55 protein-coding genes and 1 other RNA gene (2 of these 56 cut by a window edge) are annotated in these 55,788 nt (G+C 68.6%); 35 read left to right on the top strand and 21 right to left on the bottom strand.

Translation table 11 applies throughout. The annotated features are described in order from the left end of the window. On the top strand, window positions 1-300 hold the 3' portion of the coding sequence (locus E4191_RS09465) for a DMT family transporter (RefSeq protein WP_269436648.1). 645 nt of this gene lie to the left of the window's left edge; 300 of the gene's 945 nt are visible here — the last part of the coding sequence; its start codon lies off the left edge, out of view; its stop codon occupies window positions 298-300. A 493-nt stretch (window positions 301-793) separates the two neighbouring features. On the opposite strand, the gene clpA is transcribed toward E4191_RS09465, so the two are convergent. Further along, complete coding sequence (gene clpA / locus E4191_RS09460; RefSeq protein WP_135313197.1) at window positions 794-3,118, bottom strand: ATP-dependent Clp protease ATP-binding subunit ClpA; 2,325 nt, start codon at window positions 3,116-3,118, stop codon at window positions 794-796. Window positions 3,119-3,338: 220 nt separating this feature from the next. Then, window positions 3,339-4,085 (bottom strand): hydroxyacylglutathione hydrolase, encoded by a 747-nt coding sequence (gene gloB / locus E4191_RS09455; RefSeq protein ID WP_135313196.1) that lies wholly within the window; start codon window positions 4,083-4,085, stop codon window positions 3,339-3,341. Between the two features lie 57 nt (window positions 4,086-4,142). Here gloB and E4191_RS09450 point away from each other — a divergent pair, with 57 nt between their 5' ends. From E4191_RS09450 to E4191_RS09420, 7 genes are all read left to right on the top strand, one after another. Beyond that, a complete protein-coding gene (locus tag E4191_RS09450) occupies window positions 4,143-4,952 on the top strand; it encodes a class I SAM-dependent methyltransferase (RefSeq protein ID WP_135313195.1) in 810 nt (269 codons plus the stop codon). A gap of 275 nt (window positions 4,953-5,227) precedes the next feature. After that, window positions 5,228-5,794, top strand: coding sequence for a F0F1 ATP synthase subunit delta (locus tag E4191_RS09445; protein WP_135313194.1), 567 nt, complete (start codon window positions 5,228-5,230; stop codon window positions 5,792-5,794). After that, on the top strand, window positions 5,794-7,329 hold the full coding sequence (atpA, locus tag E4191_RS09440; protein ID WP_135313193.1) for a F0F1 ATP synthase subunit alpha: 1,536 nt from the start codon (window positions 5,794-5,796) through the stop codon (window positions 7,327-7,329). Before E4191_RS09445 ends, atpA begins: the two co-directional genes overlap by 1 nt. Before the next feature lie 11 nt (window positions 7,330-7,340). After that, window positions 7,341-8,213: a F0F1 ATP synthase subunit gamma gene (locus E4191_RS09435; protein WP_135313192.1), complete on the top strand. Its 873-nt coding sequence runs from the start codon at window positions 7,341-7,343 to the stop codon at window positions 8,211-8,213. Window positions 8,214-8,234: 21 nt separating this feature from the next. Next, complete coding sequence (gene atpD, locus E4191_RS09430; protein WP_135313191.1) at window positions 8,235-9,659, top strand: F0F1 ATP synthase subunit beta; 1,425 nt, start codon at window positions 8,235-8,237, stop codon at window positions 9,657-9,659. A gap of 11 nt (window positions 9,660-9,670) precedes the next feature. Continuing rightward, window positions 9,671-10,120, top strand: coding sequence for a F0F1 ATP synthase subunit epsilon (locus tag E4191_RS09425; RefSeq protein WP_135313190.1), 450 nt, complete (start codon window positions 9,671-9,673; stop codon window positions 10,118-10,120). A gap of 153 nt (window positions 10,121-10,273) precedes the next feature. Beyond that, window positions 10,274-10,621, top strand: a complete 348-nt coding sequence (locus tag E4191_RS09420; RefSeq protein WP_135313189.1) for an H-type lectin domain-containing protein — start codon at window positions 10,274-10,276, stop codon at window positions 10,619-10,621. On the opposite strand, the gene E4191_RS09415 is transcribed toward E4191_RS09420, so the two are convergent. Both E4191_RS09415 and E4191_RS09410 read right to left on the bottom strand, forming a co-directional pair. Then, window positions 10,618-11,394, bottom strand: coding sequence for an alpha/beta fold hydrolase (locus E4191_RS09415; RefSeq protein WP_135313188.1), 777 nt, complete (start codon window positions 11,392-11,394; stop codon window positions 10,618-10,620). The two genes, E4191_RS09420 and E4191_RS09415, sit on opposite strands and share 4 nt — an antisense overlap. Further along, the gene (locus E4191_RS09410; RefSeq protein WP_135313187.1) at window positions 11,391-11,990 is read right to left on the bottom strand and encodes a 2-hydroxychromene-2-carboxylate isomerase; all 600 of its coding nucleotides are present in this window, start codon (window positions 11,988-11,990) and stop codon (window positions 11,391-11,393) included. Before E4191_RS09410 ends, E4191_RS09415 begins: the two co-directional genes overlap by 4 nt. A gap of 84 nt (window positions 11,991-12,074) precedes the next feature. Here E4191_RS09410 and E4191_RS09405 point away from each other — a divergent pair, with 84 nt between their 5' ends. After that, window positions 12,075-13,094, top strand: coding sequence for a ribose-phosphate pyrophosphokinase (locus tag E4191_RS09405; RefSeq protein ID WP_135313186.1), 1,020 nt, complete (start codon window positions 12,075-12,077; stop codon window positions 13,092-13,094). A 63-nt stretch (window positions 13,095-13,157) separates the two neighbouring features. Here E4191_RS09405 and purD read toward each other — a convergent pair whose 3' ends face one another. Continuing rightward, window positions 13,158-14,414 carry a phosphoribosylamine--glycine ligase gene (purD, locus tag E4191_RS09400; RefSeq protein WP_135313185.1) on the bottom strand — a complete coding sequence of 419 codons (1,257 nt, stop codon included), beginning with the start codon at window positions 14,412-14,414 and terminating at the stop codon, window positions 13,158-13,160. 71 nt (window positions 14,415-14,485) lie between these two features. Between purD and xseA the strand changes: the two genes are divergently transcribed. Continuing rightward, complete coding sequence (xseA, locus tag E4191_RS09395; RefSeq protein ID WP_407947062.1) at window positions 14,486-16,060, top strand: exodeoxyribonuclease VII large subunit; 1,575 nt, start codon at window positions 14,486-14,488, stop codon at window positions 16,058-16,060. A 66-nt stretch (window positions 16,061-16,126) separates the two neighbouring features. Here xseA and E4191_RS09390 read toward each other — a convergent pair whose 3' ends face one another. Both E4191_RS09390 and eda read right to left on the bottom strand, forming a co-directional pair. Next, window positions 16,127-17,326, bottom strand: coding sequence for an MFS transporter (locus E4191_RS09390; RefSeq protein ID WP_135313183.1), 1,200 nt, complete (start codon window positions 17,324-17,326; stop codon window positions 16,127-16,129). A 1-nt stretch (window position 17,327) separates the two neighbouring features. Further along, complete coding sequence (gene eda, locus E4191_RS09385) at window positions 17,328-17,972, bottom strand: bifunctional 4-hydroxy-2-oxoglutarate aldolase/2-dehydro-3-deoxy-phosphogluconate aldolase (RefSeq protein ID WP_135313182.1); 645 nt, start codon at window positions 17,970-17,972, stop codon at window positions 17,328-17,330. Window positions 17,973-18,242: 270 nt separating this feature from the next. On the opposite strand from eda, the gene rpsB reads away from it, so the two are divergent. Next, window positions 18,243-19,028, top strand: a complete 786-nt coding sequence (gene rpsB, locus E4191_RS09380) for a 30S ribosomal protein S2 (protein WP_135313181.1) — start codon at window positions 18,243-18,245, stop codon at window positions 19,026-19,028. Between the two features lie 84 nt (window positions 19,029-19,112). Continuing rightward, the gene (gene tsf, locus E4191_RS09375) at window positions 19,113-19,991 is read left to right on the top strand and encodes a translation elongation factor Ts (protein ID WP_135313180.1); all 879 of its coding nucleotides are present in this window, start codon (window positions 19,113-19,115) and stop codon (window positions 19,989-19,991) included. A gap of 189 nt (window positions 19,992-20,180) precedes the next feature. Here tsf and E4191_RS09370 read toward each other — a convergent pair whose 3' ends face one another. Continuing rightward, a complete protein-coding gene (locus E4191_RS09370; RefSeq protein WP_176562680.1) occupies window positions 20,181-20,942 on the bottom strand; it encodes a helix-turn-helix transcriptional regulator in 762 nt (253 codons plus the stop codon). A 218-nt stretch (window positions 20,943-21,160) separates the two neighbouring features. Between E4191_RS09370 and E4191_RS09365 the strand changes: the two genes are divergently transcribed. Next, entirely contained in the window at window positions 21,161-21,751 is a 591-nt protein-coding gene (locus tag E4191_RS09365; protein WP_135313178.1) for a (d)CMP kinase, read from the top strand. 49 nt (window positions 21,752-21,800) lie between these two features. Here the strand turns inward: E4191_RS09365 and ade are convergent, their stop codons facing one another. The 5 genes from ade to E4191_RS09340 all read right to left on the bottom strand — a co-directional run bounded on the left by ade (window position 21,801) and on the right by E4191_RS09340 (window position 26,910). Next, window positions 21,801-23,498 carry an adenine deaminase gene (gene ade / locus E4191_RS09360; protein WP_135313177.1) on the bottom strand — a complete coding sequence of 566 codons (1,698 nt, stop codon included), beginning with the start codon at window positions 23,496-23,498 and terminating at the stop codon, window positions 21,801-21,803. A 134-nt stretch (window positions 23,499-23,632) separates the two neighbouring features. After that, a complete protein-coding gene (gene hisH / locus E4191_RS09355; protein ID WP_135313176.1) occupies window positions 23,633-24,262 on the bottom strand; it encodes an imidazole glycerol phosphate synthase subunit HisH in 630 nt (209 codons plus the stop codon). After that, entirely contained in the window at window positions 24,262-24,849 is a 588-nt protein-coding gene (gene hisB / locus E4191_RS09350) for an imidazoleglycerol-phosphate dehydratase HisB (protein WP_135313175.1), read from the bottom strand. The genes hisH and hisB overlap by 1 nt, the downstream gene beginning before the upstream one ends. Window positions 24,850-24,895: 46 nt before the next feature. Further along, window positions 24,896-26,257 (bottom strand): TrkH family potassium uptake protein, encoded by a 1,362-nt coding sequence (locus tag E4191_RS09345; protein WP_228461206.1) that lies wholly within the window; start codon window positions 26,255-26,257, stop codon window positions 24,896-24,898. After that, the gene (locus tag E4191_RS09340) at window positions 26,254-26,910 is read right to left on the bottom strand and encodes a potassium channel family protein (RefSeq protein WP_135313174.1); all 657 of its coding nucleotides are present in this window, start codon (window positions 26,908-26,910) and stop codon (window positions 26,254-26,256) included. The genes E4191_RS09345 and E4191_RS09340 overlap by 4 nt, the downstream gene beginning before the upstream one ends. Before the next feature lie 218 nt (window positions 26,911-27,128). Here E4191_RS09340 and E4191_RS09335 point away from each other — a divergent pair, with 218 nt between their 5' ends. From E4191_RS09335 to E4191_RS09320, 4 genes are all read left to right on the top strand, one after another. After that, window positions 27,129-28,901, top strand: a complete 1,773-nt coding sequence (locus E4191_RS09335) for a BCCT family transporter (RefSeq protein WP_135313173.1) — start codon at window positions 27,129-27,131, stop codon at window positions 28,899-28,901. 108 nt (window positions 28,902-29,009) lie between these two features. Further along, entirely contained in the window at window positions 29,010-29,645 is a 636-nt protein-coding gene (locus tag E4191_RS09330; RefSeq protein WP_176562679.1) for a hypothetical protein, read from the top strand. 1 nt (window position 29,646) lies between these two features. Next, complete coding sequence (gene zapA / locus E4191_RS09325; RefSeq protein WP_135313172.1) at window positions 29,647-30,009, top strand: cell division protein ZapA; 363 nt, start codon at window positions 29,647-29,649, stop codon at window positions 30,007-30,009. 45 nt (window positions 30,010-30,054) lie between these two features. Further along, complete coding sequence (locus E4191_RS09320; RefSeq protein ID WP_135313171.1) at window positions 30,055-30,366, top strand: hypothetical protein; 312 nt, start codon at window positions 30,055-30,057, stop codon at window positions 30,364-30,366. Here the strand turns inward: E4191_RS09320 and E4191_RS09315 are convergent. Further along, window positions 30,363-31,145, bottom strand: coding sequence for an alpha/beta fold hydrolase (locus tag E4191_RS09315; protein WP_135313170.1), 783 nt, complete (start codon window positions 31,143-31,145; stop codon window positions 30,363-30,365). The genes E4191_RS09320 and E4191_RS09315 overlap by 4 nt on opposite strands. On the opposite strand from E4191_RS09315, the gene E4191_RS09310 reads away from it, so the two are divergent. Together E4191_RS09310 and E4191_RS09305 are read left to right on the top strand one after the other, a co-directional pair. Continuing rightward, entirely contained in the window at window positions 31,134-31,598 is a 465-nt protein-coding gene (locus tag E4191_RS09310; RefSeq protein ID WP_228461204.1) for a hypothetical protein, read from the top strand. The two genes, E4191_RS09315 and E4191_RS09310, sit on opposite strands and share 12 nt — an antisense overlap. Window positions 31,599-31,701: 103 nt before the next feature. After that, on the top strand, window positions 31,702-32,901 hold the full coding sequence (locus tag E4191_RS09305) for an MFS transporter (protein ID WP_135313169.1): 1,200 nt from the start codon (window positions 31,702-31,704) through the stop codon (window positions 32,899-32,901). Here the strand turns inward: E4191_RS09305 and E4191_RS09300 are convergent. After that, window positions 32,807-33,583 carry a DUF599 domain-containing protein gene (locus E4191_RS09300; RefSeq protein WP_135313168.1) on the bottom strand — a complete coding sequence of 259 codons (777 nt, stop codon included), beginning with the start codon at window positions 33,581-33,583 and terminating at the stop codon, window positions 32,807-32,809. The genes E4191_RS09305 and E4191_RS09300 overlap by 95 nt on opposite strands. A 91-nt stretch (window positions 33,584-33,674) precedes the next feature. Here E4191_RS09300 and E4191_RS09295 point away from each other — a divergent pair, with 91 nt between their 5' ends. From E4191_RS09295 to E4191_RS09280, 4 genes are all read left to right on the top strand, one after another. Beyond that, complete coding sequence (locus tag E4191_RS09295; protein WP_135314410.1) at window positions 33,675-35,132, top strand: FAD-linked oxidase C-terminal domain-containing protein; 1,458 nt, start codon at window positions 33,675-33,677, stop codon at window positions 35,130-35,132. Then, on the top strand, window positions 35,122-36,162 hold the full coding sequence (locus tag E4191_RS09290) for an FAD-binding protein (RefSeq protein WP_135313167.1): 1,041 nt from the start codon (window positions 35,122-35,124) through the stop codon (window positions 36,160-36,162). The genes E4191_RS09295 and E4191_RS09290 overlap by 11 nt, the downstream gene beginning before the upstream one ends. Then, entirely contained in the window at window positions 36,162-37,472 is a 1,311-nt protein-coding gene (gene glcF / locus E4191_RS09285; RefSeq protein WP_135313166.1) for a glycolate oxidase subunit GlcF, read from the top strand. Before E4191_RS09290 ends, glcF begins: the two co-directional genes overlap by 1 nt. A gap of 128 nt (window positions 37,473-37,600) precedes the next feature. Then, window positions 37,601-38,053 carry an Hsp20 family protein gene (locus E4191_RS09280; RefSeq protein ID WP_135313165.1) on the top strand — a complete coding sequence of 151 codons (453 nt, stop codon included), beginning with the start codon at window positions 37,601-37,603 and terminating at the stop codon, window positions 38,051-38,053. 105 nt (window positions 38,054-38,158) lie between these two features. On the opposite strand, the gene recR is transcribed toward E4191_RS09280, so the two are convergent. The 5 genes from recR to ffs form a co-directional block, all read right to left on the bottom strand. After that, window positions 38,159-38,776, bottom strand: coding sequence for a recombination mediator RecR (gene recR, locus E4191_RS09275; RefSeq protein ID WP_228461203.1), 618 nt, complete (start codon window positions 38,774-38,776; stop codon window positions 38,159-38,161). Between the two features lie 5 nt (window positions 38,777-38,781). Then, window positions 38,782-39,126 carry a YbaB/EbfC family nucleoid-associated protein gene (locus E4191_RS09270; RefSeq protein WP_135313164.1) on the bottom strand — a complete coding sequence of 115 codons (345 nt, stop codon included), beginning with the start codon at window positions 39,124-39,126 and terminating at the stop codon, window positions 38,782-38,784. A gap of 3 nt (window positions 39,127-39,129) precedes the next feature. Continuing rightward, window positions 39,130-40,914 (bottom strand): DNA polymerase III subunit gamma/tau, encoded by a 1,785-nt coding sequence (locus E4191_RS09265; RefSeq protein ID WP_135313163.1) that lies wholly within the window; start codon window positions 40,912-40,914, stop codon window positions 39,130-39,132. A gap of 66 nt (window positions 40,915-40,980) precedes the next feature. Beyond that, window positions 40,981-41,655, bottom strand: coding sequence for an HAD family hydrolase (locus E4191_RS09260; protein WP_176562678.1), 675 nt, complete (start codon window positions 41,653-41,655; stop codon window positions 40,981-40,983). Window positions 41,656-41,774: 119 nt separating this feature from the next. Further along, an RNA gene (gene ffs, locus E4191_RS09255) (signal recognition particle sRNA small type) lies at window positions 41,775-41,873 on the bottom strand. A gap of 432 nt (window positions 41,874-42,305) precedes the next feature. Between ffs and E4191_RS09250 the strand changes: the two genes are divergently transcribed. Next, a complete protein-coding gene (locus E4191_RS09250) occupies window positions 42,306-42,764 on the top strand; it encodes a hypothetical protein (RefSeq protein ID WP_135313161.1) in 459 nt (152 codons plus the stop codon). Window positions 42,765-42,777: 13 nt separating this feature from the next. Here the strand turns inward: E4191_RS09250 and E4191_RS09245 are convergent, their stop codons facing one another. Further along, window positions 42,778-43,635 (bottom strand): prephenate dehydratase, encoded by an 858-nt coding sequence (locus E4191_RS09245; RefSeq protein WP_135314408.1) that lies wholly within the window; start codon window positions 43,633-43,635, stop codon window positions 42,778-42,780. Window positions 43,636-43,759: 124 nt separating this feature from the next. Here E4191_RS09245 and E4191_RS09240 point away from each other — a divergent pair, with 124 nt between their 5' ends. The 11 genes from E4191_RS09240 to E4191_RS09190 form a co-directional block, all read left to right on the top strand. Next, a complete protein-coding gene (locus E4191_RS09240) occupies window positions 43,760-44,293 on the top strand; it encodes a c-type cytochrome (protein WP_135313160.1) in 534 nt (177 codons plus the stop codon). 253 nt (window positions 44,294-44,546) lie between these two features. Next, window positions 44,547-46,406, top strand: coding sequence for an extracellular solute-binding protein (locus tag E4191_RS09235; protein ID WP_135313159.1), 1,860 nt, complete (start codon window positions 44,547-44,549; stop codon window positions 46,404-46,406). Window positions 46,407-46,502: 96 nt separating this feature from the next. Then, window positions 46,503-47,579, top strand: a complete 1,077-nt coding sequence (locus E4191_RS09230; RefSeq protein ID WP_135313158.1) for a microcin C ABC transporter permease YejB — start codon at window positions 46,503-46,505, stop codon at window positions 47,577-47,579. Continuing rightward, the gene (locus E4191_RS09225; protein ID WP_135313157.1) at window positions 47,579-48,682 is read left to right on the top strand and encodes an ABC transporter permease; all 1,104 of its coding nucleotides are present in this window, start codon (window positions 47,579-47,581) and stop codon (window positions 48,680-48,682) included. Before E4191_RS09230 ends, E4191_RS09225 begins: the two co-directional genes overlap by 1 nt. 92 nt (window positions 48,683-48,774) lie before the next feature. Beyond that, window positions 48,775-50,382 carry an ABC transporter ATP-binding protein gene (locus E4191_RS09220; protein ID WP_135314407.1) on the top strand — a complete coding sequence of 536 codons (1,608 nt, stop codon included), beginning with the start codon at window positions 48,775-48,777 and terminating at the stop codon, window positions 50,380-50,382. Between the two features lie 12 nt (window positions 50,383-50,394). Further along, entirely contained in the window at window positions 50,395-51,621 is a 1,227-nt protein-coding gene (locus tag E4191_RS09215) for a glycosyltransferase (RefSeq protein ID WP_135313156.1), read from the top strand. A 30-nt stretch (window positions 51,622-51,651) separates the two neighbouring features. Then, window positions 51,652-53,109 carry a cysteine--tRNA ligase gene (gene cysS / locus E4191_RS09210; protein ID WP_135313155.1) on the top strand — a complete coding sequence of 486 codons (1,458 nt, stop codon included), beginning with the start codon at window positions 51,652-51,654 and terminating at the stop codon, window positions 53,107-53,109. A gap of 9 nt (window positions 53,110-53,118) precedes the next feature. After that, window positions 53,119-53,889 (top strand): squalene/phytoene synthase family protein, encoded by a 771-nt coding sequence (locus E4191_RS09205; protein WP_135313154.1) that lies wholly within the window; start codon window positions 53,119-53,121, stop codon window positions 53,887-53,889. Window positions 53,890-54,001: 112 nt separating this feature from the next. Continuing rightward, window positions 54,002-54,874, top strand: coding sequence for an ABC transporter permease (locus E4191_RS09200; protein ID WP_135313153.1), 873 nt, complete (start codon window positions 54,002-54,004; stop codon window positions 54,872-54,874). Beyond that, the gene (locus E4191_RS09195; protein WP_135313152.1) at window positions 54,871-55,683 is read left to right on the top strand and encodes an ABC transporter permease; all 813 of its coding nucleotides are present in this window, start codon (window positions 54,871-54,873) and stop codon (window positions 55,681-55,683) included. The genes E4191_RS09200 and E4191_RS09195 overlap by 4 nt, the downstream gene beginning before the upstream one ends. 14 nt (window positions 55,684-55,697) lie before the next feature. Next, a protein-coding gene (locus E4191_RS09190; protein WP_135314406.1) for an ABC transporter ATP-binding protein crosses the window boundary here: on the top strand, window positions 55,698-55,788 show its beginning. It continues 1,010 nt past the right edge of the window; the window shows 91 of its 1,101 coding nt (coding positions 1-91); the start codon lies at window positions 55,698-55,700; its stop codon lies off the right edge, out of view.

Below are 55,788 nucleotides of genomic sequence, written 5' to 3'. Positions count from 1 at the left end.
GCGGGGCTTGTGCGGCCCGGGCTATGGGCCTGGGCCTTCGTGGCGGGCGCGGTCGCCAGCGGGGTGCTGGCCTATTCCTGCCTGATGAAGGCGATGCGCACCGGCGACGTCTCTGCCGTGACGCCCTTCCGCTATGTCCGGCTGCTGTTCGGTCTGGCTCTGGGCGTCGGTCTGTTCGGAGAGACCATCGATTTCTGGACCTGGATCGGGTCGGGCATGATCCTGCTGTCGGGCCTCTTCGTCATGTGGCGCACGCGGCCCCAGAAGAGGATGCCCCCGCAGCCGCAGGGACCGGCCTGATCGCGGGCCTCGGGGATGTCGCTGCGGTCTGGGAGATCGGTTGCGCGTGTTGCCGACTGGACCGGCCACGGGGCGGGCTTGCTGTCACTGCGCAAGACCTGAGCCTGTCGATCGCCCATGACAGCGAGAGCGGAAAGGGCCGATGATGTTCCGCGCCCTACGCGCGACGCGGCTTTCACCGACGTGTGTCACAGCCCGTGCACGTCCACCCAAGGCCCTCACATGCATACTGCTACTTCGACAAGCGCAACTAGCAGCGCCGCGCCGCAAAGGTTGGCAACATCTGCGAAGGCCGACGCATCAATTGTGCCGCTTTGACGAGCGCGACCAGCAGCGCCGCAACGGGACGGGTTGGCAGCTAGCGCCGCATGCGACCCGTGCACTGCAACCGACACGCAGCCCTGCGGATCGAAAAGGGCGGCCCTGACCCTCTCACTCAACGACGAAGGCCCCGCCGATCCGGCGGGGCCTTCCTTCGATCGGACCAACCGTCTCAGTCGGCGGTCAGAAGCGGGGTCTTGGACTTGCCGATGCGCGGGGCGTCGGGGCCGGTGATGTCGAAGGCGGGCTTGTCGTCCTCGATCTTGACCCGCACCACGCCGCCCTTGGTGAGGCGCCCGAACAGCAGCTCCTCGGCCAGGGGCTTCTTGATGCTCTCCTGGATCACTCGGCCCAGGGGACGGGCGCCCATGCGGTCGTCATAGCCCTTCTCGGCCAGCCAGTTGGCGGCCTCGGGGGTCAGTTCGATATGGACGTTGCGGTCCATCAGCTGAGCCTCCAGCTGCAGCACGAACTTCTCGACCACATGCACCACCACGTCGCGCGAGAGCGGCGCGAAGCTGATGATCGCGTCCAGACGGTTGCGGAACTCGGGCGTGAAGGTCCGCTCGATCGCGGCCGTGTCCTCGCCCTCGCGCCGGTCGCGGCCGAAGCCGATGGCCGACTTGGCCGCATCCGCCGCCCCCGCATTCGAGGTCATGATGACGATCACGTTGCGGAAATCCACCGTCCGGCCGTTGTGGTCGGTCAGCCGTCCCGCATCCATGATCTGCAGCAGGATGTTGAAGACGTCGGGATGCGCCTTCTCGATCTCGTCCAGCAGCAGCACGCTGTGCGGATGCTGGTCGATGCCGTCGGTCAGAAGCCCGCCCTGATCGAAGCCGACATAGCCCGGAGGCGCGCCGATCAGGCGGCTGACGGCATGCTTCTCCATGTATTCCGACATGTCGAAGCGGATCAATTGGACCCCCAGGCTGGCGGCCAGCTGCTTGGCCACCTCGGTCTTGCCGACGCCCGTGGGTCCGGCGAACAGGTAGTTGCCGATGGGCTTCTCGGGCTCGCGCAACCCGGCACGGGCCAGCTTGATCGCGCTGGACAGGGCCTCGATGGCATTGTCCTGGCCGAAGACCACGCGCTTCAGCCCGGCATCCAGATCGCGCAGAACCTCGGCATCGTTCTTGCTGACGTTCTTGGGCGGGATGCGGGCGATCTTGGCCACGACGGCCTCGATCTCCTTCGGGCTGATCGTCTTGCGCCGCTTGCTTTCGGTCACAAGATGCTGTGCCGCGCCCGCCTCGTCGATCACGTCGATGGCGCTGTCGGGCAGCTTGCGGTCGTTGATGTAGCGGCTAGCCAGCTCGACCGCCGACTTGATCGCGTCATTGGTATAGCGCAGGTCGTGGTGCTTCTCGAAATGCGGCTTCAGCCCCATCAGGATCTTGACGGTATCGGGCACCGAGGGCTCGTTCACGTCGATCTTCTGGAACCGGCGGGCCAGCGCGCGGTCCTTCTCGAAATGCTGGCGGTATTCCTTGTAGGTGGTCGAACCCATGCAGCGCAGCTTACCCGCGGCCAGGGCGGGCTTGAGCAGGTTCGAGGCGTCCATCGCCCCGCCCGAAGTCGCGCCCGCGCCGATCACCGTATGGATCTCGTCGATGAAGAGGATCGCGTCGGGATGCGCCTCGAGTTCCTTGACGACGGCCTTCAGCCGCTCCTCGAAATCGCCGCGATAGCGGGTGCCGGCCAAGAGCGAGCCCATGTCCAGCGAGAAGATCGTGGCGCCGGCCAGCACCTCGGGGGTCTCGCCCCGGGTGATCTTCAGCGCTAGTCCCTCGGCAATGGCGGTCTTGCCCACGCCGGGATCGCCCACCAGCAGCGGGTTGTTCTTGCGGCGGCGGCACAGGACCTGAATGGCACGCTCCACCTCGGGCTCGCGTCCGATCAGCGGGTCCACGTCGCCCTTGCGGGACTTCACGTTCAGGTCGACGCAATACTTGCCAAGCGCGCTTTCGTCCTTGGATTCCTGCGCGGCCTCGGGCTGCTTTTGCTCCACCGGCTCCTCGGATCCGACGACCTTGCGGGGCTCGTTAAAGGAGGGGTTCTTGGCCACGCCATGCGCGATGAAGTTGACCGCGTCGTAACGGGTCATGTCCAGTTCCTGCAGGAAGAAGGCCGCGTTCGATTCGCGTTCCGCGAAGATGGCCACCAGCACGTTCGCACCGGTCACCTCCTGGCGGCCCGAGCTTTGGACGTGGATGGCGGCGCGCTGGATGACGCGCTGGAAGGCGGCCGTGGGCACGGCCTCGGACCCTTCGACATCGGTGATCAGGGTGGACAGGTCATCCTCGATGAAATCGACAAGCGTCTTGCGCAGCTCTTCCAGATCCACGTTGCAGGCCCGCATGACCTTGACCGCTTCCGGTTCCTCGGTCAGGGCCAGCAGCAGGTGTTCCAGCGTCGCAAGCTCATGTCGATGTTCGTTCGCCAGCGCGAGCGCTTGGTGAATGGCCTGTTCCAGGGAGGTCGAGAAACTTGGCACGGTCGTCTCCTGTCAGTCGGCTGGCGGTATGGGCCCGTTCGCGGCCCACCTGCCCAGACTGTCACGATGGTTTTAAGAATTGGTGGATTTCACCCGGCATCAAGTGGTTTCTCCCACAGGTGCCACGTTTTTCCCACGGTTGAGGCAGATGTGATGTCGCACCGCCCGCATTTCAAGCGGGTGGCCCACGTCGGACGCGGCTGCGACATCCTGGGCATGATCAGAAATCGTCCTTCATGGCGCGCAGCCTTGTAAAGACCTGGGCATCGTCCGCGCCCTCCATCCCCAGGGATCCGCGCAGCGCCGCGACGCGCAGGAAGGGGTTGGTCGCGCGCTCGATCTCCAGCGTGGCGGGGGCGCAGGGGCTGCGGGCCTCGGCGATCGCGGCCAGCCGCTCCTGCAGGGCGGCATTGTCGGGATCGACCGACAGGGCGAAGGCGCCGTTGGCCGCGCAATAGTCGTGGCCCGAACAGATCAGCGTCTCGCCGGGCAGGGCGTCCAGCCGCGACAGGCTGTCCCACATCATCGCCGGATCGCCCTCGAACAGCCGCCCGCAGCCCAAAGCCATCAGGCTGTCTGCGGTGAAGGCCATGGCGCTCTGCGGGAAATGGAAGGCGATGTGCCCGACCGTGTGGCCCGACACGTCGAGGATGCCGACCTGCTCGCCCAGGATCTCCAGCGGCTCGCCGGGGCGGACGCGCAGGTCCAGCGGCGGCAGGCGGCCCGCATCGGCATCGGCGCCGATCACCCGGGCCCCGGTGGCCGCGACGATCTCGGCCACCGCCTGGATGTGGTCGTCATGGTGATGGGTCAGGAGGATCGCGTCGAGGCCCCAGCCCCGCGCCTCCAGCTCGGTCAGGATCGGCATGGCCTCGGGCGCATCGATCAGCACGGTGCCGCCCCCGCCATGCAGCAGATAGGCGTAGTTGTCCTTAAGACAGCGCAGCGTGACCAGATCCAGCGGCATTGGCAAATCCTTCTCCTTGTGGTCACCTGAGCCTGTCAAACCCGGGACCCATGCGCAATGCACCATGACATCGACCAGCTGCGGCGCTTCTACTATCAGCGCGCGCTTGGGCGTGTGGTCCAGCGCATCCTGCGCGACCGGCTGACGGGGCGGTGGGCGCCGGGCAGCGTGTCGGGCATGACGGTGGCGGGCTTCGGCTTTGCCGCGCCGATGTTGCGGCCCTATCTGGCGCCCGCGCGGCGGGTGACGGCGCTGATGCCGGGGCCGCAGGGGGTGATGGGCTGGCCCGCGGGGCAGCCCAACCGGTCGGTGCTGTGCGACGAGACCGCCTGGCCGGTCGAGACGGGCAGCCTGGACCGGCTGGTCATGCTGCACGGGCTGGAGACCAGCGAGCATCCGCGCGAATTGCTGGCCGAGGCCTGGCGCTGCCTGGGGCCGGGGGGGCGGATGATGGTGATGGTGCCCAACCGCGCCGGGCTGTGGGCGGCCAGCGACCGCACGCCCTTCGGCTTCGGCCGCGCCTACACCACGGGCCAGATCGAGGCGCAGCTGCGGCGCGCGGGGTTCCAGCCCGACTGGCACGGCAGCGCGGTCTATATCCCGCCCTCGGACCGGCGATTCTGGCTGCGCAGCGCCCAGTTCTGGGAACGCAGCGGCGCCCGCATCAGCCGGGTGCTGATCGCCGGCGTCATCTTGGTCGAGCTGACCAAGCAGACCCGCGCGCCCGTCGGTCCCGGCGTGCGCATCCATGTCCCCAGCCCGCGCGAGATCCTGGACGGCGTGGCCCGGCCCCGCCCGCGCGGCGCCCCGGTGGCCCCCGCGGGGCGAGTCGTGCAAAGCCCCGACAGGCCGCCGGAAACGCCGTGAGCGGGGGCGGGGCACTGCGGTGCGCCGCACGGGGGGAACCCGGGGGCCGAGAGCGCCGTTAGCGCTGCCCGTGGCCTGATTTCCTCAGCTTGCCGTCTTTGGTCGCAAAGGCGTGTCTTAACCTGTCCTTGACGGTTGCCGGGGGTGAAATCACCTGCTAGAGACGCCCCAGATTTGCGCGCGACCCTCCATAAGCCGCGCGACCGCGACCCGCACCCCGCGACAGACCAGGCAGCAGCCCGGCCCGCCAGCGGGGTTTGCGCAAACCGTAAAGGATGACCGTGGCCAACTCTGTTTCCATGTCCCACAGCATCGCCGGACGCTATGCGCAGGCCATCTTCGAGATCGCGAAGGAAGAGGGCAGTCTTGATGCCCTGGCCACGCAGACCGCCGATCTGGATGCCGCGTTGACCGACAGCGCCGAGCTGCGCGACCTGATCGCCAGCCCGATCTATTCGCGCGACGATCAGGCCCGTGCCATCGGCGCGCTGGCCGGCAAGATGGGCCTGTCGCCGGTGCTGGCCAACACGCTGCAGCTGATGGCGAAGAACCGCCGCCTGTTCGTGCTGCCGCAGCTGACCTCGCGCCTGGCCGAGCTGATCGCCACCGAGCGCGGCGAGATCACCGCGGATGTCACCAGCGCCATCGCGCTGACGGATGCGCAGGCGGATCGCCTGAAACAGACCCTGGCCGAGAAATCCGGCAAGACGGTCAAGCTGAACACGCGCGTCGATGAAACCCTCATCGGCGGGATGATTGTCAAGCTGGGCTCGAAGATGATCGACAGTTCGGTCCGCTCGAAGCTCAGCTCCCTCCAGAATGTCATGAAAGAGGTCGGATAATGGGAATCCAGGCTGCCGAAATTTCGGCGATCCTCAAGGAGCAGATCAAGAACTTCGGCCAGGACGCCGAAGTTGCCGAAGTTGGTCAGGTCCTGTCCGTCGGTGACGGCATCGCGCGCGTCTATGGTCTGGACAATGTCCAGGCCGGCGAGATGGTCGAGTTCCCGGGCGGGATCCGCGGCATGGTGCTGAACCTCGAGACCGACAACGTCGGCATCGTGATCTTCGGCGACGACCGCACCATCAAGGAAGGCGACACCGTCAAGCGCACGCGCACGATCGTGGACGTCCCGGTGGGCAAGGCCCTGCTGGGCCGCGTCGTGGACGGTCTGGGCAATCCCATCGACGGCAAGGGTCCGATCGAGTCGACCGAGCGTCGCATCGCCGACATGAAGGCCCCCGGCATCATGCCGCGCAAGTCGGTGCACGAGCCGATGGCGACCGGCCTGAAGGCCGTCGACGCCATGATCCCGGTCGGCCGCGGCCAGCGCGAGCTGATCATCGGCGACCGCCAGACCGGCAAGACCGCCATCGCTCTGGACACGATCCTGAACCAGATGAGCTACAATGGCCGCGAAGCCGACGGCATGAAGACGCTGCATTGCATCTATGTCGCCGTGGGCCAGAAGCGCTCGACCGTGGCCCAGCTGGTCAAGAAGCTGGAAGAGACCGGCGCCATGGCCTACACGACCGTCGTCGCGGCCACCGCCTCGGACCCGGCCCCGATGCAGTTCCTGGCGCCCTATTCGGGCACCGCGATCGGCGAATATTTCCGCGACAACGGCATGGACGCTCTGATCATCTATGACGATCTGTCCAAGCAGGCCGTGGCCTATCGCCAGATGTCGCTGCTGCTGCGCCGCCCGCCCGGACGCGAAGCCTATCCGGGCGACGTCTTCTATCTGCACTCGCGCCTGCTGGAGCGTTCGGCCAAGCTGAACGAGGCCAACGGCTCGGGCTCGCTGACGGCGCTGCCGATCATCGAGACGCAGGCGGGCGACGTGTCGGCCTATATCCCGACGAACGTGATCTCGATCACCGACGGCCAGATCTTCCTGGAAACGGAACTGTTCTTCCAAGGCGTCCGCCCGGCCGTGAACACCGGTCTGTCGGTGTCGCGGGTGGGATCGGCAGCCCAGACCAAGGCGATGAAATCCGTCGCAGGTCCCGTCAAGCTGGAACTGGCGCAGTACCGCGAGATGGCGGCCTTCGCGCAGTTCGGCTCCGACCTGGACGCGGCCACGCAGCGCCTGCTGAACCGCGGCGCGCGCCTGACCGAGCTGATGAAGCAGCCCCAGTACCGCCCCCTGACCAATGCCGAGATCGTCATCGTGATCTATGCCGGCACCAAGGGCTACATCGACAGCGTCCCCGTGCGCGAGATCGTGGCGTGGGAAGACGGTCTGATCCACTTCCTGCGCGGCCAGAAGACCGACCTGCTGGACGACATGACGCGCAACGACCGCAAGGTCTCGGGCGAGCTGGATTCTGCGATCAAGGCGGCGCTGGACGAATACAACCGCACCCGCGCCTGAGGGGGATCTAGATGCCCAGTCTGAAGGATCTCAAGAACCGGATCGGAAGCGTCAAGAACACGCGGAAGATCACCAAGGCGATGCAGATGGTCGCCGCCGCCAAGCTGCGCCGTGCGCAGGAGGCGGCGGAGGCCGCGCGCCCCTATGCCGACCGCATGGCGGCCGTCATGTCCGGCCTGACCGCGAATGCGGTGGGCCAGTCGGGCGCGCCGCGCCTGCTGGCGGGCACGGGCGAGGACAAGCGCCACCTTCTGGTGGTGATGACGGCCGAGCGCGGCCTGGCGGGGGGCTTCAACAGCTCGATCGTCAAGCTGGCCCGCCTGCATGCCGAACGGCTGCGCGGCGAGGGCAAGGAGGTCGCGATCCTGACCGTCGGCAAGAAGGGCCGCGAGCAGCTGAAGCGCGACTACAGCAAGCTGTTCGTCCATCATGTCGACCTGTCCGAGGTCAAGCGCATGGGCTATGACACCGCCCGTGCGATCACGGACGAGGTCCTGTCGCGCTTCGACAAGGGCGATTTCGACGTGGCGACGCTGTTCTACAACCGCTTCGAATCGGTGATCAGCCAGATCCCGACCGCCCGTCAGGTCATTCCCGCCGAAGTGCCCGAGGATGCCACCGCCGCCAACGCGCTCTACGACTACGAGCCGGGCGAGGAGGAGCTTCTGGCCGACCTGCTGCCGCGCTCGGTCGCGACGCAGATCTTCGCGGCGCTTCTGGAAAACGCGGCGTCCGAACAGGGCGCACGGATGAGTGCCATGGACAACGCCACGCGCAACGCGGGCGACATGATCGACCGACTGACGACGCAGTACAACCGCTCGCGTCAGGCTGCGATCACCACGGAACTGATCGAAATCATTGCGGGCGCCGAGGCGCTCTGACCGTAAAGCAAAGGTGACAACATGGCAGAGGCCACTGGTAAAATCACGCAGGTGATCGGCGCCGTCGTCGACGTGCAGTTCGGGGACACGCTTCCGGCGATCCTGAACGCGCTGGTGACCCACAACAACGGCAAGAAGCTGGTGTTGGAAGTCGCCCAGCATCTGGGCGAGAACACCGTCCGCACCATCGCCATGGACGCGACCGAAGGTCTGGTCCGCGGCGAGCCCGTGTCGGACACCGGCAGCCCGATCATGGTGCCCGTGGGCGACGTGACCCTGGGCCGCATCCTGAACGTCGTGGGCGAGCCCGTGGACGAGGGCGCAGCCCTTGCCGCCAGCGAGACCCGTGCGATCCACCAGTCCGCGCCCGACTTCGCCGCTCAGGCGACCAGCTCGGAGATCCTGGTGACCGGCATCAAGGTCATCGACCTGCTGGCGCCCTATTCCAAGGGCGGCAAGATCGGCCTGTTCGGCGGTGCCGGCGTGGGCAAGACGGTTCTGATCATGGAGCTGATCAACAACATCGCCAAGGTGCACTCGGGCTATTCCGTGTTCGCCGGTGTGGGCGAGCGGACCCGCGAGGGCAACGACCTCTATCACGAGATGGTGGAATCGGGCGTGATCGTCCCCGACAACCTGTCGGAGTCGAAAGTGGCGCTGGTCTATGGCCAGATGAACGAGCCGCCGGGGGCCCGCATGCGCGTCGCCCTGACCGGCCTGACGCTGGCGGAGCAGTTCCGCGACGCCTCGGGCACGGATGTGCTGTTCTTCGTGGACAACATCTTCCGCTTTACGCAGGCAGGCTCCGAGGTGTCGGCGCTGCTGGGCCGCATCCCGTCCGCCGTGGGCTATCAGCCGACGCTGGCCACCGACATGGGCGCGATGCAGGAACGTATCACCTCGACCAAGAACGGCTCGATCACCTCGATCCAGGCCGTCTATGTTCCGGCCGACGACCTGACCGACCCGGCGCCCGCCACGACCTTCGCCCACCTCGACGCCACGACGGTTCTGTCGCGCGCGATCTCGGAACTCGGCATCTACCCGGCCGTGGACCCGCTGGACTCGAACTCGCGCATCCTGGATCCCGCCGTCGTCGGCGAGGAGCACTACCAGGTTGCTCGCGACGTGCAGGGCATCCTGCAGAAGTACAAGTCGCTGCAGGACATCATCGCGATCTTGGGCATGGACGAGCTGTCCGAAGAGGACAAGCTGACCGTGACCCGCGCGCGCAAGATCCAGCGCTTCCTGTCGCAGCCCTTCGACGTGGCCAAGGTGTTCACCGGATCCGACGGCGTCCAGGTGCCGCTGGAGAAGACCATCGCCTCGTTCAAGGCGGTCGTCGCGGGTGAATACGACCACCTGCCCGAGGGCGCCTTCTACATGGTCGGCGACATCGACGACGTGAAGGCCAAGGCTCAGCGCCTTGCCGCCGAAGCCGCGTAAGGGGGATCCAGATGGCCGATACCATGCAGTTCGACCTCGTGTCGCCGGAACGGAGCCTGGCCTCCGTTCCCGTGCGCGAGGTGCGCCTGCCGGGCAATGACGGCGATCTGACCGCCATGCCCGGCCACGCGCCCACGATCGTGACCCTGCGTCCCGGCATGGTCACACTGGTCGGCGCCGACGGCGCCACCAGCGAGTTCGCCGTGACCGGCGGCTTTGCCGAGATCAACGCCGACAGTGTCAGCCTGCTGGCCGAGCGCGGTCACCCGCGCGAGGAGATCACGCAGGAGGTCTTCAACGACATGATGTCCGAGGCGCACCGCACCCGTCGCAGCGCGGAGGATCGTCGCGAACATGTCGGCGAAGAGGTCGTGACCGCGGCCGTCAAGCTGCTGGGCGACATGCAGGCACTTGGCACGCATATCGGGCTGGATCCGAACCAGTCCACCGTGCCCGACTGATCGCAGGATCCGACCGGTCGCGGGCGCGGCTGGTCACAAGAAAGGCACCGACGGATTGACGGGCCCCGGCATCGCGCCGGGGCCTTTCCTTTCGCGTCCGCCCCGGGGTACACCCCGAATAATCATCCGGAAACAAGGGTCAGGGACCAGTCCATGCTTCGATTTACCAGCAACGAGATCGGCGTCTGCCAGGGAGAGCTGGGGCTGGTCGCCGATTTCGACACCCAGGGACCGATGTGGACCGACGAGGGCGAGCGCGAGATCCGCAGCCTGGTCAAGTTCTCGGAACGCTTCCTGATGCCCCCGGCCGTCCACCTGAATCCCAGCATGTGGGATCTGGACAGCAGCCGGAACCTGCGCGGCAACCTGCGGGCCGAGAACGTGACCGCCTCGGGCTTCGACGCGGTGTTCCAGACCTGGGGCGACACCCGCGTCGCCCGGATGCGCGTCGCTTGGATGGCGATCGGCGTGCTGCCGGACGAGCAGGACTTCACGCTCTAGCTGCGGTCCAGGTTGACCGCGATCAGCCCCGCCACCTGGGCGGGATGGGTCAGCGGCGCCATGTGGCCCGCGCCCGGCACGCTGGCGCGCCCGACATCGGGCAGACGCGCGGCCAGCGCCTCGGAGATGGCGCGGATCACCACGGGGCTGCGGTCCCCCTGGATCAGCAGCACCGGCGCCTCGATCTGCTCCAGCCCGCCCGGGCGCAGGATCCGCGCGCTGTCATGGCGCAGCGCGCCCTGGGTGGCGGCGACCAGCCGGATCTGGCGGGTCACCTGCGTCCGGACGGGGCCGGGCATCTGCGCCATGTCCTGCGCGCCCCAGACCGCCAGGAAGGCCGCCGCAGCCTCGCCGTCCCGCCCCTCATCCAGCAGCTCGGCCATCTCGCGGTCGCGGGCGTCCTGCGCGGGATCGGGGCTAGCGGCGAACAGCACCGGCTCGATCAGCGTCAGGCTGCGCACGGCCTCGGGGGCGGCGACGGCGATGCGCAGGGCCACCGTCGCGCCGAAGCTGTGGCCGATCAGGTCCAGCGGCCGGTCGATCATCGCGGCGGCCAGCCGGGTGACGGCGGTGTGATAGTCGGGACCCTCCGCCTGCGGCAGCCAGGCGTCGCTGCGCCCGTGGCCCGGCATGTCGAAGCCGCGCAGGTCGATCCGCCCCTCCAGCCCGGCCGCGATGGGCCCCCAGGCCGAGCCGCTGCCCATCATGCAGTGCAGCGCCAGTGCGGGCCGGGCGGGATCGCCCGGCCAGTGGCGCAGGTGCAGCCCGCTCATGCCCCGGCCAGATGCCGGTCCAGGAAGTCCAGCCGGTCCTGGCCCCAGAAGCGCTGGTCCGTCTCGCGCACGACATAGAAGGGCGCACCGAAGGCCCCGGCCTGCACGGCCTCTTCCAGGTTGCGGCCATAGGTTTCCGCGCCGACGAACAGGCCCTTGTCGGCCAGGGCCGGGTCGAAGCCGCTGGCGCCCAGCAGGTCGCGGATCACCGCGTCGTCGCTGATGTCGCGCTGATCGGCCCAGACCGCGCGCAGGATGGCCTGCACCAGCCCGCCCAGGTCGCCGCCGCCCGCCGCCTGCGCCGCGATGATGGCATAGGACGAGGGGGCCATGTTCACCGGCCAGTGCGCAGGCTTGAGGTTCAGGGGCATCCCCAGATGTGCCGCCCATCGCGGCAGCTCCTGCGCGCGATACTCCATGCGGCTGGCATGGCGGTCGGCGGGGCGGATGCCGCCCGTGCGGTCGAACAACTGCAGCAGGTCCAGCGGCTTGTAGGTGATCTGCGCGCCATGGCGGGCGGCGATCTCCTCCAGCCGGTTGCCCGCCAGATAGCACCACGGGCTGATCGTCCCCAGATAATAGTCGATATGTGCCATGGGTTTGTCCTTCTTGGTTGGCCGCAGGCTAGCCCGGTGCTAAGGCAACCGCAATCGGACGCAACCCGCCAAAGGCCCGCCCCCATGCCCGTCATGACCGAACCCAAGCTGATCTCCGGCAATGCCAACCGCCCCCTGGCCCAGTCCATCGCCCGGCGGATGTCCCTGCATCGCGGCATGAGCGTCAGCCTGCTGGATGCCCGCGTCGAGCGGTTCAACGATGCCGAGATCTTCGTCGAGGTCTACGAGAACGTCCGCGGCGAGGACATGTACATCATCCAGCCGACCTCGAACCCCGCGAACGACAACCTGATGGAGCTCTTGGTCATCGTCGATGCGCTCAAGCGGTCCTCGGCCGCGCGCATCACCGCCGTGGTTCCCTATTTCGGCTATGCCCGCCAGGATCGCCGCGCCAAGGCCCGCACGCCGATCAGCGCCAAGCTGGTGGCCAACCTGATGACCACGGCCGGGATCGACCGCGTGCTGACGCTGGACCTGCACGCGACGCAGATCCAGGGCTTCTTCGACATCCCCGTGGACAACCTCTATGCCGCGCCGGTCTTCGCGCTGGACGTCAAGCATCACTTCAAGGGCCGGTTGGGCGACCTGATGGTCGTCTCGCCCGATGTGGGCGGTCTGGCGCGGGCGCGCGAGCTGGCCACCCGGATCGGCGCACCGCTGGCCATCGTCGACAAGCGCCGCGAGAAGGCCGGAGAGGTCGCCGAGATGACCGTGATCGGCGACGTGTCCGGCAAGACCTGCATCATCGTCGACGACATCTGCGACACGGCCGGCACCCTGTGCAAGGCGGCCCAGACCCTGACCGACAGCGGCGCGACCGAGGTCCATGCCTACATCACCCATGGGGTGCTGTCCGGCCCGGCGGTCGAGCGGGTGGCGGCCTCGGTGATGAAGTCGCTGGTCATCACCGATTCGATCCAGCCGACCGACGCGGTGAGGACCGCGCCCAACATCCGCATCGTGCCGACCGCGCCGATGTTCACCCAGGCCATCCTGAACATCTGGAACGGCACCTCGGTCAGCAGCCTGTTCGAGACGGACACGCTGCTGCCGATCTACGAGGGGCTCTATTCCCCGATCTGAGGGCAGCGCCCGGTGTCCCTGCCGGATGCCTCCGGCGGGGATATTTCTGCCAAGATGAAAGGGTCAGAGCGCCCGCCAGCCGATGTCGCGGCGGCAGAAGCCTTCCGGCCAGTCGATCGCGTCGACGAGGGCATAGGCGCGCTGGTGCGCCTCGGCCAGGGTCGCGCCGCGCCCGGTGCAGCCGAGGACCCGCCCGCCGGTGGCGACGATCGCGCCGTCCGATCCGGCGGTCCCGGCATGGAAGGTCATCTGGAACGAGGTTTCGGGCAGGTCCTGCAACCCGGCGATGCGGCTGCCCTTGTCGTAGGCGCCGGGATAGCCCTTGGCGGCCATCACCACGGTCAGGGCGTGATCGTCGGCCCAGACCACCTGCGCCTCGGCCAGGCGCTCCTCGGCGCAGGCCAGCAGCAGGTCCAGGATCTGCGCGCCGAGCCGCATCATCAGTGCCTGGCATTCCGGATCGCCGAAGCGGACATTGTATTCGACCAGCCGCGCCTGGCCGCCTTGGATCATCAGCCCGGCATAGAGGACGCCCTGGAAGGGCATGCCGCGGCGCGCCATCTCGGCGATGGTCGGGCGCACGATCCGCGCCATCACCTGGTCCTGCAGCGCGGGCGTCAGCACCGGGGCGGGGCTGTAGGCGCCCATGCCGCCGGTATTGGGCCCGCTGTCGCCGTCGCCCACGCGCTTGTGGTCCTGGGCGGTGCCGATGGGCAGGCAGGTCGTGCCGTCCGAGAGGATGAAGAAGCTGGCCTCCTCGCCCTCCATGAACTCCTCGACGACCACGGACATCTCGCCGAACTCGCCGTCGAAGATGGCGTCGATGGCGGCATGGGCCTCGGCCAGGGTCATGGCCACGGTGACGCCCTTGCCGGCGGCCAGCCCATCGGCCTTGACCACGATGGGCGCGCCCGTGGCCGTCACGTGATCGCGGGCGGCGGGGCCGTCGGTGAAGCGCGCCCAGGCCGCGGTGGGGGCGGCGCAGGCATCGCAGATCTCCTTGGTGAAGGTCTTGGAGGCCTCCAGCTGGGCCGCGGCCTGGCTGGGGCCGAAGACCAGGATGCCCGCCGCGCGCAGGGCGTCCGACACGCCCGCGGCCAGCGGCGCCTCGGGGCCCACCACCACGAAGTCGATGGCATTGTCCTGCACGAAGTCCAGCACCTCGGCCCGCGACAGCACGTCCAGATCGGCACAGTCGGCCAGGCCCGCGATGCCCGCATTGCCCGGTGCCACGATCAGCCGGTCGCATTTCGGGTTCTGCCGGATGGCCCAGGCCAGCGCATGTTCGCGCCCGCCGCCGCCCAGGATCAGGATATTCATCTGCCGCCCTTTCGCTTGACCTTGCGGCGTTCTAGTCTGGCCCAGACAAGGGAACAAGCCGCATGGATCTGTTGGACGACGACCCCGAGGATGCCGCCGAACCGGGCAGCAACGCGCATGAATTCACGGTGTCCGAACTGTCGGGGGCCCTCAAGCGCAGCATCGAGGACCAGTTCGGCCGCGTGCGCGTGCGCGCCGAGGTGGGCCGCGTGTCGCGCCCCGGCTCGGGGCATCTGTATTTCGACCTCAAGGACGACCGCGCCGTGCTGGCCGCCGTCACCTGGAAGGGGCAGGCCGCGCGCCTGGTCCAACGCCCCGAGGAGGGGATGGAGGTCATCGCCACCGGCCGCCTGACCACCTTCCCGGGCCAGTCCAAGTACCAGATGATCGTCGACCAGATCGAGCCCGCCGGCGCCGGCGCGCTGATGGCCATGCTGGACCGCCGCCGCAAGGCGCTGGCCGCCGAGGGGCTGTTCGACGAGGATCGCAAGTGCCCGCTGCCCTTCCTGCCGCGCGTGATCGGGGTGGTGACCTCGCCCTCGGGCGCGGTGATCCGCGACATCCTGCACCGGCTGCGCGACCGCTTCCCGACCCGCGTGCTGATCTGGCCGGTGGCCGTGCAGGGCGAGGGCTGCGCGCCGCAGGTCAGCGCCGCCATCCGCGGCTTCAACGCGCTGCCCCCGGAGGGGCCGGTCCCGCGCCCCGACCTTATCATCGTGGCGCGCGGCGGCGGCAGCCTCGAGGACCTGTGGGGCTTCAACGAAGAGGCCGTCGTGCGCGCGGCAGCCGACAGCGCCATCCCCCTGATCTCGGCCGTGGGGCACGAGACCGACACGACGCTGATCGACTTTGCCGCCGACCGTCGGGCGCCCACGCCCACGGCGGCGGCCGAGATGGCCGTGCCGGTCCGCGCCGACCTGGCCGCGCGTCTGGCCGAGGCGGGCGCGCGCATGGCCCGCAGCAGGGTGCAGGGCCTGCAGCGCCCCCGCCAGCGCCTGCGCGATCTGGCCCGCGCGATGGGCCGCCCCTCGGCCCTGACCGACGGGGCGCGCCAGCGTCTGGACCTGCAGGGCGCGCGCCTGGAACCCGCGCTGCGCCACGGGGTGCGGGCGCGGCGCGACCGGCTGGCGCGGCGTCCGATGCCTGCGGCCACGCTGCGCCAGTTCACGGCGGCCAAGCGCCATGCGCTGGACCGGGCCGCGACGCGGCTGGACAGCGCCCGCGCCCGCCGCCTCGACCGCACGCGCGACCGCCTGACCCAGTTGCAGGAACGGCTGGACAGCTCGCTGGCGCGGGTCGAGGCCACCGCGCGCCGCGCCATCATCCAGCAGCGCGCCCGGCTGGCTGAATTGGACCAGCGGCTGGCTGTGGGCCTGCGCCGCGGCCAGGCGCAGCGCCGCGATGCGGTGCAGCGGCTGGACCGGATGCGCCAGTCCCTCGGGCCCGACGAGACGCTGCGGCGCGGCTTCGTGATCGTGCGCGGCCCTGATGGTCGCGTCATCACCAGCCCCGATGCCGCGGCACAGGCCCCGCGGCTGGATCTGCAATTTGCCGACGAGCGGCGCGTGACCGTGCGCCCCGAGGGCGCCCCCGACCGGCCCAAGCGCCGCAGGCCCGCCCCGCCCGAGCAGAAGACCCTCATCTGACCTGCATCGGTCCGGGCATATCCCGCGGGGGTCCGGGGGTGTGAAACACCCGGTCCGCCCCCGACGTCAGAGCGGCTTCGGCCGCAGCGCCAGCCAGATCAGCGCCGCCCCGGCCAGCACCAGCAGGGGCAGCATCGACAGGTTCACCGCGTTCCAGCCCGCCTGAACCGATCCGCCCGAACAGTTCATCAGCCCGCCCGAGGACAGCGAGGCCAGGAACACCCCCCCGAAGACAACTAGGTCGTTGGTTCCCTGCACGCGGCCCCGCTCCTCGGGGGCATGGGCGCGGGTCAGCATGGTGGTGGCGCCAATATAGCCGAAATTCCAGCCGATCCCCAGAAGGATCAGGGTGAGGTAGAACTGCGGCAGCTCCACCCCCGTCAGGGCGACGGTGCCGGCGGCGGCCAGGATCGCCAGGCCGATGCCCACGATCGGCTCGGCCCCGAAGCGGGCGATCAGGTGGCCGGTGACGAAGCTGGGCGCGAACATCGCCAGCACATGGGCGCTGACGATATTGGCCGCGTCCGAGGTCGCGAAGCCGCAGCCCACCACCGCCAGCGGGGTCGAGGTCATCACCAGGTTCATCAGCGCATAGGACACGGTGCCGCAGATCATCGCCACCGCGATGGCCGGGCTGCGCAGGATCTGCCCCATCGGGCGCCCGGCGGGGTCGCTGTCCTGCCGGGCAGGCGGGGTGGGGATGTCCAGGAAGGCGAAGAGGAACGGCCCCGTCAGGTTCAGCGCGATCACCGCCAGATAGGTGGCCAGGAACGGCACCACGGTCAGGTCGCTGGTCAGGCGCACCAGCGCCGGACCGATGATCGCCGCCGCCAGCCCCCCGGCCATCACCCAGGAAATCGCGCGCGGCGCATAGTCCTCGGGCGCGGTGTCGGTGGCGGCGAAGCGGTAGAAGCCCTGCGCCGACATGTAGACGCCTGTCAGCATGGACCCGGCCGTGAACAGCCAGAAGGACCCGACCCACAGCCCTGCCGCCGCCACGGCGGCCCCCAGGGCGCCCGCCACGACGGCCAGCAGGAACCCCGCCTGCCGCCCGCGCGCCTGCATGAAGCGCGCCAGCGGCCGGGCCGACAGGGCCGAGCCCAGGATGATCATCGACAAGGGCAGGGTCACCAGGCAGGGATGGGGGGACAGGATCTGCCCCGCCAGCCCGCCGATGATGAAGATGACCGACATCTGCGCGCCCAGGATCGCCTGCGCCAGCACGAGGACGATGGTGTTGCGGCGCGCCCGGGCCAGGTCGGTCATGTCAGCCGCGGGGCAGGGCGGCGGCGGTGCGGGCGCGGTCCTCGATGGCCTGCCAGTTGCCCGCGGCCGCATCGGCATCGGTCACGATCCAGCTGCCGCCGACGCAGACCACGTTGGGCAGCGACAGGTAGCTGTTGGCGTTCTGCGGCGTGACCCCGCCCGTCGGGCAGAAGCTGACCTTGGGCAGGGGGCCCGCCAGCGATTTCAGCGCGGGCGCGCCGCCCACCGCCTCGGCGGGGAAGAACTTGAGCATGTCGAAGCCTGCATCCAGGGCCCGCATCACCTCGGAGGCCGTGACCGTGCCGGGCAGCAGCGGCAGCTCCAGATCCGCGCAGGCCGTGATCAGCCGGTCCGTCAGGCCGGGCGAGACGGCGAAGGTCGCGCCCGCATCCTTGGCGCGCTTGGCGTCGTCGGGGGTCAGGACCGTGCCCGCGCCGACATTGCCGCCCTCGACCGCCGACATGGCGCGGATCGCGTCCAGCGCCGCGTCCGAGCGCAGCGTCACCTCCAGCACCGGCAGCCCGCCGGCGATCAGCGCGCGGGCCAGGTCGGCGGCATGGGCGGCGTCGCGGATCACGATGACCGGGATGACCGGGGCCAGCTCGCACAGCGCCTTGGTCCGGCGGGATTGCAGTTCGGGGGTCATGGCGCACCTCTGGGGGTCAGGAGTCGGGGAAAAACCGCCCCGACCTGACCCCAAAGGGCCCCCTGATGCAAGCGCTTCGTTACCGCTATCGCGCGCCCGGTGCCCCGGCCCGCGGGCGAATCCGCTTGCATCGACGCACGGCGCGGTCTAAGGCGCGCACACTTCACAGGCAGGGGCGGGCCCTCGCGGGAGACATCCGCGAACGGTCCACCGGTTGGGGCATCCGCCCTGAGATCCCCTGCCAAGGCGCAAACCGGAAAGGAACTCCTCATGGCGCTTCCCGAATTCACGCTGCGTCAGCTTCTTGAAGCTGGCGTTCACTATGGTCACCAGACCCAACGCTGGAACCCCCGCATGGGCGAGTTCATCTATGGTGACCGCAACGGCATCCACATCCTCGACCTGACGCAGACGCTGCCGATGCTGGACGCGGCCCTGCAGGTCGTGCGCGACACGGTCGCCAAGGGCGGCCGCGTGCTGTTCGTCGGCACCAAGCGCCAGGCGCAGCGCTCGATCGCGGAAGCGGCCGAGAAGTCGGCGCAGTTCTACATGAACCACCGCTGGCTGGGCGGCACGCTGACCAACTGGAAGACCGTCAGCCAGTCGATCAACCGCCTGAAGGCGATCGACGAGACGATGGCCGGCGGTGCCGAGGGCCTGACCAAGAAAGAGCGCCTGCAGCTCGAGCGCGAGCAGACCAAACTGCAGGCCTCGCTCGGCGGCATCCGCGACATGGGCGGCCTTCCCGACCTGATCTTCGTCATCGACGTGAACAAGGAAGACCTGGCCATCCTGGAAGCCAAGAAGCTGGGCATCCCGGTCGTGGCCGTGGTCGACACCAACTGCTCGCCCGACGGCATCGACTACATCATCCCGGGCAATGACGACGCGGCCCGCGCCATCTCGCTGTATTGCGACCTGGTCAGCCGCGCGGCTCTGGACGGCATGACCGCCCATATGGGCGCCTCGGGCGTCGATCTGGGCTCGCTGGCCGATGCCCCGGAAGAGATGATGGACGAGGCCCCCGTCGCCGAAGAGGCACCGGCCGAGGCCTGATCCCCTCCGGATCGCCCCTTTCATCGAATTGTCGTCAGGCGGGGATATGCCCCGCCTGACGTGTTGAACACAGAGGAGACGGATATGGCAATCACCGCAGCGATGGTGAAGGAACTGCGCGAGATGACCGGCGCGGGCATGATGGACGCCAAGAAGGCCCTGACCGAGACCGAAGGCGACATGGATGCCGCCGTCGACTGGCTGCGCACCAAGGGCCTGTCGAAGGCCGCCAAGAAGTCCGGCCGCGTGGCTGCCGAGGGCCTGGTGGCCGTCGCCGTCAAGGACGGCAAGGGTGTCGCGGTCGAGGTGAACTCGGAAACCGACTTCGTCGGCAAGAACGAGGAATTCCAGGCCATGGTGCGCAAGATCGCCCAGGCCGCGCTGGAAGTCGACGACATCGAGGCGCTGAAGACCGCGCAGATCGACGGCAAGCCCGTGTCCGAAGTGCTGACCGACGCCATCGCCAAGATCGGCGAGAACATGTCCCTGCGCCGCATGGTCGTCGTGACCGCGCCGACCGTCGTGCATTACGTGCACAACGCGGCCGCCGACGGCATGGGCAAGATCGGCGTGCTGGTCGGCCTGGACGGCGGCAATGCCGAGATCGGCCGCCAGATCGCGATGCATGTCGCGGCCACCGCGCCCGCCTCGCTCGGCGAAGCCGACCTGGATCCCGCGCTGGTCGAGCGCGAAAAGCAGGTCCTGACCGAGCAGGCGCGCGAATCGGGCAAGCCCGAGGCCGTGATCGAGAAGATGATCGAAGGCCGCATGAAGAAGTTCTTCGAAGAGGTCACGCTGACCGGCCAGAAGTTCGTCATCAATCCCGACCTGACCGTGGCGGACGCGGCCAAGGAGCAGGGCGCGACCATCGTGGGCTTCGCCCGCGTGGCCGTGGGTGAAGGCATCGAGAAGAAGGAAGAGGATTTCGCGGCCGAGGTCGCCAAGACCCTCAGCGGCGCCTGATCCCCTTCTGCCGGATGACACGGTGACATGCCGGCCCTCGGGCCGGCATTTTGCTGTCCGGGTGTCGGGGCAGGGTGATGGGGCCGCGCGGACGGACCCCGGGGCTGCCCCGGCTCATGCGTCCGGGGGGCCTGCCGGGGCCGGGGGCGGCGGGGGAAAGCTGCCGGTCCTGGCCGGGTGGCCCGGCGATCAGGACAGGCCTGGGCCGCGCGGTCCGCTCGGGTCGGGCGGGACGAGAAGGCGGCAGACATGCGCCTTGAGAACGGCCTGAGAGGTCGTCGCGACCCCCAGGGCCTCGCGGGCCAGCCGGGTGTGCTTTTCGACCGTGGCGGGGGTGATGCCGAGGATCGTGGCGACCTCTCCGACGGTCTTGCCGGCGGATCGCCAGGTCAGCACCTCGCGCTGGCGGGGGGTCAGGGTGGTGACGGGCAGGGCGCGGTTCATCGTGGCGATGCGCATGTGCATGACCCAGGCCAGCACCCGCAATTCGCGCCCCGACTGCCGCCAGCGCCGCGCCAGGGTGGCGGCATCCGCCCCCTGTTCCGGGACGACCAGCACCGCGCCCACGCTGTCCAGCACCTTGTCGCGCAGGCTGACGATCTGGCACTGGCCCAGCCCGTGCCGGGCCGCAAGCTGCAGCGAGGGCGAGACGACGCCCGGCAGGGCCTGCAGATCGTCGGCCGCGATCTCTCCGTCATTGTCCAGCACCCACTGGATCCAGGGGTCGCTGTCCAGCCGGCCCAGCATCTGCGCCGCGGCCATCAGCTGCAGGGGAAAGTTGGTGAAGACGATGGGCTTGTCGCGCAGCACCGAGGAGGGCACGCTCAGCATGAACTGCGCCGCATAGAGTGCGAAGTCGAAGCCCAGCTGCGCGGCGCCCTCGAGGAAGACCTCGCGGATTTCGGGCACCGTCTCGACAACCAGAAGGCGTTCGATGGCATATGGAAACATCTGGATCACGAACCTGGACAACGATGAAAACGCCATTGGAGGGCGCGGACGGACGTTTGCCAAGGAATAAATTTAAGACATCGTTAACGAAAACGAAGCGGTTCGGCCCGTTTCCGGCTGCGCCGGGGACGCCCTGCGGGGGCGGTGCCGGGGCTGGACCTTTGCGCGCGGGGGATGCACAACATGGTCCAGATTTCCCTGCATCCGGACCGTGTTACATGCCTTTCATCATCGCCATCGACGGACCCGCAGCCTCGGGCAAGGGTACCATCTCGCGCGCGCTGGCGGCGCATCTGGGGTTTCACCACCTGGATACCGGGTTGCTCTATCGGGCGACGGGGGCCAAGGGGGGCGATCCGGTGGCGGCGGCCCGGGGGCTGACGGCGGACGATCTGGCCCGCGACGATCTGCGCAGCGCGGCGGCGGGGCAGGCCGCCAGCCGCATCGCCGCCATCCCCGAGGTGCGCGCGGCGCTGGTGGCCTTCCAGCACAGCTTTGCCGCGCAGGAACCCGGCGCGGTCCTGGACGGGCGCGACATCGGCACGGTCATCTGCCCCGGGGCGCAGGTGAAGCTGTATGTCACCGCCTCGGACGAGGTGCGCGCCGCCCGCCGCGCCGCCGAACTGGGCGCCGAACCCGACCGGATGCTGGCCGAGTTGCGCGAGCGTGACCTGCGCGACAGCCAGCGCGAGGTGGCGCCCCTGCGGCCCGCCGAGGACGCGGTCGTGCTGGACACCAGCAGCCTGAGCATCGGAGATGCGGTCGCGCGCGCCATCGCCGAGGTCGCGCGGGTCCGCAGCCCGGCCTGAGGGGGCTGCCGCCCCCTCGCCCCCGCGGATACTTGCGTGAAGAAGATGGTCAGGGGGCGATGATCTCGAACCGCTCGACATCCACCATGCCGCGATCGGTGATCTTGAGGGCGGGGATGACGGGCAGGGCCAGGAAGGCCAGCTGCAGGAACGGTTCCTCGAGCGTGGTGCCCAAGGCACGGGCGGCGGCGCGAAGCTCGATCAGGCGGTCGCGGACGGACTCGAAGGGATCGAGGCTCATGAGGCCCGCGACGGGCAGGGGCAGCTCGGCCAGGATCCGGCCGTCGAGGACCACGACGAAGCCGCCCTCGATCTGCGACAGGCGGTTGGCGGCCAGGGCCATGTCGTCGTATTCGACACCCACCACGGCGATGTTGTGATGGTCATGGCAGACGGTCGAGGCGATGGCGCCCCGTGTCAGGCCGAAGCCCTGCACGAAGCCGGTGGCGATGTTGCCGCTCTTGCCATGCCGCTCGATCACGGCGATGCGGGTCAGGTCGCGGCTTGGATCGGGGCGCTTGTCGCCATCCTCGGGCGCGATGTCCAGCGTCAGGTGTTCGGTGATGATCTTGCCTTCAAGAATGCCGATCACCGGGGTCGATGTCCGGTTGCCGGGGCAGCGGAAGTCCTGGGGCGTGACCCGGGGCGCGCGGACCGAGGCGCGGCCCACCGGGGCCAGATGGCCGCGGGCGGCGAAGGCCGCGTCATCGACCACGCGCCCGGCCGTCAGGACCAGCTGCGCGCGGCAGTCCTGCAGGCTGTCGAGCGCCACGATATCGGCGCGCAGCCCGGGCGCGATCAGCCCGCGATCCTTCAGCCCGAAGGCCTCGGCCGCCGAGAGCGAGGCGGCGCGATAGGCGGCCAAGGGCGAGGTGCCAAGGGCAATCAGGCGGCGGATCATGTAGTCCAGATGGCCATGCTCGCCGATGTCCAGCGGATTGCGGTCATCGGTGCAGAGGCACAGATAGGCGCTGCTGGCCTCCGTCAGGATCGGCTGCAGGGCGTCGAGATCCTTGCTGACCGAGCCCTCGCGGATCAGGACGCGCATGCCCTTGCGGAGTTTCTCCAGAGCCTCGTCGGCGGTGGTGGCCTCGTGCTCGGTGCGGATGCCGGCGGCGATATAGGCGTTGAGATCGCGGCCGGTCAGCTGGGGGCAATGGCCGTCGACATGGCCACCCGCGAAGAGGTTCAGCTTGGCCATGGCGGCGGGGTCGCGGTGGATGACGCCGGGATAGTTCATGAACTCGGCCAGCCCGATGGCCGAGGGGTGGTGCATGAGGGGGGCGAGGTCATCCGCCTCGATTTGGGCGCCGGAGGTTTCCATGTCCGTCGAGGGGACGCAGGAGGACAGCTGGACGCGCAGGTCCATGAGCAGATGTTCGGAGGCGGCCTGGAACCAGCGGATGCCGTCGGGTCCGATGACATTGGCGATCTCGTGCGGGTCGCAGATGGCGGTGGTGATGCCGCGGGGCGTCACGCAGCGGTCGAATTCGAAGGGGGTGACGAGGCTGCTTTCGACATGCAGATGCGTGTCGATGAAGCCCGGCACCAGCGTCAGGCCGGTCACGTCGAGAATGCGGGTGCCGTCGTAATCGGCGCCGATGCCCGCGATGCGGTCGCCGCAGATCGCCACGTCGCCGGGGATCATCGTGCCGGTGATCAGGTCGAAGACCTGGCCGCCGCTCAGGACCAGATCGGCGGGCAGGTCGCCGCGCGCCTGCGCGATCCGGCGTTCGAGGTCGTCCATGGGGGTCTCCTGTCTGCCTTGTGCAGCAAAACCGATTGCAGGGCGGGCGTCGAGGGGGGCAGGGAGCGCTCGCGCCCCCTCTTGGCCGTGCCGGCCAATTCACCCCCCGAGGATATTTGGGCCAAGATGAAACGTCAGGGGGTCCAGCGCAGGAAGTTGGCGATGAGGCGCAGGCCGAGAGCCTGGGATTTCTCGGGGTGGAACTGGGTGCCGATGATGTTGTCGCGGCCGACCACGGCCGTGACCGGGCCGCCGTATTCGGCATGGGCCAGCAGATGGGCAAGATCGGTGACCTGGAACTGCCAGCTGTGCACGAAATAGGCGTGATCGCCGGTGGCGATGCCGTCGAGGACCGGGTGGGGGTGGTCGACGACCAGGTCGTTCCAGCCCATATGCGGGACCTTGAGGCCGGGGGCGGCGATGGGGCGGATCTCTCCGCCGATCCAGTCCAGGCCGGCGGTTTCGCGGTATTCGTGGCCCGTCGTGGCCAGCATCTGCATGCCGACGCAGATGCCCATGAAGGGGACGGCGCGCGTCAGGACGGCCTCGCGCAGGGCCTCGGCCATGCCATCGACCTCGCCCAGGGCCGTGCGGCAGGCGGGGAAAGCACCGTCGCCGGGCAGCACGATGCGGTCGGCCGTCGCCGCCACCTCGGGGTCGGAGGTGACGATGACTTCGGCCCCCGCGTCGCGGCCCATCAGCTGGAAGGCCTTTTCCGCCGAATGCAGGTTGCCGCTGTCATAGTCGATCAGCGCGACGCGCATCACAAGGCGCCCTTGGTCGAGGGCAGGACGCCCGCCATGCGGGGGTCGGGCTCGACCGCCTCGCGCAGCGCGCGGGCCACGGACTTGAACGCGGCCTCGGCGATGTGGTGGCTGTTCAGGCCGTGCAGGCGGTCGACATGCAGGGTAATGCCGCCATGGGTCGACAGGGCCTGGAAGAACTCGCGCACCAGTTCGGTGTCGAACGTGCCAATCTTGGCCGAGGGGAAATCGACGTTCCAGACAAGGTAGGGCCGCGCCGACAGGTCCAGCGCCGTGCGGACCAGCGAATCGTCCATCGCCAGCAGGAAGCTGCCATAGCGGCGGATGCCCCTCTTGTCGCCAAGCGCCTGCACCAGCGCCTGGCCGATGGCGATGCCGGTATCCTCGACCGTGTGGTGGTCGTCGATCTGCAGGTCGCCGTCGGCGCGGATGGTCATGTCGATCAGCGAGTGCCGCGACAGCTGGTCCAGCATGTGATCGAAGAAGCCCACGCCGGTCTGGTTGTCATAGACCCCCGTGCCGTCGAGGTTCAGCGTGACCTCGATCCGGGTTTCCGAGGTCGTGCGGGTGATCGTCGCCTGGCGCATGGGAGTTCCTTTTCGTTCAGGGCGCCTTATAGGGCGCCCCGCGCGATCAGCCAAGATGGACCTGTCCGGCGGGATAGCGCACGCGCGGCACCATCCGGGTGGCCAGGAAGAAGCCGAGCGTCAGCGGCCCGACGCGGCCCAGGAACATCACCACCATGATGACCGCGCGGCCGAAATCCGACAGTTCGGTCGTGTAGGCGCGCGACAGGCCGACCGTGCCGAAGGCCGAGGTCACCTCGAAGGCGATGTCGATGAACTCGCCGTCATGGCTGAGCGTCAGCGCGAAGATCGCCGTCAGGATCACCGCCGAGGCGATGGACATCAGCGCCATGACCTTGAGCACGTCGCCGAGCGGGATCGCGCGGCCGAAGCCCGACACCTCGGTCCGGCGGCGCAGGAAGGCCCAGGTGGCCAGCAGCATCACGAAGATCGTCGTGACCTTCAGCCCGCCCGCCGTCGAGGTCGGGCCCGCGCCGATCATCATCAGCACCATGTACATCAGCGAGGTCGAATCGTGCAGCCCGGCGATGTCGGTCGAGTTGAACCCCGCCGTCCGCGTCGTCACCCCCTGGAACCACGCCACCACCAGCCGCGCGCCCGCGCCGTCGTATTGCCCGAGCGTGCGGGGGTTGTTCCATTCCAGGATCGCGGTCATCGCCACGCCCATCACGATCAGGATCGCGGTGCCGATCATCATCATGCGCGTGTGCAGCGACCAGCCGCGCCAGAAGGGGCGGCGGAACAGGTCGGCCACCACGACATAGCCGATGCCCCCCGCGATGAAGAGGGCGGGGATGACGGTGTTCACGATCGGGTCCAGCGCATAGGCCGTGAGCCCCGGCGAGAAGGTCGAGAAGCCCGCATTGTTGAAGGCCGAGACGGAATGGAAGATCGCGTGCCACAGGCCCGGCCCCAGCCCGTGATGGGGCATGAAGGACAGGCACAGCAGCATCGCGCCCGCCACCTCGGCCATCAGCACGATGCGCAGGATCGTCCAGACGAGCCGCGTCAGCTTGACATAGGAGGTCTGGTTCAGGTCCTCGCGCAGGTAGTTGCCCTGCGTGATGCCCAGGGGGCGGCCGAGCGCGGACCAGATCAGCACGGCGAAGGTCATCAGGCCCAGCCCGCCCATCTGGATCAGCACGGCGATGACCAGCTGCCCCCAGAAGGTGAAGACCAGTTCGGTGTCCACGACCGCCAGCCCGGTCACCGTCACCGCCGAGGTCGCGGTGAACAGCGCGCCCGACAGCGAGATCGGTGCCCGCGCCATCGGCGGCAGCATCAGCAGCAGCCCGCCCAGCACGATCAGCACGACATAGCCCACCGCCAGCACGGCCGGGGGCGGGGTGCGCGCCAGCCAGCGGCGCAGCGGGGCCGCCGGACGCAGGCGCAGGCGGGGGCGTCTCACAGCCGGTCGCCGAAACCGGTCAGGTCGACCCGCTTGCCCAGCAGCAGCAGCCGGTCGTTGGTCTGCAGCACCGGATCGTCCTCGTGCAGGCTGCGATATTCGGTGCCGCGCATCATGCCCAGCATCTGCACGCCCGGCCCGGCCTTCAGCTCGGACAGGCGGCGGCCCGACAGGCGGGCGGGGATCATCAGGTTCACGACCGAGAAGCCGTTGCCCAGGCTGACATAGTCCTGCACGGCGGGATTGTTCAGCATCTGCGCGGTGTGGCGGCCCATCTCCAGCCCGGGCATGATGACGCGGTCGGCGCCGATCTTGGACAGGATGCGGTGATGGGTGCGGCTGTCGGCCTTGGCCCAGATCGTGCCGACGCCGACCAGCCGCAGGTTCATCGCGGCGATGACGTTGCTTTCCAGATCGTTTCCGATCGACACCAGCCCCACGTCATAGCGGTCCACGCCCGCCTCGCGCAGCGCGCCCTCGTCGGTGGCGTCCAGGATGGCGCAGGCGGGCAGCTGCTCGGCCAGCGTGGCGACCCGGCGCGGGTCCTTGTCGATGCCCAGCACCTGGTTGCCGAACCGTGCCAGCTCGGCCGCCACCACGCTGCCGAAGGCCCCCAGGCCGATCACGACGAAACTGCGACTCACTTTTCCCATCGGGGTCCCCGGATCAGGCAAAACCGGCGGATCGTTCTGCCGCTTGGCGGGCGAAGTCAAGCGAGCCGCTGCGACGGTCCCGGGACAGCCTGGACCAATCTGCCCTGCGGCGGTGGTCTTTCTGACGCGAATGTGAGAAATGGTGCCGCATCGAGGCGTATTTCCGCCAAGGGTCCATGGACCTGCCACCCGATCGAGACGCAATCTGAAAGGGACAGATGTCACAGACACCCCCCAAACCCCCCGGTCCGCCGGAAGGCCCGCAATCCGCCCGCGACCGCCGTCGCGAAGAAGAGGCCCTGAGCGGCCGCTATCCCGCCGCGGGCAAGCCCAAGCCGGTGGCGCCGCCGCCTCCCTTGCCCGACGAGGGCGTGGAGCCGCTGCCGGAGCCCGAGGGTCCGACCCAGATCATCGAGACCGACTACACCATCGGTCAGGACAATATCGAGCGCACGGGCCGCGTGCCCTATGACATCCACAACCCGGTCTTCGGCATCTCGGCCGCCGCCGTGCTGATCTTCACCGTCGTCACGCTGCTGTTTCCCACCCAGCTGGAGCCGATCTTCGGCGGGCTGCGCGACGGGCTGACCGCGAACCTGGACTGGTTCTTCATGCTGGCGGGCAACATCTTCGTGCTGCTCTGCCTGGGGCTGATCGTCTCGCCCTTGGGCTCGATCCGGCTTGGCGGGCCCGACGCCACGCCCGATTTCGCGCTTAGCGGCTGGTTCGCGATGCTGTTTGCTGCCGGCATGGGCATCGGGCTGATGTTCTATGGCGTCAGCGAGCCCCTGGGCCATTTCGAGGCCGCCCTGGGCGGCGCCGTGATGGAAGACGGGATTCGCACGGACTGGGCGCCCCTGGGCGGCGCGCTGGACGATCCCGAGGCCGCGCGCCGCATCGGCATGGCCGCGACGATCTTCCACTGGGGCCTGCACCCCTGGGCGATCTATGCGGTCGTGGCGCTGGCGCTTGGGCTCTTCGCCTACAACAAGGGCCTGCCGCTGACGCTGCGCTCGGTCTTCTACCCGATCTTCGGCGAACGCATCTGGGGCTGGCCGGGCCACATCATCGACATCCTGGCGGTGCTGGCGACGATCTTCGGCCTGGCGACCTCGCTTGGCTTGGGCGCCGAGCAGGCGACGGCGGGTCTGGCCTATCTGTTCGGGTTCCAGAACACCGACACGACCAAGGTCATCCTGATCGTGGGCATCACCATCGTCGCGGGCGCCTCGGTCATCCTGGGCGTGGAAAAGGGCGTCAAGCGCCTGTCGGAATTGAACATGGTGCTGGCCATCCTGCTGCTGGCCTTCGTGATCATGGTCGGCCCAACGCTGGCGATCCTGACCGGCTTCTTCAGCAATCTGGGCGCCTATGCGTCCGAGGTCATCCCGCTGTCCAACCCCTTCGGGCGGACGGATGACAACTTCCGCCACGGCTGGACGGCGTTCTACTGGGCGTGGTGGATCAGCTGGTCGCCCTTCGTGGGCATGTTCATCGCCCGCGTCAGCCGCGGCCGCACCGTGCGGCAGTTCCTGATCGCGGTGCTGATCGTGCCCTCGCTGATCTCGGTCCTGTGGATGACGGCGCTTGGCGGCACCGCCATCGACATCACCATCGGCGGCTTCACCGGCATCCTGGACGCGCCGCTGGAGCTGGAGCTGTTCACCATGCTGGAGCAGCTGCCGCTGACCGCGATCACCAGCTTCGTGGGCATCGTGCTGGTCATCGTGTTCTTCATCACCTCGTCGGACAGCGGCTCGCTGGTGATCGACACGATCGCGGCGGGGGGCAAGGTGAACGCGCCCGTCCCGCAGCGCATCTTCTGGGTCGGCGTCGAGGGGCTGGTCGCCATCGCCCTGCTGCTGGGCGGGGGCCTGGCCGCGCTGCAGGCGATGGCCGTCTCGACCGGGTTCCCGTTCACGATCGTGCTTCTGGGGGCCTGCTACGCGCTGGTCAAAGGGCTGATCGCCGAACGGCGGGAACTTGCCTGAGGCCGAATGCGACAATCGTGCGAACGGGCGGGTTGAACCCGCCCGTTCTTGTCTTATGGGGGCGTGAATGCGACAACCCCCTGACATGCCACCGAAGGATCGATGCCGATGAGCGACATCACCGCCAGCGAACGCCGGCTCACCGCCGCGCTTGACCGCCTGGACCGGCTGCTGGAGACGGCGCCGGCCCCTGCTGCCGATGCCGGTCTGATCGCCCGCCTGACCGGGGAACGCGATGCGGCCCTGGCGCGGGCCGAGGCCGCCGAACAGGCGCCGGACGGGGATGCACCGGACAGCGCCGCCCTGACCGACCTGCAGGCCCGGCTGGAGGCGGCGGTCGATCAGGCCGCCCGCATGTCCGCCGCCAACGAAGAGCTGATGACCGCCAATCGCGATCTGCTGGAGGCCCAGGCCACCGGCGGGATCGGCCCCGACGAAGGCCGCGCCGCGCTGGAGGCCGAGATCGCCGCCCTGCGCGCCGCCCGCGCCGCCGAGATGGCGCAGATGAGCGAGATCATGACCGAGCTGGAACGCCTGCTGGCCGCCGACCCGGGCAGCGCGGGCGACGAGGCGCCCCTTGCCCTGCACGCCACCGAGGCCGCCGGCGACGGTGCGGGCCTGCCCGACATCGAGGACGGCGCCGCGCTGCCGGACACGGATGATGTTTCAGGGCTGCCCGACACGGGCGATCTGCCCGACCAGCCCGTCCCGGACGGCGCCCCCATCCCCCAGGAGGATCGCTGACATGGCCGAGGTCGAATTCACAATCGGGCACAAGGAATACCGCGTCGGCGCCGCCGATGGCGAGGAACGCCTGCTGTCCCGTGCCGCCCTGATCCTGGACGCCGAGGCGCGCCAGATCCTGGACCAGGCGGGCCGCGTCCCCGAGACGCGCCTGCTGCTGCTGGCGGGCCTGATGCTGGCCGACCGCTTCGCCGCGCTGGAAGAGCGCGCCGAGAAGGCCGAGCGCCACGTGAACCGGTTGCAGCAGAACCCGCCCCGCGTCGAGGTGCCCGTCATCCCCGCCGACCTGCGCGAGGCGATGGCCGAGATGGCCGCCCGCGCCGAATCGCTGGCCGACCGGCTGGACGAACAGCGGCGCGGCTGACCGGCGCTTAACCTTGCCTTAAGGTTTGGCGGCGATGCTGGGACCATGATGCAGATGGTCTCCTTCCTGATGATTCTGGTCCTGATGGGCTGTGCCTCGCCCTCGCCGGGCTTCTTGGGCGCGGCCCGTCAGGATGTCACGGTCGAGGGGATGCGCTTTGCCGTCTATGCCCGCGCGACCGAGGCGCAGGTGATCCGCCTGGACCGGATGCGCCGCCCCGACCGAGGCCATGTCGCGCCACGGATGCTGCGCGCGGCCGAACAGGCGACGGGGTGCCGGGCGATCCCCGACAGCCTGATCCCGGTGGGCGGCACCGATTCGGCGGTGGGCAAGGTGGGGCTGCGCTGCCCGCCCTAGTCTTCTGATCCGTCGCCCAGAAAGGCCGCCAGCGTCTCGGCCACCGCTTCGGGGGCATCGGCATGCAGCCAGTGGCCGGCCTCCTTCAGGGTGACGATGCGGACCTGCGGGAAGAATTGGCGCAGCGCGTCCTCGCCCCCCGCATCGACGTAATCCGACTTTGCCCCGCGCAGGGCCATGACCCTGCCGGGGAAGGCGTCCGCGGGCAGGCCCTCGGGCCAGCCGGTGATCTGGCCCATCGCCGCACGCAGGACGGGCAGGTTCAGCCGCCAGACCGGGGGCGTGGCCTTCAGGTCCAGGTTCTGCAGCAGGAAGGCGCGGATGCCGGGCTGGGGAACATGGGCGGCCAGCTGGCGGTCGGCCTCGCTGCGCCGGGTGACCGAGGCCAGGTCCAGCGCCTCCATCGCGTCGATATAGCCGGTCTGGTCGTGGTCATAGGCCAGGGGCGCGATGTCCATGACGACCAGCCGCCGGACCAGATCGGGCCGGGTCAGCGCCAGCACCATCGCGGCCTTGCCGCCCATGGAATGGCCGACCAGATCGACCGGGCCGCCCAGATCGGAGATCAGTTCGGCCAGATCCTCGGCCAGCGCCGGATAATCGGCACGCTCGTGCTGCGGGCTGTCGCCGTGGTTGCGCAGGTCGACGCTGACGACCCGGCGCGTCTCGGCCAGCCTGCGGGCCTGGGCGCCCAGGTTGCGGCCCTGCCCGTAGAGGCCGTGGACCAGCAGGATCGGAAGGGCCCCCGTCGGGCCGATGGCGGTGTGATGCAGCTTCATGGCGCCAGCTTACGGCGTCTGGCGCGCGCCCGCCATCCCGTCTATCCTGATCCGATGACGCGCAAGGGCCACAGCTTCGAAGACATTCCCGCCATGGCCGACGAGATCGCCGTGCTGATGGCCTCGCGCCTCGGCGGCGTGCGGCGGGGGGAACGTCCGCCCCTGCATGTGATGCTGCGCCGCCGCGGCGGGGCCTTGCCCTTCCGGCTGCGCGCCCGCGCCGCGCGCCTGGCCGAGGCCGACCGGCTGTCGGCCCAGCCCAAGGTGGCCCGCCAGCTGCCCCGCGCCCGGCTTGGCCGCGACCATGCCGCGCTGGCCGCGCATCTGCGTCCCTTGGGCGAGCTGTCGCGCTGGCAGGGCCGGGCGATCTCGTTCGGCGCCTCGGTCGCTCTTGGACTTCTGGTGGTGGGCGCGCTGGCGATCTGGATCATGCTGCAGCGCGGGCTCTTGTGACTTGCGCATGACGCAACCCTGACCCGCGCCCGCGGGCCTTGCCAAACCTGCCCCAAGCTGGTGTGTGAGGGCTAACATCCCCTCCGCGCGCAGGATCCCCCACATGACCTCCTCCCCAGATTTCCGCGCCGCCGTGCTGGCGCTGGCGCTTGGCGCCTTTGCCATCGGCACGTCGGAATTCGCGGCGATGGGGCTTCTGCCCTATTTCGCCGCCGACCTGGCCCTGACCGAGCCGCAGGCCGGCCACGTCATCAGCGCCTATGCGATGGGCGTGGTGGTCGGTGCGCCGGTCACCGCGATCCTGGGCGCGCGCCTGCCGCGGCGGCGCTATCTGGCGGCGCTGATGGCCTTCTACGGCGTCGTGAACCTGATGGCGGCGGTGATGCCGGATCTGGCCACGCTGACCGGCATGCGCTTCCTCGCGGGCCTGCCGCATGGCGGCTTCCTGGGGGTCGCGATGCTGTACGCCGCCGACGCCCTGCCGCCCGAGCAGCGCGGGCGCGGCTTGGCGCGGGTCCTTCTGGGCCTGACGGTCGCCAATATCGTCGGCGTGCCACTGGCCGGCTGGATGGGGCAGAGCATCGGCTGGCGGTGGGGCTTTGCCCTGCCGGGCGTGCTGGCGCTGGTGTCGGCCTGGCTGATCCTGCGCGTCGCACCGCGGGTCGGCGGCAACCCCGCTGCACGCCCGTGGGACGAACTCTATGCGCTGAAGAACCCGCGCGTGCTGTGGGTGCTGGCGGTGGGGGCGGTCGGCTTCGGCGGGCTGTTCGCCGTCTACGCCTTCCTGACGGCGGCGATCCTGGCCACCACCGATGCGCCCGGCTATGTCATCCCGCTGACGCTGGCGGTCTTCGGCGTGGGCGGCACGCTTGGCACCTGGGGCGCGGGGCGCCTGACCGAGCGGATGGGCATCGACCGCGCCGCCTATCTGTCGCTGGCCGCGATGGCCGCCACGCAGGGCTTTGCCGCGCTGGTGGTGGGCAACTGGCCGCTGATGGTGCTGTCGTCCTTCCTGATCGCGGCCGGGGCGGGTCTGGTGATCCCGCTGCAGACGCGGCTGATGGATGTGGCAGGATCCGCTCAGAACATGGCCGCCGCGATGAACCACGCGGCCTTCAACGCGGCCAATGCGCTTGGGCCCTTCCTGGCCGGGATGGCGCTGGCGGCGGGCTGGGGCTGGCGGGCGCCGGGTCTGGTGGGCGTCGCGCTTACGGCGGCGGGGGCGGTGGCGCTGACCCTGTCGATCCGCCAGGACCGGAAACGCGATCGGGCAGGATCGGTGCCGGCAGCGAGCGCAGGATGACCTGCCGCGAGGTCGAGGCGAACTCGCGCCGCCAGGTGACCCACAGCACGATCCCCGTGCCCAGCATCAGCGTCCAGGCTCCGGTCAGCCAGCCAAGCGAGCCCAGGGCGAAATAGACGCTGCGCAGCCCGGCGTTAAAGCTGCGCGCGGCGGTGATGTTCAGATCGGCCGCCTGCATGGCGCGGGCCATCGCGTCCGGATGGTCGGCCTTGTTCGGCACGGCGGCCATCATCACCGCGCAATAGCCGAACAGCCGGTGCGCCCAGACAAACTTCAGGAAGGCGTTGGCCACGAAGAACATCGGCACCAGCAGCCTCAGCTCCCACCCGGTATCGGCGGCGGGGTCCAGCTCCAGCCCCGAGGCGATGGAGCGCAACCGCTCGCCATTGCCGATCAGCGCCAGCAGGCCGCCGGTGGCGATCATGCAGGCGCTGGCGAAGAAGGCCGTGCCCTCGCGCAGGCTGGCCAGGATGTTGCCGTCGAAGATGCGCGGCTCGCGCGTCACGAAATAGCGCATCCATTCCCGGCGATAGCGCGTCATCAGCACCGAGACCGAGGGCCGCCCCTGCGGCGGGCGTTCCGTGAACCAGCCGATGCCCAGCCAGGCCGCGAACAGCATCACCAGCGCGATCAGGTCGCGCAGCGCCAGCGGATGAGAGGCGAGTTGGTCCAGCATGGTCATGGCGCGACATTAAGGCGGGATGGCGCGTCTTGTAAGCCCCCGCGCACCGGCCTATCGTCGCCCGACACGGCAGGGAGGAGAACCGGCCATGATGCAGATGCCCCCACCCGATCCCTCGGTCCTGTCCCGGCGCCAAGCGATCATCGATGCGCTGAACGCCGCCCTTCCGGACGCGGTGATCCAGGACCCGGCCGAGACGCGCGCCTATGAATGCGATGCGCTGTCGGCCTATCGCTGCGCGCCTCTGGCCGTGGTGCTGCCGCGTTCGACCGACGAGGTCTCGCGCCTGCTGCGCCTGTGCCATGACCTGCGCGTGCCGGTCGTGCCGCGCGGGGCGGGGACCAGCCTTGCGGGCGGGTCGATGCCCACGGCGGATGCGGTGGTGATCGGACTGTCGCGCATGACCGACGTGCTGGAGATCTCGGCCCCCGACCGGTTGGTCCGGGTGCAGGCCGGGCGCACGAACCTGTCCGTCTCGGGCGCGGTCGAGGGCTTGGGCTTCTTCTATGCGCCCGATCCCTCCAGCCAGTTGGCCTGCGCCATCGGCGGGAACATCGCGATGAACTCGGGCGGCGCGCATTGCCTGAAATACGGGGTGACGACGAACAACCTGCTGGGCGTGACGCTGGTCCTGATGGACGGGTCGGTCGTGGAACTGGGCGGCCCGATGGGCGAGGGGCCGGGGCTGGACCTGCTGGGCGTCGTCTGCGGGTCCGAGGGGCAGCTGGGCATCGTGACCGAAGCCACGCTGCGCATCCTGCCGCGTCCCGCCGGTGCCCGCCCCGCGCTGATCGGCTTCGACAAGGCCGAGACCGCCGGCGCCTGCGTGGCCGCGATCATCCGCGCGGGGATCATCCCCGTCGCCATCGAGTTCATGGACAGCCCCTGCATCAAGGCGACCGAGGCCTTCGCCCATGCGGGCTATCCCGATTGCGAGGCGCTGCTGATCGTCGAGGTCGAGGGCACGCCGCCCGAGATCGACGAGCAGCTGGCCCTGATCCGCGACATCGCCCGGCGCTTCGATCCGGTCGAGTTCCGCGAAAGCGGCTCGGACGACGAATCCCGCCGCATCTGGCTGGGCCGCAAGTCGGCCTTCGGGGCGATGGGGCAGATGGGCGACTACATCTGCCTGGACGGCACGATCCCGGTGACGGCGCTGCCCAGGGTGCTGGCGGGCATCGGCGAGCTGTCGCGGCAATACGGGCTGGCGGTGGCCAATGTCTTTCACGCGGGCGACGGCAACATGCACCCCCTGATCATCTATGACGCGAACGCCCCCGGCGATCTGGACCGGGCCGAGGATCTGGGTGCCGACATCCTGCGTCTGTGCGTCGAGGTCGGCGGCTGCCTGACCGGCGAGCACGGCGTGGGCATCGAAAAGCGCGACCTGATGAGCGTGCAGTTCGACCCCGCCGATCTGGAGGCGCAGATGCGCGTCAAGGACGCATTCGATCCGCATTGGCTGCTGAACGCCGCCAAGGTCTTTCCGCTGGATGTCAGCGCTCCGCGCCGCGACCGCCGCCTGAACCGGACTGCCGATGCGGCCTGAGACCGAGGGCCAGCTGGCCGACCTGATCCGCCGCGCCACCGCCCCCCTGTCGATCACCGGGGGCGGCACGCGCCCTTGGCCCGGCGAGGGCGGCGGGACGCCTCTCGACATGACCGCGCTGACCGGCGTGACACTGTATGAACCCGAGTCGCTGACCCTGGTGGTGCGCGCCGGCACGCCCCTGGAGACCGTGCGCCAGACCCTGGCCGCCGAGGGGCAGATGCTGGCCTTCGAGCCTGTGGGCCGGGACGGCTCGACCATCGGCGGGGTGGCCGCGACCAATGCCAGCGGCCCGCGCCGGGTGCAGGCGGGGGCGGCGCGCGACGCGATGATCGGCGTGCGTTTCGTCGACGGGCAGGGCGAGGTGATCCGCAATGGCGGGCGGGTGATGAAGAACGTCACCGGCTATGACCTGGTCAAGCTGATGGCGGGCAGCCGGGGACGGCTTGGCGCGCTGAGCGAGATCAGCTTCCGCACCGCCCCCCTGCCGCCGGTGACCGCCACGCTGGCGCTGCCCGATCTGGATGCCGCGGCCGCGATCCCGGCCCTGTCGGATGCCCTGGGCGGGCCCTTTGACGTCTCGGGTGCCGCCTGGCTGCCCGGGCAGGGCGCGCTGATCCGGCTGGAGGGGCTGGCCGCCTCGGTCAAGGCCCGCGCCGCCGACCTCGGCGCCCGCCTTGCCCCCCATGGCCGGGTCCGGCAGGGCGACGATGCCGCGTGGCATCTTCTTCATGAAAACATCCAGGATTCCGACGCCGATATCTGGCGCATCACCTGTCGTCCAAGCGAGGCTCCCGCCATCCTGTCCCATCTTCCCGAACCGATCTCACTGGACTGGGGCGGCGCGCTGATCCATGTCCGCCTGCCCGCGGGCCAGATCCCCGACCTGCCGCGCTTTTCGGGCCATGCTCGACGGATCGCGGGCGCCGCCCCGGCGCTGCGGCCCGCCGCCGATCCGCTAACCGCGCGTCTGGAGCAGGACCTGCAGGCGCGCTTCGATCCGCGCGGCATCTTCGGGGGGCAGGTCTGATGCAGACCCATTTCTCGCCCGAGCAGCTTACCGATCCGCTGACCGCGCGGTCGAACAAGATCCTGCGGACCTGCGTGCATTGCGGCTTCTGCACGGCGACCTGCCCGACCTATCAGGTGCTGGGGGACGAGCTGGACAGCCCTCGCGGCCGCATCTACCTGATCAAGGACATGCTGGAGGCGGGCCGCCCCGCCGATGCCAAGACGGTCAAGCATATCGACCGCTGCCTGGGCTGCCTGTCCTGCATGACGACCTGCCCCTCGGGCGTGCATTACGGCCATCTGCTGGAACATGCGCGCGAGCATATCGAGGCCACCTATCGCCGCCCCTTCACCGACCGGGCGCTGCGCGGGGTGCTGAAATTCGTGCTGCCGCATCCGACCCGCTTCCGGCTGGCGCTGCTGGGGGCCAAGATCGCGCGGCCCTTCGCGCGGCTGATGCCGGACAAGCGGCTGCGCGCGATGCTGAGCATGGCACCGGCCAGCATCCCACCGGTCAGCCGCAACGATGACGGGCAGACCTTTCCTGCCCACGGCCCGTGCCGGGCGCGGGTGGTGCTGATGATCGGCTGCGCGCAGCGGGCGCTGAACACCGACATCAACGACGCCACCATCCGCCTGCTGCAGCGCGCGGGCGTCGAGGTGGTCATCCCGCAGGCCTTCGGCTGCTGTGGCGCGCTGACCCTGCACATGGGCGACGAGGCCGATGGCAAGACGCGCGCCCGCGACAGCATCCGACGCTTGCTGGCCGCCGAAGAGGGGGGCGCGCTGGACGCGGTGATCATCAACACCTCGGGCTGCGGCACGACGATCAAGGATTACGGGCACCTCTTCGCGGGCGACCCGATGGAGGCCGAGGCCAGGCGGGTGGCGGGCCTGGCCCGCGACGTGACCGAGTTCCTGGCGAGTTTGGGCCTGCCCGAGCGGGTGGGCGATCGGGGCGCGGGGATGCGGGTGGCCTATCACTCGGCCTGCTCGCTCCAGCACGGCCAGCAGATCCGCTCGGCCCCCAAGGACCTGCTGGCGGGGATGGGCTTCAAGGTTCTGGAGCCCACCGATCCGCATCTGTGCTGCGGATCCGCCGGGACCTACAACCTGCTGCAGCCCGAGCTGTCCTCGGAACTGAAGGCCCGCAAGGTCGCGACGCTGGAGGCGACGGCGCCGCAGATGATCGCCGCCGGAAATGTCGGCTGCATGATGCAGATCGGCGGCGGCACGTCCGTCCCCGTCGTCCACACGGTCGAGCTGCTGGACTGGGCCACCGGGGGGCCGCGCCCCGCCGCGCTGGCGGATCTGTTCACGGATGCGTGAGGACGCTTGAAGGCGCGTGGGAACGGGCTAAATCTCGGCTCACCGGCGGCCGACATGGCGCCGGTCCTACCGCCCGCCCGGGCCTTCGGGGGGCACTCATGACATCGCTTGAGCAGAGGATGTGACCCATGCGCAATTTCGACCTGACCCCGCTTTACCGTGCCTCGGTCGGCTTCGACCGGCTGGCCGACGTGATGGACCGCGCCATGAGCGCCGACATCGCCACCACGACCTATCCCCCCTACAACATCGAGAAGACGGGCGAAGACGCCTATCGCATCTCGATCGCCGTGGCGGGCTTTGCCGCGGACGATTTGAATGTCGAGATCCGCGACGGTGCGGTGATCGTCTCGGCCCGCAAGACCGACGAGGAGGATGGCCGCACCTATCTGCATCGCGGCATCGCCACCCGCAGCTTCGAGCGCAAGTTCACCCTGGCCGACCATGTCCGCGTCGATGGCGCCAGCCATGCCGACGGGATGCTGCATATCGACCTGGTCCGCGAGATCCCCGAGGCGCTGAAGCCCCGCCGGATCGAGATCGCCAAGTCGGCGCCGAAGGTCGAGCGTCTGGACGCCTGATCTTTGCGTCCCGCGATCGCCGGGGGGCCAGCCCCCCGGACCCCCCGGGATATTTGTGCCAAGATGAAGAGGGCGGCCTTCTGGGGTCGCCCTGTCTTTTTTGGGTCAAAACTTGCGGCGGGCACGGAGGGCGGCGGTGATGGTGCCGTCGTCGAGATAGTCCAGCTCTCCGCCGATGGGGACGCCCTGGGCCAGGCCGGTGACGGCGACGGGCGCGCCCTCGAGCGCGTCGGCGATGTAATGCGCGGTGGTCTGGCCGTCGACGGTGGCGTTCAGGGCCAGGATCACCTCGGAGATGCGCTCGTCCTCGATGCGGGCCAGCAGGGCGGGGATGCCCAGATCCTCGGGGCCGACATCGTCCAGCGCCGACAGGGTGCCGCCCAGCACGTGATAGCGGCCCCGGAAGGCCCGGCCCCGTTCCAGCGCCCAGAGGTCCGCCACGTCCTGCACGACGCAGATCTCTCCGGTGGCGCGGGCGGGGTCGGTGCAGATGGCGCAGTCGTCGCGGTCGGTGATATTGCCGCAGGTCACGCATTCGCGCGAGTTCTGCGCCACCCGGTCCAGCAACTGGGCCAGCTGCACCATCTGCTGGCTGCGCTTGCGCACCAGCTGCAGCACGATGCGCCGGGCCGAGCGCGGCCCCAGGCCCGGCAACCGCGCCATCAGCGCGATCAGGGCTTGGATGTCGTCGCCGCCCTGGGCCGAGGGGTCCGTGGAGGACACCGGCGTCAGAAGGGAAGCTTCATGCCGGGCGGCAGGCCCAGCCCCTCTGTCATGCGCGCCATCTCGGACTGCATGCGGTCCTCGGCGGCGCGCTGCGCCTCCTTGATGGCGGCCAGGATCAGGTCCTCGACCACCTCCTTTTCGGAGGGCACGAAGATCGAGGGGTCGATCTCGAGCGCGGTCAGCTCGCCCTTGGCGGTGCAGGTGGCCTTGACGAGGCCGGCGCCGGATTCGCCGGTGACAGTGATGCGGGCCAGATCCTCCTGGACCTGCGCCATCTTGTCCTGCATGTCCTTGGCGGTCTTCATCATCTTGGCCATGTCGCCAAAGCCGCCCAATCCCTTGATCATCGCTTAGTCCTCATCTTCGAACGGATCCCATTCCTCGACCTCGGCCACGGGACCCTGGGTTTCATCATGCGGGTTGGCCGCGCCCTCGGCCAGGTCCTCGACCGGCGCGGGGGCGGGAACGCGGGTGACCCGCGTCAGGGTGGCGCCCGGAAAGGCCGCCAGCACCTGCTGCACGATCGGCAGCGTCAGGGCGCGGTCGCGGGCGGCACGGCCTTCGGCCTCGCGCGTCTCGGCGATGGTGGGGGCGCCCTCGGTATTGGTCACGGTGACCGCCCACCTCCGCCCGCCCGTCCAGCCGCGCAGCCGTTCGGCCAGACGCTGCGCGAAATCGGCGGGGGGGTTGCCCTGCGGCCGGAACTCGATCCGGCCGGGGCTGTAGCGGACCAGCGACAGGTGGCGTTCGACCAGCACCAGCAGCGTCATGTCGCGCATGCGGGTGATCAGCTCGATCACGGCGTCGAAATCGGGATAGCCGGCCAGCACGTCCGGCGCGATCGCCAGCGCGGTCGCCGCGCCCGAGGGCTGGACCTGCACCTGCGGCGCGGGCCGGGCCAGGCGGGCCTGCGGGGCCATCTGAGGGGCGGCCCCCTGGACCGCGGGGCCGCGGGTGAATTCGCCGGCGGTCTGGGCCTGCTGGACGCGGCGGATCAGCGCCTCGGGGTCGGGCAGGTCGGCCACATGGGTCAGGCGGATCACCGCCATCTCGGCGGCCATCATCGCATTGGGGGCGGCCGAGACCTCCTCCAGCGACTTCAGCAGCAGCTGCCACATCCGCGACAGCACCCGCATCGGCAGGCGCTCGGCCAGATCGCTGCCGCGCATGCGTTCGTCGGGCGAGATCGTGGGATCGTCCAGCGCGCCGGGCGTGATCTTGACGACCGAGATCCAATGCGTGACCTCGGCCAGATCGCGCAAAACGGCGACCGGATCGGCGCCGTCGGCATATTGGGACTGCAGTTCCGTGAGCGCGCTGGCGGCATCGCCGCGCAGGATCATCTCGAACAGGTCGATGACCCGGCCCCGGTCGGCCAGGCCCAGCATGGCGCGGACCTGCTCGGCGGTGGTTTCGCCCGCGCCGTGGCTGATCGACTGGTCGAGGAGCGAGGTCGCGTCGCGGGCCGAGCCTTCGGCGGCGCGGGTGATCAGGGCCAGCGCATCCTCGGTGATTGTGGCGCCTTCGGCGGCGGCGATGCGGTTCAGCAGCGCAATCATCACCTCGGGCTCGATCCGGCGCAGGTCGAAGCGCTGACAGCGCGACAGGACGGTGACCGGCACCTTGCGGATTTCCGTGGTGGCGAAGATGAACTTCACATGGGGCGGCGGTTCCTCCAGCGTCTTCAGCAGCGCGTTGAACGCGCTGGTGGACAGCATGTGGACCTCGTCGATGATGTAGATCTTGTAGCGCGCGCTGGCCGCCCGGTAATGCACCGATTCGATGATCTCGCGGATGTCGCCCACGCCAGTGCGCGAGGCGGCGTCCATCTCCATCACGTCGACATGGCGGCCTTCGGCGATGGCCACGCAATGTTCGCAGACCCCGCAGGGTTCGGTCGTGGGGCCGCCTTCGCCATCGGGGCCGATGCAGTTCATGCCCTTGGCGATGATGCGGGCGGTGGTGGTCTTGCCGGTGCCGCGGATGCCGGTCATCACAAAGGCCTGCGCGATGCGGTCCGCGGCGAAGGCGTTCGTCAGCGTGCGCACCATCGCGTCCTGCCCGACCAGATCGGCGAACGTCTCGGGCCGGTATTTCCGGGCCAGAACCTGATAGGCGGGTGGGGTGTCGGTCATCGGTCCCTCGGGCATCCCCGCATCTTAGCGGGGCGGGGCAGGGGCCACAACCGGATCACACGATCCCTACGCGGCCAAGAGCCCGATGCCGCGCGCGCCCGCGATCAGGTCGCTGGCCAGATAATCCGCATGCTTCCCCGACAGGGGCACCATGTCGGGAACCTGCACGACGATCATCCCGGCCGCGCGGGCCGCGATCGCGCCCACGTCGCTGTCCTCGAAGGCCAGGCAGCGGTCGGGCGCGATGCCCAATCGGCGGGCGGCCAGCAGGTAGACGTCGGGGGCGGGCTTGGGCAAAGGCACGTCGCTGCGCGTCACCACGATGTCGAAGCTGTCGGTCAGCCCGGCGGCGGCCAGCTTTTCCCGCGCCTGCGCGGCGGTGCTGGAGGTGGCGATGGCAAAGGGCATGCCGGCCGCGCGCAGGATGTCCAGCAGGTCGCGGACATGGGGGCGCAGCGGGATGCCGTCGCGGTCGCGGCGTTCGATCAGCGCCTCGGCCCAGAGGTGGTCCAGCCGCGCGAAGTCGAAATCCTCGCCCAGATGGCCGCGCAGGATCCCGCGCGAGGTCGGCTCGTCGATCCCCACCAGCGAGGCCAGAAGGCCGTCGGGCGCCGGGCGGCCCATGCGCAGCAGCGCGGCCTCTCCGGTCTCGATGACCATGCGTTCGGTGGCCAGCAGCGTGCCGTCCAGATCGAAAATCACGGCGTCGAAGCGGGCTTGGGCAGAGTGCAGCGGGGTCACGGGTCGGTCCTTCCTGTCGGTCATGCGCTAACATGGCCACCCGGCGCGGCGGGGACAAGCTGTCAGGGCGCATGGCGGACCTGCGCGGAGGGGGTCGGGCGACGGGGACTGTGGGGGGGAGGTGAGAGGCTGGACAACGACCCAAGCGGGACTCGTTACGGCTGCTTCCTTCCGGACCTGACCGAGTTGGCGAGGCACTTGCCCGCGCCAACCCCTCGGGCGGACAGATAGGACGGCTTGCGGCGGGATGCAAGATCCTGCGTGTGGGCGATGACGCTAGTGCGACACGGATGCCATCCGAACGAAAACACCGGTCCATCGGCGGTTTTCCGCCGGTTCCTTCTGGGCCGCATTTTCGCAGGCTGCGGATCGCAGAGGATTTCCTGAGCAGAGGTTGTGCGTGTTGCGCATTTGCACAACTTTTGATTGCAAGAGTTAACCTTCTCGGCATTTTCGCGCCATCGTCATGCAAACCTGTCTTTATAGTGAAAGGACACGGCAGGGGCGACGTGACATACGATGCAAAATTGACAAGGCGAACCGTTTCAATGTTGACGACGTGGTTGAACACCCAACCCAATCCGGACTATCAGCCTGAGGACAGGTCCGCTTCCCCGGGCAGTCTGGCATTGGTAGGTGGGTTGTTTCAGATGAAGTTCTCGACGCGTATCGATACCGACCTGCCGGCCGAACGTCTGTTCGAATCGATCGGCGATTTCGAGACGCTGGAACGCATGCTGATCGGGCGGGGCGCCAGCGTCACGCGCATCGACCCGTCCAACGATCCCAGCATCGGCATGGGCTGGAACATCCGCTTCGACTGGCGCGGCAAGGCCCGCCACCTGCTGCTGCAGGTCACGCGCTTCGACCGGCCCGAGCAGATGGCCATGGTCGGACGCTCGGACGCGCTGGACATCTCGATCAACACCAATGTCGTGCCGCTCAGCCGCGCCCGCTCGCGCCTGATCTGCGAGACCGAGATCAAGCCGCGCAACATGCGCGCCCGCCTGATGCTGCAGACCGCCAAGCTGGGCAAGGGCCAGCTGGACCGCCGCTATCATCGCCGGATCGAGGAATTCGTCGGCCAGATGTGCGGCACCGGCGCCTGAGGGCGCCTGTCCGTCAATTGGCGAAGGCCGCCTGTCGCTGCGTCTCGCGCAGCGGATCGGCCGGATAGACCCCCAGCACGTCGAGGCTGGACGTGAAGTAGCCCAGCTCTTCCAGCGCGCGCGCGACATTGGCATCCTCGGGATGGCCCTCGATGTCGGCGTAGAACTGGGTGGCGGTGAAGACGCCGTCGACCATGTAGCTTTCCAGCTTGGTCATGTTCACCCCGTTCGTCGCGAATCCCCCCATCGCCTTGTAGAGCGCCGCCGGAATGTTGCGCACCCGGAAGACGAAGCTGGTCAGCATCCGCTCGGACCGGCGGCTGACATCGGGCTGGCGCGACATGATGAGGAAGCGCGTCGTGTTGTTCTGGCGGTCCTCGATCCGGTCGGCCAGACGCTCCAGACCATAGATCTTGCCGGCCAGCGGGGCGGCCAGGGCGGCCAGCGACGGATTGCCGCGCGCGGCGACCTCCTTGGCGGATCCGGCGGTGTCGGCGCCGGTCTGGGCGCGGATGCCGTGGTCGCGCAGGAAGCCCCGGCACTGGCCCAGAAGGACCGTGTGGCTCATCGCGTCGGTGACCTGATCCAGCCGCGTGCCGGGCACGGCAAGCAGGCTGATATGGACCCGCACGAAGGCCTCATCGATGATCCGCAGGCCCGATTCAGGCAGCAAATGATGGATATCCGCGACCCGGCCATAGGTCGAGTTCTCGACCGGCAGCATCGCCAGATCGGCCTCGTTCGCGCGCACGGCCTCGATCACGTCCTCGAAGGTGCGGCAGGGCAGGGCCTCCATATGGGGGCGGGCCATGCGGCAGGCTTCGTGGCTGTAGGCGCCGGGTTCGCCTTGGAAGGCGATGCGGTTCGTGATCATGTCGGGGCCCCGATTGTCCGAAATTCAAGCGTGCGGGGGTAAGTATACCTTGATCCTCCAAAGCGAAAGCGGATAGATACCGCTCGACTTGACGAGCTTACCAAGGCGGGGACCGCACGCGATGTTCAACACCATGACCCTGACAAAGGCAGCCGGCGCCTTCATCGGCGCGCTGCTGTTTCTGATGTTGGCCAACTGGGCTGCCAGTGGCCTGTTCTCTGTCGGGCACGGGGGCGGACATGGCGAGGACGAGATCACGCAGGCCTATTCGATCCCGGTGCCCGAAGCCGCCGACAGCAGCGGCGTCGAGGAGGAGCAGATCGACTTCGCCGCGCTGATGGCCTCGGCCGATGCGGCGGCGGGCGAGCGGGAATGGGCCAAGTGCCGGTCCTGCCACGCGCTGGACGGCAGCGACGGCGTCGGCCCGCACCTGAACGGGGTCGTGGACCGCGCGGTCGCCAGCATCGCGGGCTTCAACTATTCGGGCGCGATGGTCGATCACGTGGCCGAGGACCCGGTCTGGAACTACGAGGCGCTGCAGCTGTTCATCGAGAACCCGCGCGGCGAGGTGTCGGGCACGGCGATGAGCTTCGCGGGCATCCGCGATCCGCAGGCCCGCGCCAACCTGATCGCCTTCCTGGAAGCCAACCCGTAAGCGACCCGCAACGGCAGCGCGCGCTGCCTGTTGCACATCGACTAGGAAGACGACGCAAACCCCGGCAAAAGCCGGGGTTTTTTGCTGTTCCGGGCGTGCACCGTGAAGGCACAGGGCGTACACAGCCCGTGCACCGGGACCTGCACGACGGGTGCGGCGCGGTGGCGCCCGCCGTTCACGAAATCGCGGCTTGAAGCCCGGCCCCCCGCTGGCCTAGCCTTGGGCGCGTCTCGCCCTGATCCAGGAGTTCCCCATGCGTCCCACCGCCCCGGCCGCCGCCCTTCTTGCGGCACTGACTGCCGCGCTTCCCGCCGCCGCGCAGGAGGTGCAGACGGCCGAGGGCGTCATCACCTCGCACGGGATCTCGACCTTCGAGGATGTGCCGATGCCGGCCGATTACCCGAATCTGGCTTATGTAAATCCCGACGCGCCCAAGGGCGGAGAGCTGTCGCAGCATGGGATTGGCACCTTCGACAGCTACAATCCCTTCACCTTTCGCGGGCGGGCGACGGCACCTTCGACGATGATGCTGGAACGGCTGATGGAGCCGGTGCTGGACGACCCGCATGCCCGCTACTGCCTTCTGTGCGAGACCATCGAGTATCCCGAAAGTCGTGACTGGGTGATCTTCAACCTGCGCCCCGAGGCGCGGTTCAGCGACGGCACGCCCCTGACCGCCCATGACGTGCTGTTCACCTATCAGACCCTGATCGAGAAGGGCTTCCCCTCCTATGCCGAGGCGATCAAGCGCATGGTCGCCAGTGCCGAGGTGCTGGACGATCACCGCATCCGGTTCGATTTCACCCCCGAGGCGCCGCGCCGCGACAGCATCGGGCAGATGGGCGCGCAGATCGTCTTTTCGCAGGCCGATTTCGAGGCGAACGACCGCGATCTGACCCAGACCAGCAATGTCCCGTTCCTAGGGTCGGGGCCCTATATGTTCGACCGGGCCGATTTCGGTCGGTCGATCACCATGCGGCGCAATCCGGATTACTGGGGCCGCGATCTGCCGATCAAGCAGGGCCGGCACAACTTCGACCTGCTGCGGTTCGAATATTTCAGCGATTTCGATGCCGCGTTCGAGGCGTTCAAGGCCGGCATCTATACCTTCCGGGTCGAGCCGTCCGAGCAGATCTGGTCCACCGGGTACGATTTTCCGGCCTTCACCGCGGGGGCCGTCGTCAAGGAGGAGATCCCGGACGGCGTGGTGGCCACCGGCGATGCCTGGGTCTTCAACCTGCGCCAGCCAAAGTTCCAGGACATCCGCGTGCGCGAGGCCATCGGGCTGATGTTCAATTTCGAATGGTCCAACGACGCGCTGTTCTATGGCATGAACACCCGGCTGGACAGTTTCTGGGACAACAGCGACCTGAAGGCCGAAGGTCCGCCCAGCCCCGAGGAACTGGCGCTGCTGACCCCCGTGGCGGGTGACCTGCCCGAGACCGTGCTGACCGACGACGCGGTGACATCGCCTGCATCGGGCGAGCGGCAGCTGGACCGCGCCAATTCGCGCCGTGCGGCGCAACTGCTGGACGAGGCGGGCTGGACCACCGGCAGTGACGGGATGCGGCGCAACGAGGCGGGCCAGACCTTGCAGGTGCAGTTCCTGGACCATAACCAGAGCTTCGACCGCATCGTGAACCCCTTTGTCGAGAACCTGCGCGCCATCGGCGTCGATGCGGTCCTGACGCGCGTCGATCCGTCCGAGCTGACCACCCGCACCCGCAGCCATGATTTCGACATCGTGCGCGAGTCGCTGGGCAACGGATATTCCGTGGGGGGCGGCACGTCGCAGGCCTTCGGGTCCGAGTTCAAGGACGATGTCTTCAACCCGATGGGGCTGGCCAACCCGGCCATCGACGCGCTGATCGAGAACGCCTCGGCCGCCGTCACCGACGCCGAGAACCGCGTGGGCATCGCCGCGCTGGACCGGGCGCTGCGCAGCCTGCGCTTCTGGATTCCGCAATGGTACCGCCCTTACCACACGGTCGCCTACTGGGACGTCTATGACCGCCCCGAGACGCTGCCGCCCTATGGGCTGGGGGTGACGGACATGTGGTGGTACGACAGCGCCCGCGCCGACGAGCTGCGCGCCGCGGGCCAGCTGCGCTGAGCGCGGCTTGATTTCCCCGCCCGGATTGCAGACAAGCAGGTAACAAGAACAGGGGCCCGTCGAAGCGGCCCGGATCGAGGGGAAGGGCCAGGCCTGATGGGCGCCTATATTCTGCGGCGGATGCTGCTGATCATCCCGACGCTGATCGGCATCATGCTGGTCAATTTCACCCTCACCCAGTTCGTTCCCGGCGGCCCCATCGAACAGATCGCCGCCCAGATGCGAGGCGAGGGCGACGTGATGGGCAACCTGGCCGGCGCCAGCGCCGACAGCTCGCAGCAGCTGACCACCGAATACGAGGGCGCGCGCGGTCTGCCGCCCGAGTTCATCGCGCAGCTGGAGCAGGAGTTCGGCTTTGACAAGCCGCCGGTCGAGCGGTTCTTCTCGATGTTGTGGAACTACCTGCGCTTCGATTTCGGGACCTCGTGGTTCCGGTCGGTCAGCGTGGTGGATCTGGTGATCGAGAAGATGCCGGTGTCGATCACGCTGGGGCTGTGGTCGACGGTGATCGCCTATGTGATCTCGATCCCGCTGGGGATCCGCAAGGCGATGCGGGACGGGTCGCGCTTCGACACCTGGACCTCGGGCGTGATCATCATGGCCTATGCGATCCCGGCCTTCCTGTTCGCGGTGCTGCTGATGGTGCTGTTCGCGGGCGGCAGCTATTGGCAGATCTTTCCGCTGCGGGGCCTGACAAGCGACAACTTCGCGGACCTCTCGGCCTGGGGGAAGGTCAAGGACTATGCCTGGCACGCCTTCCTGCCGGTGATGGCCGCGACGATCAGCAGCTTTGCCACCCTGACCCTGCTGACCAAGAACAGCTTTCTGGACGAGATCAACAAGCAATACGTGATGACCGCCCGCGCCAAGGGCCTGGCCGAGCGGCGGGTGCTGTACGGGCATGTCTTCCGCAACGCGATGCTGATCGTCATCGCGGGCTTTCCGGCGATGTTCCTGGGCGTGTTCTTCGGGTCCTCGATCCTGATCGAGACGATCTTCTCGCTGGACGGGCTGGGGCGTCTGGGCTTCGAGGCGGCGGTGCAGCGGGATTATCCGGTGATCTTCGGCACGCTTTACGTCTTTGGCTTGATGAGCCTGGTGGTCGGGATCCTGTCGGACATGATGTATGTCTTCGTCGATCCGCGCATCGACTTCGAGAAGAGGGCCGGCTGATGGCCATGTCGGAACTGAACCGCCGCCGCTTGCGCAACTTCCGCCGGAACGGCCGCGCCTTCTGGTCGCTGATCATCTTCTCGGTGCTGTTCGTGGCGGCGATGTTCGCCGAGATCGTGGCCAACGACAAGCCGATCGTCGTCAGCTATCAGGGCGAGCTGTACTGGCCCGCCTACAACTTCTATCCCGAGACGGCCTTCGGCGGCGATTTCGGGACCGAGGCGATCTATCGCGATCCGGCGGTGCAATGCCTGATCGTCAGCGGCGGGCGCGAGGCCTGCTGGGACGATCCCGAGGGGCTGATCGAGGCCGTCGAGACCGGCGCCAGCGACGTGCCCGAGGCCGAGCAGGGCTGGATGATCTGGCCGCCGATCCCCTATCACTACCGCACCATCAACAATGTGGGCACCGCGCCGAGCGCGCCGGACGGCAATCACTGGCTTGGCACGGATGACACCGCGCGCGACGTGCTGGCGCGGGTGATCTACGGGTTCCGGACCTCGATCCTCTTCACGCTGATCGTGACGGTGGTGGCCTCGACCATCGGGATCGCGGCGGGGGCGGTGCAGGGCTATTTCGGCGGGCGGACGGATCTGGTGTTCCAGCGGGTGCTGGAGATCTGGGCGTCGACGCCGGGGCTTTACGTCATCATCATCCTGTTCGCGATCCTGGGGCGCAGCTTCTGGCTGCTGGTCTTCGTCACCATCCTGTTCGGATGGCCCGCGCTGGTGGGCGTGGTGCGGGCCGAGTTCCTGCGGGCGCGGAACTTCGAGTATGTCCGGGCCGCGCGTGCGCTCGGCGTCAGCGACCGCAAGATCATGTTCCGCCACATCCTGCCCAATGCGATGGTCGCCACGCTGACCATGCTGCCCTTCGTCGTGACCGGCACGATCAGCGGGCTGGCCGCGCTGGACTATCTGGGCTACGGCCTGCCCGCCGGGTCGGCCTCCCTGGGCGAGATGGCGCTGCAGGCCAAACAGAACCTGCAGGCGCCCTGGCTGGCCTTCACCTCGTTCTTCACCTTCGCGATCATGCTGTCGCTGCTGGTGTTCATCTTCGAGGGCGTGCGCGACGCCTTCGATCCGCGAAAGACCTTTCGATGACCGACCGCCCCGTCCGCCCCGCCGCCGGCGCGCCCGCCGCCGTGGCCGAGGAGCATGGCGGCTCCATGCCCGGCGCGCCCGAGGCGCATGCCATGCCCTCGGCGCCCGCCGACGCGGTCCTGGACGTGCGCGACCTGCGCATCGGCTTTCGGTCCGAGGGGCAGGTGATCCCCGCCGTGCGGGGCGTCAGCTTCCACATCGCGCGCGGCGAGACGGTGGCGATCGTGGGCGAATCGGGATCGGGCAAGTCGGTGACCGCGCTGTCCACGGTGCAGCTGCTGGCCGGATCGGCCGTGGTCGAGGGATCGGTCCGCTATGACGGGCGCGAGATGGTCGGGGCATCCGACCGCACCCTGCGCGAGATCCGGGGCAACGACATCAGCTTCATCTTTCAAGAGCCGATGACCTCGCTCAATCCGCTGCACACGCTGGAGAAGCAGCTGTCCGAGAGCCTGGCGCTGCATCAGGGCCTGTCGGGCGCCAAGGCGCGGGCGCGGATCGTCGAGCTGCTGACCCGCGTGGGCATCCGCGAGCCTGCCTCGCGGCTGGCCGACTATCCGCACCAGCTGTCGGGCGGGCAGCGCCAGCGGGTGATGATCGCCATGGCGCTGGCCAACGGGCCGGACCTGTTGATCGCGGACGAGCCCACCACCGCGCTGGACGTGACCATCCAGGCGCAGATCCTGGACCTGCTGGCGGAACTCAAGGCCGCCGAGGGGCTGTCGATGCTGTTCATCAGCCACGATCTGGGCATCGTGCGCCGCATCGCCGACCGGGTCTGCGTGATGAAGGACGGCGAGATCGTCGAGCAGGGCCCGGTTGAGGAGATCTTTGCCCGGCCCCGCCACCCCTATACGCAGGCGCTGCTGGCCGCCGCCCCGCAGGGGCAGGCCGAGCCCGTGGCGCCGGATGCCCCGGTGCTGGTCGAGACCCGCGACCTCAAGGTGTGGTTTCCGATCAAGCGCGGGCTGATGCGCCGCGTCACCGGGCATGTGAAGGCCGTGAACGGCGCCAGCCTGACGCTGCGCGCGGGCGAGACCCTGGGGGTCGTGGGCGAATCGGGCAGCGGCAAGACCACGCTGGCGCTGGCCATCATGCGGTTGATCGAGAGCGACGGGCCGATCCTCTTCATGGGGCAGGACATCCAGGGCTGGGGCGGGGCACAGCTGCGCCGCTTGCGCCGCGACCTGCAGATCGTGTTCCAGGACCCCTATGGCAGCCTGTCGCCCCGCATGACGGTCGAGCAGATCATCACCGAGGGCCTGGGTGTCCACGGGGTTGAGCCGGGCCGGGACCGCCGGCAGATGGTGTCCGAGATCATGGCCGAGGTCGGGCTGAACCCCGAGATGATGCATCGCTATCCCCACGAGTTCAGCGGCGGGCAGCGCCAGCGCATCGCGGTCGCCCGCGCCATGATCCTGCGCCCCAAGGTCGTGGTGCTGGACGAGCCGACCAGCGCGCTGGACATGACCGTGCAGGTGCAGATCGTGGACCTGCTGCGGGACCTGCAGCGCAAGTACGGGCTGGCCTTCCTGTTCATCAGCCACGACCTGCGCGTGGTCCGCGCGATGGCGCATCACATCATGGTCATGCGGGCGGGCGAGGTGGTCGAGCAGGGCAGCGTCGCGCAGATCTTCGACGCGCCGCAGCACGACTATACCCGCGCGCTGCTGAGGGCGGCGTTTCCGATCACCGCGTAGGGGCGTTGGGCCATGAAGATCCTGTTCGTGCACCAGAACTTTCCGGCTCAGTTTCCGCACCTCGCCCCGGCGCTGGTGGCGCGGGGCCATCATGTGCTGGCCCTGACCGACGAGAAGAACAAGCGCCCCAGCCCGGTCCAGACCCTGCGCTACAAGGCGCCGGACCCGGTGAAGACGGAAAGCGCCTTGGGGCGGTCCTATACCGAGCATGCCGAGCGGGGCTTTCTGGTGGCGCGCGGGGCGCGGGCGCTGCGCGACAAGCACGGCTTCGTGCCCGACATCATCATCGGCCATCCGGGCTGGGGCGAGACGCTGTTCCTCAAGGAGATCTGGCCCGAGGCGACGCTGCTGATCTATGCCGAGCTGATGTACCGCACGCGCGGGCAGGATGTGGGCTTCGACCCCGAGATGGGGCCGGACCGCGACGAGACGCGGTTCATGACCGTCTCGCGCTCGGCCCATCTGATCCAGGCGATGGTGCAGGCGGACGGGGCGATCGCGCCCACCCGCTATCAGGCCGACAGCTTTCCGCCCGAACTGCGCGGCAAGATCACCGTCATCCATGACGGGATCGACACCGAGACCGTGGCCCCCGATCCGCAGGCGATGCTGGCCCTGCCGGGCGGCGGGCCGGTGCTGCGCGCGGGCGACGAGGTCCTGTCCTTCGTGTCCCGGTCGCTGGAGCCCTATCGCGGCTTTCACGCCTTCATGCGCGCGCTGCCCGCCGTGATGGCCGCGCGTCCGCAGGCGCAGGTCGTGATGGTGGGCGCCGAGGATCCCAGCTATGGCGGCAAGCCCCGCGACGCGGCCAGCTGGAAGGCGAGGCTTCTGGCCGAGGTCGGCGGGCAGCTGGACCAGGGCCGGCTGCATTTCCTGGGGCGGGTGCCCTATGCCGACTACCTGTCGCTGATCAAGCTGACGCGGGTGCATTGCTATCTGACCTATCCCTTCGTGCTGTCATGGTCGCTGATGGAGGCGATGGCGGCGGGGGCCTATGTCGTGGGATCGGATACCGAGCCGGTGCGCGAGGTGATCGCGGATGGCCGGAACGGGCGGCTGGTGCCGTTCTTCGACAGCGCCGCGCTGGCGGGCGCGCTGGCGACCGGGCTGGCGGGCGACCCCGACGGCCCGGCCCTGCGGCAGGCGGCGCGGCAGACGATCCTGGACGGCTATGATCTGGTCCGCGACTGCCTGCCGCGCCAGATTGCCTGGGTGGAAAGCCGGGGCGCGATGCGCTAGACCTGTGCGACCTTCGCATAAGGGCCCGCGATGACGCAGATCAGGCTGACCAACACCCGCACCCGGACGAAAGAGGATTTCGTCCCCATCGATGCCGCGAATGTGCGCCTGTATCTGTGCGGACCCACGGTCTATGACCGCGCGCATCTGGGCAACGCCCGGCCCGTGCTGGTCTTCGATCTGCTGGTGCGGCTGTTGCGCCATGTCTATGGCGCCGAGGCGGTGACCTATGTGCGCAACTTCACCGACGTGGACGACAAGATCAACGCCGAGGCGCAGCGCCGCCGCGCGGCCGGCAGCCCGCTGTCGCTGGAGGAGCTGATCGCCGAGCGGACGGACGAGACCATCGCCTGGTATCACGCCGACATGGACGCGCTTGGCGCCGCGCGCCCCGATCACGAGCCGCGGGCCACCGCCTATGTCGCCCAGATGATCGAGATGACCGCCGACCTGATCGCCAAGGGCCATGCCTATGCGGCCGAGGGGCATGTGCTGTTCGACGTGCGCTCCTTCCCCGATTACGGCAAGCTGTCGGGCCGGTCGGTCGACGACATGATCGCGGGCGCGCGGGTCGAGGTGGCGCCCTTCAAGCGCGATCCGATGGATTTCGTGCTGTGGAAGCCCTCGGATGCGGATGTGCCGGGCTGGGACAGCCCCTGGGGCCGGGGGCGTCCGGGCTGGCATATCGAATGCTCGGCCATGTCGGCGGCGCTGCTGGGGCCGCATTTCGACATCCATGGCGGGGGCCTGGACCTGCAGTTTCCCCATCACGAGAACGAGATCGCCCAGAGCTGCTGCGCGCACCCGCAGGCGGGGTTCGCCAATGTCTGGCTGCATAACGAGATGCTGCAGGTCGAGGGCAAGAAGATGTCCAAGTCCCTGGGCAACTTCTTCACCGTGCGCGACCTGCTGGATCAGGGCGTGCCCGGCGAGGTGATCCGCTTCGTGATGCTGTCCACGCATTACCGCAAGCCGATGGACTGGACCGACGAGAAGGCCGAGCAAGCCCGAATTACATTATCTGACTGGCATGAATTGGTGTTGGGCGTTGAGCCGGCAGAATTTCCGGCAGAAAAGGTGGTCGATGCACTAGCGGACGACCTGAATACGTCCGCTGCGATTACGGCACTCCACGAACTTGCTAAGTCAAATAGACCGTCAGAGTTGCTGACTTCAGCACGTCTGATGGGATTGCTTCTTCCGGGTGATTACGGTTGGGCAGCCAAGCAGCCGTCAGACAGCGACATTGCCAAACGAGTCCAGGAACTGGGAAATATTTGGTTTAAACTCCGTGCGGAGAAGGATTATCAAGCAGCCGATCTCCTTAAAAACGAACTATTACAGGCATCTGTTCGACTTTCTGCCGTGAAAGACGGTTCGATCCGAGTTGACTTCCTTACGCCAACTACGCCGGCGTGGGCGAGTGAGATTATCGCTAAGTTGGATGCGTTGGAGATGAAATGGTCGTCGCATTTCAAGAAACTTTAGGAATTCAGTTTGACCCTTGACGCCTGCACCGAGGCCCTGCGCCAGCATGATCCCGACCGCTTCGGGGCGGTGCTGGTGGCCGAGGCGCAGGACCGGCCCGCGCTGGTGACGCTCTATGCGCTGAACCTGGAGATCGCGCGGGCGCCGTTCCAGTCGGCGGAGCCGATGCTGGCCGAGATGCGGCTGCAATGGTGGGTCGACCGGCTGGACCAGATGGGCGCGGGCACGGCCCCGCCGCTGCATGACGTGCTGACGCCCCTGTGGGAGGCCTGGGGGGCCGAGGCGGGCGGGTTGGCGCCTCTGGCCGAGGCGCGCAGGCGGGATTGCGAACGGCTGCCCTTCGGCGGGCCGGACGAGGTCCTGGCCTATGTCGAGGCGACGGCGGGGGCGCTGATGTGGGCGGCCGCGCGGCGCTGCGGGGCGCCCGAGGGTGTGCACGAGATCGTGGCCCATCAGGCGCGCGGTGCGGGCATTGCCGCCTGGCTGCGCGCGCTGCCGCAATTGCAGGCAGTCCGGCTTGGTCTGGAACCGGCCCGTCCCGAGGATGCGCAGGCCCTGGCCGAGCGCGCCCGCGAGGGGCTGCGGCTGGCCGCGCGCATGCACCGCAAGCTGCCGCGCCGGACGGCGGCGGCGCTCTATCCCGGGCCGCGCGTGCCCCGGCTTCTGTCTGAGGTGCTGGCCGGGCGCCTTGATCCTTTCGAGGCGGTGCCCCAGGTCACCCCCTTCCAGCGCCGCGCCTCGCTGGCGCGGCTGGCGCTGACCGGGCATTGGTGGCGCTGAGCGCCGCGCAGAAATCCCTTTTCCTTCCGCCCGGCCTATGGAACAAATCGACCAAACGACGGGACAGACGCCCGGACCGACCAGATGCCGGGATCAGGGGGACAGGGACACGATGGCAAGGCCCAGACTGGATTCCGAGGCCCGCGCGGGCCTGTCGCTGATCGCGCCGCCCTTTCTGTACGCGCTGGTGATCCTGGCCGCGCCGCTGGCGACGATCCTGGCCTACAGCTTCCTGACCGACGGCTATCTGGAGGTTCTGCCCGAGGGAACGCTGCAGAACTATGGCCAGGTCCTGACCGATCCCATCGTGCGCGCGGTCATGCTGCGGTCGCTGATCGTGGCGGCGGTGGTGACCTTCGCGACCGTCGTGACGGCCTTTCCCATCGCCTATTACGTCAGCTTCATGGTCCGCCCGGAACGCAAGGCCATGTGGCTGTTCCTGATCACCATCCCCTTCTGGACCAGCTATCTGATCCGCGTGTTCCTGTGGAAGGTGATCCTGGGCTATAACGGCGTGGTCAATTCCTCGCTGACGGGGCTGGGGATCATCGACGAGCCGCTGACCTTCATCCTCTACAACGTCAACGCCATCGTCATCACGCTGGCCCATGCCTATGCGCCCTTCGCGATCCTGCCGATCTTCGTGGCGCTGGAAAAGATCGACCGGTCCCTGCTGGAGGCCGGGCGGGACCTGGGGGAAAGCCGCCTGATGACCTTCTGGCGGGTGACGCTGCCCTTGGCGATGCCGGGCGTGATCGCGGCGACGCTGATCGTCTTCATCCCGACCATCGGCGATTACGTGACCCCCGAGGTGATCGGCGGCGGCAAGATCCCGATGATCGCCAACATGATCCAGGTGCAGATGCTGGCGCTGGACAACCGGCCCTTGGGCTCGGCACTGGCGGTGACGGCGATGGTCATCGTGGCGCTGGTCAGCGCGCTGTTTTTGTTCCTCAACCGCCGCTTCCTGAAGGTGCGTTCATGAACCGCCAGGGCTGGGGCCTGCAGGCCTATGCGATCTTCTACCTGCTGTTCCTCTATGCGCCGATCATCCTTCTGCCGCTCTTCGCGTTCAATTCGGGCACGATCATCGCCTTTCCGCTGCAGGGGATCACGACCGACTGGTTCGCGCAGATGTGGGCCGATGCGACGCTGCGCCGGGCGCTGAGCAATTCGCTGATGATCGCGGTCTCGGCCTCGATCCTGTCGACCTGCTTCGGGATCTTCGCGGCGCGCGCCTCGACCCGCTTCGGCTTTCCGGGCAAGGGGGGCATGATGGCCTTCATCATGCTGCCGATGGTCCTGCCCGAGATCATCGTGGCCATGTCGCTGCTGGTGGTGCTGCTGGGCATGGGGGTGCAGCTGTCGCTGCTGACGGTGATCGCGGGGCACACGCTGATCTGCATGCCCTACGCGATCGCGGTGCTGTCGACGGCCTTCTCGTCGCTGGACCGCAGCCTGGAGGAGGCCGCCCATGACCTGGGCGAGACGAAATGGGGCGCGTTCCGGCTGGTGACGCTGCCTTTGGTCATGCCGGGCATCATCAGCGCGCTGCTGATCAGCTTCACCATCAGCCTGGACGAGTTCATCATCGCCTTCTTCCTGGCCGGGAACGAGCCCACGCTGCCCACCTACATCTTCAGCCAGCTGCGCTTTCCGCGCGCGATCCCCGTCATCATGGCGTTGGGGACGGTGCTGGTCGTGCTGTCGATCGTGCTTCTGGCGCTCGGCGAATATTTCCGTCGCCGGGGCAATGCCCGCATCGGCGGCAAGCCCACCGGAGGGTTGCTGTGACCGACACCAAGCCGATGATCCAGTGCCACGGGGTCCACAAGTACTACGGCGATTACCACGCGCTGCGCGGCATCGACCTGACCATCCGGGCGGGCGAGTTCTTCT

The sequence above is a fragment of the Paracoccus liaowanqingii genome, assembly GCF_004683865.2.
GTDB classification, from domain to species: Bacteria; Pseudomonadota; Alphaproteobacteria; order Rhodobacterales; family Rhodobacteraceae; genus Paracoccus; species Paracoccus liaowanqingii.
This window is presented reverse-complemented; position numbering and strand designations above follow the sequence as displayed.

Excerpts from the sequence above, each read along its gene's own strand:
- E4191_RS09235 (WP_135313159.1), top strand. The coding sequence starts at position 44,547 with ATGCGTCCCACCGCCCCGGCCGCCGCCCTTCTTGCGGCACTGACTGCC.
- E4191_RS09310 (WP_228461204.1), top strand. The coding sequence starts at position 31,134 with ATGCAGCTTCATGGCGCCAGCTTACGGCGTCTGGCGCGCGCCCGCCAT.
- E4191_RS09445 (WP_135313194.1), top strand. The coding sequence starts at position 5,228 with ATGACCGTGGCCAACTCTGTTTCCATGTCCCACAGCATCGCCGGACGC.
- E4191_RS09370 (WP_176562680.1), bottom strand. The coding sequence starts at position 20,942 with ATGTTTCCATATGCCATCGAACGCCTTCTGGTTGTCGAGACGGTGCCC.
- glcF (WP_135313166.1), top strand. The coding sequence starts at position 36,162 with ATGCAGACCCATTTCTCGCCCGAGCAGCTTACCGATCCGCTGACCGCG.
- E4191_RS09295 (WP_135314410.1), top strand. The coding sequence starts at position 33,675 with ATGCAGATGCCCCCACCCGATCCCTCGGTCCTGTCCCGGCGCCAAGCG.
- E4191_RS09240 (WP_135313160.1), top strand. The coding sequence starts at position 43,760 with ATGTTCAACACCATGACCCTGACAAAGGCAGCCGGCGCCTTCATCGGC.
- E4191_RS09290 (WP_135313167.1), top strand. The coding sequence starts at position 35,122 with ATGCGGCCTGAGACCGAGGGCCAGCTGGCCGACCTGATCCGCCGCGCC.
- hisB (WP_135313175.1), bottom strand. The coding sequence starts at position 24,849 with ATGCGCCAGGCGACGATCACCCGCACGACCTCGGAAACCCGGATCGAG.
- E4191_RS09435 (WP_135313192.1), top strand. The coding sequence starts at position 7,341 with ATGCCCAGTCTGAAGGATCTCAAGAACCGGATCGGAAGCGTCAAGAAC.
- eda (WP_135313182.1), bottom strand. The coding sequence starts at position 17,972 with ATGACCCCCGAACTGCAATCCCGCCGGACCAAGGCGCTGTGCGAGCTG.
- hisH (WP_135313176.1), bottom strand. The coding sequence starts at position 24,262 with ATGCGCGTCGCGCTGATCGACTATGACAGCGGCAACCTGCATTCGGCG.
- E4191_RS09230 (WP_135313158.1), top strand. The coding sequence starts at position 46,503 with ATGGGCGCCTATATTCTGCGGCGGATGCTGCTGATCATCCCGACGCTG.
- cysS (WP_135313155.1), top strand. The coding sequence starts at position 51,652 with ATGACGCAGATCAGGCTGACCAACACCCGCACCCGGACGAAAGAGGAT.
- zapA (WP_135313172.1), top strand. The coding sequence starts at position 29,647 with ATGGCCGAGGTCGAATTCACAATCGGGCACAAGGAATACCGCGTCGGC.
- E4191_RS09330 (WP_176562679.1), top strand. The coding sequence starts at position 29,010 with ATGAGCGACATCACCGCCAGCGAACGCCGGCTCACCGCCGCGCTTGAC.
- ade (WP_135313177.1), bottom strand. The coding sequence starts at position 23,498 with ATGGACGACCTCGAACGCCGGATCGCGCAGGCGCGCGGCGACCTGCCC.
- E4191_RS09415 (WP_135313188.1), bottom strand. The coding sequence starts at position 11,394 with ATGAGCGGGCTGCACCTGCGCCACTGGCCGGGCGATCCCGCCCGGCCC.
- gloB (WP_135313196.1), bottom strand. The coding sequence starts at position 4,085 with ATGCCGCTGGATCTGGTCACGCTGCGCTGTCTTAAGGACAACTACGCC.
- E4191_RS09450 (WP_135313195.1), top strand. The coding sequence starts at position 4,143 with ATGCACCATGACATCGACCAGCTGCGGCGCTTCTACTATCAGCGCGCG.
- E4191_RS09220 (WP_135314407.1), top strand. The coding sequence starts at position 48,775 with ATGCCCTCGGCGCCCGCCGACGCGGTCCTGGACGTGCGCGACCTGCGC.
- E4191_RS09200 (WP_135313153.1), top strand. The coding sequence starts at position 54,002 with ATGGCAAGGCCCAGACTGGATTCCGAGGCCCGCGCGGGCCTGTCGCTG.
- E4191_RS09250 (WP_135313161.1), top strand. The coding sequence starts at position 42,306 with ATGAAGTTCTCGACGCGTATCGATACCGACCTGCCGGCCGAACGTCTG.
- E4191_RS09335 (WP_135313173.1), top strand. The coding sequence starts at position 27,129 with ATGTCACAGACACCCCCCAAACCCCCCGGTCCGCCGGAAGGCCCGCAA.
- E4191_RS09215 (WP_135313156.1), top strand. The coding sequence starts at position 50,395 with ATGAAGATCCTGTTCGTGCACCAGAACTTTCCGGCTCAGTTTCCGCAC.
- E4191_RS09270 (WP_135313164.1), bottom strand. The coding sequence starts at position 39,126 with ATGATCAAGGGATTGGGCGGCTTTGGCGACATGGCCAAGATGATGAAG.
- E4191_RS09410 (WP_135313187.1), bottom strand. The coding sequence starts at position 11,990 with ATGGCACATATCGACTATTATCTGGGGACGATCAGCCCGTGGTGCTAT.
- E4191_RS09390 (WP_135313183.1), bottom strand. The coding sequence starts at position 17,326 with ATGACCGACCTGGCCCGGGCGCGCCGCAACACCATCGTCCTCGTGCTG.
- E4191_RS09305 (WP_135313169.1), top strand. The coding sequence starts at position 31,702 with ATGACCTCCTCCCCAGATTTCCGCGCCGCCGTGCTGGCGCTGGCGCTT.
- E4191_RS09195 (WP_135313152.1), top strand. The coding sequence starts at position 54,871 with ATGAACCGCCAGGGCTGGGGCCTGCAGGCCTATGCGATCTTCTACCTG.
- E4191_RS09340 (WP_135313174.1), bottom strand. The coding sequence starts at position 26,910 with ATGGGAAAAGTGAGTCGCAGTTTCGTCGTGATCGGCCTGGGGGCCTTC.
- purD (WP_135313185.1), bottom strand. The coding sequence starts at position 14,414 with ATGAATATCCTGATCCTGGGCGGCGGCGGGCGCGAACATGCGCTGGCC.
- E4191_RS09320 (WP_135313171.1), top strand. The coding sequence starts at position 30,055 with ATGATGCAGATGGTCTCCTTCCTGATGATTCTGGTCCTGATGGGCTGT.
- atpA (WP_135313193.1), top strand. The coding sequence starts at position 5,794 with ATGGGAATCCAGGCTGCCGAAATTTCGGCGATCCTCAAGGAGCAGATC.
- tsf (WP_135313180.1), top strand. The coding sequence starts at position 19,113 with ATGGCAATCACCGCAGCGATGGTGAAGGAACTGCGCGAGATGACCGGC.
- E4191_RS09420 (WP_135313189.1), top strand. The coding sequence starts at position 10,274 with ATGCTTCGATTTACCAGCAACGAGATCGGCGTCTGCCAGGGAGAGCTG.
- E4191_RS09280 (WP_135313165.1), top strand. The coding sequence starts at position 37,601 with ATGCGCAATTTCGACCTGACCCCGCTTTACCGTGCCTCGGTCGGCTTC.
- E4191_RS09300 (WP_135313168.1), bottom strand. The coding sequence starts at position 33,583 with ATGACCATGCTGGACCAACTCGCCTCTCATCCGCTGGCGCTGCGCGAC.
- E4191_RS09315 (WP_135313170.1), bottom strand. The coding sequence starts at position 31,145 with ATGAAGCTGCATCACACCGCCATCGGCCCGACGGGGGCCCTTCCGATC.
- E4191_RS09225 (WP_135313157.1), top strand. The coding sequence starts at position 47,579 with ATGGCCATGTCGGAACTGAACCGCCGCCGCTTGCGCAACTTCCGCCGG.
- atpD (WP_135313191.1), top strand. The coding sequence starts at position 8,235 with ATGGCAGAGGCCACTGGTAAAATCACGCAGGTGATCGGCGCCGTCGTC.
- E4191_RS09425 (WP_135313190.1), top strand. The coding sequence starts at position 9,671 with ATGGCCGATACCATGCAGTTCGACCTCGTGTCGCCGGAACGGAGCCTG.
- E4191_RS09265 (WP_135313163.1), bottom strand. The coding sequence starts at position 40,914 with ATGACCGACACCCCACCCGCCTATCAGGTTCTGGCCCGGAAATACCGG.
- E4191_RS09365 (WP_135313178.1), top strand. The coding sequence starts at position 21,161 with ATGCCTTTCATCATCGCCATCGACGGACCCGCAGCCTCGGGCAAGGGT.
- E4191_RS09405 (WP_135313186.1), top strand. The coding sequence starts at position 12,075 with ATGCCCGTCATGACCGAACCCAAGCTGATCTCCGGCAATGCCAACCGC.
- rpsB (WP_135313181.1), top strand. The coding sequence starts at position 18,243 with ATGGCGCTTCCCGAATTCACGCTGCGTCAGCTTCTTGAAGCTGGCGTT.